The organism is Mesorhizobium tianshanense, from assembly GCF_007830515.1.
In the GTDB taxonomy this organism is placed as follows: domain Bacteria; phylum Pseudomonadota; class Alphaproteobacteria; order Rhizobiales; family Rhizobiaceae; genus Mesorhizobium; species Mesorhizobium tianshanense.
The window spans coordinates 54548-109843 of sequence record NZ_VLKT01000008.1 but is presented as its reverse complement, the minus strand read 5'-3'; the positions used below and the strand labels follow the sequence as shown (position 1 = coordinate 109843).

The 55296-nt window shown below is 62.4% G+C and carries 59 protein-coding genes and 1 tRNA gene (2 of these 60 only partly in view); 40 read left to right on the top strand and 20 right to left on the bottom strand.

Annotated elements, in window-relative coordinates:
• The 5 genes from IQ26_RS08350 to IQ26_RS08330 all read right to left on the bottom strand — a co-directional run.
• Positions 1–307 carry the 5' portion of a DUF4087 domain-containing protein gene (locus IQ26_RS08350; RefSeq protein WP_145715757.1) on the bottom strand. Its footprint begins 59 nt before the window's first position, so the window shows 307 of its 366 coding nt (coding positions 1–307); its start codon is at positions 305–307; the stop codon falls past the left edge of the window.
• Positions 308–334: 27 nt separating this feature from the next.
• Complete coding sequence (locus IQ26_RS08345; RefSeq protein WP_145715755.1) at positions 335–748, bottom strand: hypothetical protein; 414 nt, start codon at positions 746–748, stop codon at positions 335–337.
• Between the two features lie 179 nt (positions 749–927).
• Positions 928–1338 carry a lysozyme inhibitor LprI family protein gene (locus tag IQ26_RS08340; protein ID WP_145715753.1) on the bottom strand — a complete coding sequence of 137 codons (411 nt, stop codon included), beginning with the start codon at positions 1336–1338 and terminating at the stop codon, positions 928–930.
• Positions 1339–1423: 85 nt separating this feature from the next.
• A complete protein-coding gene (locus IQ26_RS08335; protein WP_145715752.1) occupies positions 1424–1894 on the bottom strand; it encodes a hypothetical protein in 471 nt (156 codons plus the stop codon).
• Positions 1894–2226, bottom strand: a complete 333-nt coding sequence (locus IQ26_RS08330; RefSeq protein ID WP_145715750.1) for a hypothetical protein — start codon at positions 2224–2226, stop codon at positions 1894–1896. The genes IQ26_RS08335 and IQ26_RS08330 overlap by 1 nt, the downstream gene beginning before the upstream one ends.
• 726 nt (positions 2227–2952) lie before the next feature.
• Between IQ26_RS08330 and IQ26_RS08325 the strand changes: the two genes are divergently transcribed.
• The 7 genes from IQ26_RS08325 (at position 2953) to IQ26_RS08295 (ending at position 10492) form a co-directional block, all read left to right on the top strand.
• Positions 2953–3264: a helix-turn-helix domain-containing protein gene (locus IQ26_RS08325; protein ID WP_145715748.1), complete on the top strand. Its 312-nt coding sequence runs from the start codon at positions 2953–2955 to the stop codon at positions 3262–3264.
• Complete coding sequence (gene hyfB / locus IQ26_RS08320) at positions 3261–5279, top strand: hydrogenase 4 subunit B (protein WP_162457894.1); 2019 nt, start codon at positions 3261–3263, stop codon at positions 5277–5279. The genes IQ26_RS08325 and hyfB overlap by 4 nt, the downstream gene beginning before the upstream one ends.
• A complete protein-coding gene (locus IQ26_RS08315) occupies positions 5270–6226 on the top strand; it encodes a respiratory chain complex I subunit 1 family protein (RefSeq protein WP_145715746.1) in 957 nt (318 codons plus the stop codon). Before hyfB ends, IQ26_RS08315 begins: the two co-directional genes overlap by 10 nt.
• Positions 6226–6888, top strand: a complete 663-nt coding sequence (locus tag IQ26_RS08310) for a hydrogenase-4 component E (protein WP_145715744.1) — start codon at positions 6226–6228, stop codon at positions 6886–6888. The genes IQ26_RS08315 and IQ26_RS08310 overlap by 1 nt, the downstream gene beginning before the upstream one ends.
• Positions 6885–8333 carry a hydrogenase 4 subunit F gene (locus IQ26_RS08305; protein ID WP_145715742.1) on the top strand — a complete coding sequence of 483 codons (1449 nt, stop codon included), beginning with the start codon at positions 6885–6887 and terminating at the stop codon, positions 8331–8333. Before IQ26_RS08310 ends, IQ26_RS08305 begins: the two co-directional genes overlap by 4 nt.
• A gap of 20 nt (positions 8334–8353) precedes the next feature.
• Positions 8354–9886 carry a hydrogenase large subunit gene (locus tag IQ26_RS08300; protein WP_145715868.1) on the top strand — a complete coding sequence of 511 codons (1533 nt, stop codon included), beginning with the start codon at positions 8354–8356 and terminating at the stop codon, positions 9884–9886.
• A gap of 66 nt (positions 9887–9952) precedes the next feature.
• A complete protein-coding gene (locus IQ26_RS08295) occupies positions 9953–10492 on the top strand; it encodes an NADH-quinone oxidoreductase subunit B family protein (RefSeq protein WP_145715740.1) in 540 nt (179 codons plus the stop codon).
• 143 nt (positions 10493–10635) lie between these two features.
• On the opposite strand, the gene IQ26_RS08285 is transcribed toward IQ26_RS08295, so the two are convergent.
• Both IQ26_RS08285 and IQ26_RS08280 read right to left on the bottom strand, forming a co-directional pair.
• Positions 10636–11823, bottom strand: a complete 1188-nt coding sequence (locus IQ26_RS08285; protein ID WP_145715738.1) for a hypothetical protein — start codon at positions 11821–11823, stop codon at positions 10636–10638.
• A complete protein-coding gene (locus IQ26_RS08280) occupies positions 11816–12823 on the bottom strand; it encodes a nucleoid-associated protein (RefSeq protein ID WP_145715736.1) in 1008 nt (335 codons plus the stop codon). The genes IQ26_RS08285 and IQ26_RS08280 overlap by 8 nt, the downstream gene beginning before the upstream one ends.
• A 149-nt stretch (positions 12824–12972) precedes the next feature.
• On the opposite strand from IQ26_RS08280, the gene IQ26_RS08275 reads away from it, so the two are divergent.
• Positions 12973–14160, top strand: coding sequence for a helix-turn-helix domain-containing protein (locus IQ26_RS08275; protein ID WP_407660317.1), 1188 nt, complete (start codon positions 12973–12975; stop codon positions 14158–14160).
• A 37-nt stretch (positions 14161–14197) separates the two neighbouring features.
• Here IQ26_RS08275 and IQ26_RS08270 read toward each other — a convergent pair.
• Positions 14198–14274: transfer RNA gene (locus IQ26_RS08270), tRNA-Arg, on the bottom strand.
• A gap of 381 nt (positions 14275–14655) precedes the next feature.
• Complete coding sequence (locus IQ26_RS08265; protein WP_145715732.1) at positions 14656–15543, bottom strand: D-alanyl-D-alanine carboxypeptidase family protein; 888 nt, start codon at positions 15541–15543, stop codon at positions 14656–14658.
• Between the two features lie 224 nt (positions 15544–15767).
• On the opposite strand from IQ26_RS08265, the gene IQ26_RS08260 reads away from it, so the two are divergent.
• Both IQ26_RS08260 and IQ26_RS08255 read left to right on the top strand, forming a co-directional pair.
• Positions 15768–16877, top strand: a complete 1110-nt coding sequence (locus IQ26_RS08260; RefSeq protein WP_145715730.1) for a hypothetical protein — start codon at positions 15768–15770, stop codon at positions 16875–16877.
• A 365-nt stretch (positions 16878–17242) separates the two neighbouring features.
• On the top strand, positions 17243–17863 hold the full coding sequence (locus tag IQ26_RS08255; protein ID WP_145715728.1) for a nucleoside/nucleotide kinase family protein: 621 nt from the start codon (positions 17243–17245) through the stop codon (positions 17861–17863).
• A 25-nt stretch (positions 17864–17888) separates the two neighbouring features.
• On the opposite strand, the gene IQ26_RS40310 is transcribed toward IQ26_RS08255, so the two are convergent.
• Positions 17889–18185 (bottom strand): hypothetical protein, encoded by a 297-nt coding sequence (locus IQ26_RS40310; protein WP_240547034.1) that lies wholly within the window; start codon positions 18183–18185, stop codon positions 17889–17891.
• 13 nt (positions 18186–18198) lie between these two features.
• On the opposite strand from IQ26_RS40310, the gene IQ26_RS41035 reads away from it, so the two are divergent.
• Positions 18199–18327, top strand: a complete 129-nt coding sequence (locus IQ26_RS41035) for a hypothetical protein (protein ID WP_276316409.1) — start codon at positions 18199–18201, stop codon at positions 18325–18327.
• Positions 18328–18352: 25 nt separating this feature from the next.
• Here IQ26_RS41035 and IQ26_RS08245 read toward each other — a convergent pair whose 3' ends face one another.
• From IQ26_RS08245 to IQ26_RS08235, 3 genes are all read right to left on the bottom strand, one after another.
• The gene (locus IQ26_RS08245; protein WP_145715724.1) at positions 18353–19057 is read right to left on the bottom strand and encodes a glutathione S-transferase family protein; all 705 of its coding nucleotides are present in this window, start codon (positions 19055–19057) and stop codon (positions 18353–18355) included.
• 81 nt (positions 19058–19138) lie between these two features.
• A complete protein-coding gene (locus tag IQ26_RS08240) occupies positions 19139–20347 on the bottom strand; it encodes a beta-ketoacyl-[acyl-carrier-protein] synthase family protein (protein WP_145715722.1) in 1209 nt (402 codons plus the stop codon).
• Between the two features lie 4 nt (positions 20348–20351).
• Positions 20352–20606 carry an acyl carrier protein gene (locus IQ26_RS08235; RefSeq protein WP_145715719.1) on the bottom strand — a complete coding sequence of 85 codons (255 nt, stop codon included), beginning with the start codon at positions 20604–20606 and terminating at the stop codon, positions 20352–20354.
• Positions 20607–20806: 200 nt separating this feature from the next.
• On the opposite strand from IQ26_RS08235, the gene IQ26_RS08230 reads away from it, so the two are divergent.
• From IQ26_RS08230 to IQ26_RS08210, 5 genes are read left to right on the top strand one after another with little or no spacing between them, the layout of a single operon-like run.
• Positions 20807–21649: an urease accessory protein UreD gene (locus IQ26_RS08230; protein ID WP_162457893.1), complete on the top strand. Its 843-nt coding sequence runs from the start codon at positions 20807–20809 to the stop codon at positions 21647–21649.
• 28 nt (positions 21650–21677) lie between these two features.
• Positions 21678–21980 carry an urease subunit gamma gene (locus IQ26_RS08225; RefSeq protein ID WP_145715715.1) on the top strand — a complete coding sequence of 101 codons (303 nt, stop codon included), beginning with the start codon at positions 21678–21680 and terminating at the stop codon, positions 21978–21980.
• Between the two features lie 10 nt (positions 21981–21990).
• On the top strand, positions 21991–22245 hold the full coding sequence (locus IQ26_RS08220; RefSeq protein ID WP_145715713.1) for a DUF1272 domain-containing protein: 255 nt from the start codon (positions 21991–21993) through the stop codon (positions 22243–22245).
• A 32-nt stretch (positions 22246–22277) separates the two neighbouring features.
• A complete protein-coding gene (locus tag IQ26_RS08215; RefSeq protein ID WP_145715711.1) occupies positions 22278–22871 on the top strand; it encodes a HupE/UreJ family protein in 594 nt (197 codons plus the stop codon).
• A gap of 8 nt (positions 22872–22879) precedes the next feature.
• Positions 22880–23185, top strand: a complete 306-nt coding sequence (locus IQ26_RS08210; protein ID WP_145715709.1) for an urease subunit beta — start codon at positions 22880–22882, stop codon at positions 23183–23185.
• 41 nt (positions 23186–23226) lie between these two features.
• On the opposite strand, the gene IQ26_RS08205 is transcribed toward IQ26_RS08210, so the two are convergent.
• The gene (locus tag IQ26_RS08205; protein WP_145715707.1) at positions 23227–23721 is read right to left on the bottom strand and encodes a hypothetical protein; all 495 of its coding nucleotides are present in this window, start codon (positions 23719–23721) and stop codon (positions 23227–23229) included.
• A 126-nt stretch (positions 23722–23847) separates the two neighbouring features.
• Complete coding sequence (locus IQ26_RS08200; RefSeq protein WP_145715705.1) at positions 23848–24231, bottom strand: hypothetical protein; 384 nt, start codon at positions 24229–24231, stop codon at positions 23848–23850.
• A 178-nt stretch (positions 24232–24409) separates the two neighbouring features.
• Between IQ26_RS08200 and ureC the strand changes: the two genes are divergently transcribed.
• The 8 genes from ureC to IQ26_RS08160 all read left to right on the top strand — a co-directional run bounded on the left by ureC (position 24410) and on the right by IQ26_RS08160 (position 30648).
• Complete coding sequence (gene ureC / locus IQ26_RS08195; RefSeq protein ID WP_145715703.1) at positions 24410–26119, top strand: urease subunit alpha; 1710 nt, start codon at positions 24410–24412, stop codon at positions 26117–26119.
• A 71-nt stretch (positions 26120–26190) separates the two neighbouring features.
• The gene (locus IQ26_RS08190) at positions 26191–26679 is read left to right on the top strand and encodes a DUF29 domain-containing protein (protein WP_145715701.1); all 489 of its coding nucleotides are present in this window, start codon (positions 26191–26193) and stop codon (positions 26677–26679) included.
• A 39-nt stretch (positions 26680–26718) separates the two neighbouring features.
• On the top strand, positions 26719–27312 hold the full coding sequence (locus IQ26_RS08185; protein ID WP_145715699.1) for a hypothetical protein: 594 nt from the start codon (positions 26719–26721) through the stop codon (positions 27310–27312).
• 158 nt (positions 27313–27470) lie between these two features.
• A complete protein-coding gene (locus IQ26_RS08180) occupies positions 27471–28055 on the top strand; it encodes an urease accessory protein UreE (protein WP_145715697.1) in 585 nt (194 codons plus the stop codon).
• A complete protein-coding gene (locus tag IQ26_RS08175; RefSeq protein WP_162457892.1) occupies positions 28048–28719 on the top strand; it encodes an urease accessory protein UreF in 672 nt (223 codons plus the stop codon). The genes IQ26_RS08180 and IQ26_RS08175 overlap by 8 nt, the downstream gene beginning before the upstream one ends.
• Positions 28716–29156: a DUF3995 domain-containing protein gene (locus IQ26_RS08170; RefSeq protein WP_145715695.1), complete on the top strand. Its 441-nt coding sequence runs from the start codon at positions 28716–28718 to the stop codon at positions 29154–29156. The genes IQ26_RS08175 and IQ26_RS08170 overlap by 4 nt, the downstream gene beginning before the upstream one ends.
• Positions 29153–29794: an urease accessory protein UreG gene (gene ureG / locus IQ26_RS08165; protein ID WP_145715693.1), complete on the top strand. Its 642-nt coding sequence runs from the start codon at positions 29153–29155 to the stop codon at positions 29792–29794. The genes IQ26_RS08170 and ureG overlap by 4 nt, the downstream gene beginning before the upstream one ends.
• Positions 29795–29880: 86 nt before the next feature.
• Complete coding sequence (locus tag IQ26_RS08160; RefSeq protein ID WP_145715691.1) at positions 29881–30648, top strand: class II aldolase and adducin N-terminal domain-containing protein; 768 nt, start codon at positions 29881–29883, stop codon at positions 30646–30648.
• 51 nt (positions 30649–30699) lie between these two features.
• Here the strand turns inward: IQ26_RS08160 and IQ26_RS08155 are convergent, their stop codons facing one another.
• Positions 30700–31338 carry an HAD family hydrolase gene (locus IQ26_RS08155; RefSeq protein WP_145715689.1) on the bottom strand — a complete coding sequence of 213 codons (639 nt, stop codon included), beginning with the start codon at positions 31336–31338 and terminating at the stop codon, positions 30700–30702.
• Between the two features lie 209 nt (positions 31339–31547).
• On the opposite strand from IQ26_RS08155, the gene IQ26_RS08150 reads away from it, so the two are divergent.
• Positions 31548–32507 (top strand): sugar-binding transcriptional regulator, encoded by a 960-nt coding sequence (locus tag IQ26_RS08150; protein ID WP_145715687.1) that lies wholly within the window; start codon positions 31548–31550, stop codon positions 32505–32507.
• Positions 32508–32540: 33 nt separating this feature from the next.
• Here IQ26_RS08150 and IQ26_RS08145 read toward each other — a convergent pair whose 3' ends face one another.
• A complete protein-coding gene (locus IQ26_RS08145) occupies positions 32541–32726 on the bottom strand; it encodes a hypothetical protein (protein WP_145715685.1) in 186 nt (61 codons plus the stop codon).
• A 108-nt stretch (positions 32727–32834) separates the two neighbouring features.
• Between IQ26_RS08145 and gcvA the strand changes: the two genes are divergently transcribed.
• From gcvA to IQ26_RS08100, 9 genes are all read left to right on the top strand, one after another.
• The gene (gene gcvA / locus IQ26_RS08140; RefSeq protein ID WP_145715683.1) at positions 32835–33743 is read left to right on the top strand and encodes a transcriptional regulator GcvA; all 909 of its coding nucleotides are present in this window, start codon (positions 32835–32837) and stop codon (positions 33741–33743) included.
• Positions 33744–33930: 187 nt separating this feature from the next.
• Positions 33931–35241: an ABC transporter substrate-binding protein gene (locus IQ26_RS08135; RefSeq protein ID WP_145715681.1), complete on the top strand. Its 1311-nt coding sequence runs from the start codon at positions 33931–33933 to the stop codon at positions 35239–35241.
• A 127-nt stretch (positions 35242–35368) separates the two neighbouring features.
• A complete protein-coding gene (locus IQ26_RS08130; protein WP_145715679.1) occupies positions 35369–36241 on the top strand; it encodes a carbohydrate ABC transporter permease in 873 nt (290 codons plus the stop codon).
• Positions 36242–36251: 10 nt separating this feature from the next.
• Positions 36252–37076, top strand: a complete 825-nt coding sequence (locus tag IQ26_RS08125) for a carbohydrate ABC transporter permease (protein WP_145715677.1) — start codon at positions 36252–36254, stop codon at positions 37074–37076.
• A 50-nt stretch (positions 37077–37126) separates the two neighbouring features.
• Positions 37127–38131, top strand: a complete 1005-nt coding sequence (locus IQ26_RS08120; protein WP_145715675.1) for an ABC transporter ATP-binding protein — start codon at positions 37127–37129, stop codon at positions 38129–38131.
• Positions 38128–38898, top strand: coding sequence for an L-iditol 2-dehydrogenase (locus IQ26_RS08115; protein WP_145715673.1), 771 nt, complete (start codon positions 38128–38130; stop codon positions 38896–38898). The genes IQ26_RS08120 and IQ26_RS08115 overlap by 4 nt, the downstream gene beginning before the upstream one ends.
• Positions 38899–38970: 72 nt before the next feature.
• Positions 38971–40449 carry a mannitol dehydrogenase family protein gene (locus tag IQ26_RS08110; protein WP_145715671.1) on the top strand — a complete coding sequence of 493 codons (1479 nt, stop codon included), beginning with the start codon at positions 38971–38973 and terminating at the stop codon, positions 40447–40449.
• 44 nt (positions 40450–40493) lie between these two features.
• Positions 40494–41177, top strand: coding sequence for an HAD family hydrolase (locus tag IQ26_RS08105; RefSeq protein ID WP_145715669.1), 684 nt, complete (start codon positions 40494–40496; stop codon positions 41175–41177).
• Positions 41174–42760 (top strand): FGGY-family carbohydrate kinase, encoded by a 1587-nt coding sequence (locus IQ26_RS08100; RefSeq protein ID WP_145715667.1) that lies wholly within the window; start codon positions 41174–41176, stop codon positions 42758–42760. The genes IQ26_RS08105 and IQ26_RS08100 overlap by 4 nt, the downstream gene beginning before the upstream one ends.
• A 32-nt stretch (positions 42761–42792) precedes the next feature.
• Here the strand turns inward: IQ26_RS08100 and IQ26_RS08095 are convergent, their stop codons facing one another.
• The gene (locus IQ26_RS08095; RefSeq protein ID WP_145715665.1) at positions 42793–44142 is read right to left on the bottom strand and encodes a nucleotide sugar dehydrogenase; all 1350 of its coding nucleotides are present in this window, start codon (positions 44140–44142) and stop codon (positions 42793–42795) included.
• A gap of 459 nt (positions 44143–44601) precedes the next feature.
• Between IQ26_RS08095 and IQ26_RS08090 the strand changes: the two genes are divergently transcribed.
• From IQ26_RS08090 to IQ26_RS08080, 3 genes are read left to right on the top strand one after another with little or no spacing between them, the layout of a single operon-like run.
• A complete protein-coding gene (locus tag IQ26_RS08090; protein ID WP_162457891.1) occupies positions 44602–45675 on the top strand; it encodes an NAD-dependent epimerase/dehydratase family protein in 1074 nt (357 codons plus the stop codon).
• Positions 45672–46943: a glycosyltransferase family 2 protein gene (locus IQ26_RS08085; RefSeq protein ID WP_145715661.1), complete on the top strand. Its 1272-nt coding sequence runs from the start codon at positions 45672–45674 to the stop codon at positions 46941–46943. Before IQ26_RS08090 ends, IQ26_RS08085 begins: the two co-directional genes overlap by 4 nt.
• A 2-nt stretch (positions 46944–46945) precedes the next feature.
• Positions 46946–49759 carry a DUF3131 domain-containing protein gene (locus IQ26_RS08080; protein ID WP_162457890.1) on the top strand — a complete coding sequence of 938 codons (2814 nt, stop codon included), beginning with the start codon at positions 46946–46948 and terminating at the stop codon, positions 49757–49759.
• Positions 49760–49812: 53 nt separating this feature from the next.
• On the opposite strand, the gene IQ26_RS08075 is transcribed toward IQ26_RS08080, so the two are convergent.
• Positions 49813–50391 (bottom strand): histidine phosphatase family protein, encoded by a 579-nt coding sequence (locus IQ26_RS08075; protein WP_145715656.1) that lies wholly within the window; start codon positions 50389–50391, stop codon positions 49813–49815.
• Positions 50392–50674: 283 nt separating this feature from the next.
• On the opposite strand from IQ26_RS08075, the gene IQ26_RS08070 reads away from it, so the two are divergent.
• Positions 50675–52078: an MATE family efflux transporter gene (locus IQ26_RS08070; RefSeq protein WP_145715655.1), complete on the top strand. Its 1404-nt coding sequence runs from the start codon at positions 50675–50677 to the stop codon at positions 52076–52078.
• 34 nt (positions 52079–52112) lie between these two features.
• On the opposite strand, the gene speB is transcribed toward IQ26_RS08070, so the two are convergent.
• The gene (gene speB, locus IQ26_RS08065; protein ID WP_145715653.1) at positions 52113–53174 is read right to left on the bottom strand and encodes an agmatinase; all 1062 of its coding nucleotides are present in this window, start codon (positions 53172–53174) and stop codon (positions 52113–52115) included.
• Between the two features lie 353 nt (positions 53175–53527).
• Here speB and pncB point away from each other — a divergent pair, with 353 nt between their 5' ends.
• Together pncB and IQ26_RS08050 are read left to right on the top strand one after the other, a co-directional pair.
• Positions 53528–54832, top strand: a complete 1305-nt coding sequence (gene pncB, locus IQ26_RS08060; protein WP_145715651.1) for a nicotinate phosphoribosyltransferase — start codon at positions 53528–53530, stop codon at positions 54830–54832.
• Positions 54833–54996: 164 nt separating this feature from the next.
• Positions 54997–55296, top strand: the start of a protein-coding gene (locus IQ26_RS08050) for a hypothetical protein (RefSeq protein ID WP_145715650.1). The gene runs 1143 nt beyond the window's last position; only the first 300 of its 1443 coding nucleotides appear in the window; the start codon lies at positions 54997–54999; the stop codon falls past the right edge of the window.

Genomic DNA, 55296 nt, shown 5'->3' with positions numbered 1-55296 from the left:
CCGAGATCACTCTGGTGATCCTTTGTTGGCTGGCGTTGGTCACCACGGTCATGCACGCACATCCGTAGCCGTAGCCCGACCCAGGCACATTGGTCTCGACGAATTGCCGGTCGTCAAAGGCCGGCACATTGTCGATGCCTTTGGGATCCGGTCGTCCCTGCATCTGGATCCACCAATCCCCGTCCCTGTCTGTCAGGATAAGGTTGCCGGGTGTCGGGCTGGAGTACCAGCCACAACGGCGCTCGGCATAGGCGGTCGCGGGCAGCGCCATGGCAAGGCAGAAACAGATGGCGAACAGCAGGCGCATGAAAATCTCCTCCTCGCTTTGGAGGCCTTATGGCTTCAACTCCGTGTCGTAATTTTCTTCGATCAATGCGCAATGAAGCGTCACAGGTTGCTTTTGGACAGCGCTGAGTGGACCGTCGATGAAATCGCAGCCGAGCAGATTGTCCGAACTGCTCTTGCGCGCCGATGCAACGTTGACGTTGACCTTGGGAGGGCCGGCGAGCCAGTCGAGACGCTTGGTGTCGACCTTTGCGCCGCTGATATGGGCGGGGCCACCTGCGCCCGGTATCGCCACCTCGTCGTTTTGCTGCTCGAGATCGATTTGGCCGATCTCGTTGGCGTGCCTCTCGGCGCTCCGCTTCGGATCGCCGTAATAGTCGACGAAGACAACGATCCCCTCCTTTTCGGCCGCGAGCTTGGCCGCTGCCTTTTTGGAAAGCGTGACGTTAATGTCGAAGCTCATGTTACCCTGGGCTGTTGCCGGCACGGCACATGCAGCTGCCGCAATCGTCATTGCGAGCGATGATCCATGGCGTTTCACAATCCACCCTCCTTCAAGCCCTCGCGCGATTGTGATGCCCCTCGCACCCTTTCATGTCAGGCGCCGACGTCACGCTCGCCGCCGCTTGATTGTGATATGTGTCAATTCGCGGCAGGAACGGGGCAGCTCATGTCCCCTTCCTCGCATTTCAGGTAACCCTCGAAATCCTTGACACGGGATTGCGCCAGGCTGTCCATGCACTGCGCGACGAGCATCGGCATCATGCTTCCTCCGGCCGCTCCTGTAGTCTGGAAGCTGCACTCCGCGTCGCGAAACTTGACCCAATCCCTCTGCGCTTGAACGAGAAGCTTCTTGCTATCCGCATCGTCCTTCAGACGGACTTCGATCTGCTTGTAAAGCTCATTGAGCTTCTTATCGGATTTCTTGAACGCGGCATCGGCGCACGCGTTCAGGGCAGGCTGATCCTTGGCGGCGTCGTAGCACTTGTCCTGGGCAAAGGCGAAAGCCGGCATGGCCAGAACCATGGCAGCGGTCAGTATCGCGGGTTTCATCGATTATCCTCCGTTTAGAAATCCATCTTGTTGACGGGTCGGGATTCCCCGCGCCATCGGGGTTCGTCGCCGGCACGATCGGCCGTTAATTGGCATCGTCATCGTCCGATCCGTCAGCGTCATCGGTACTGTCATCCGACGCATCGTCATCCGTGCTGTCGTCGGCAGTGTCGGTGCTGTTTTTGTCGTCATCACCGTCCGTTGAGTCGCTATCGTCGTTCTGATCGCCCGGATCGTCCTGATCATCGGAACTATTGTCATCGGCATCGGGAGGAGACGCGACTGCGTCCGGATTGTCGTCGCGGGGCTGCGAGTCGTCCCCGCGATAACTTGTGTCACCAAGGTTTGTCTCCATCTCGTCGTCGTATTCATCGACAATCTGCGTCCACTCCTGACGGTTGTCGACACTCGTCCATTGCGAAATATTGTTGATGGAGATGTTGGTGTTGAAGTTGTTGACCGTGATGTTGGTGTTTACCTCGACGACATCCGGTCCTCGGTTCACGCCAAACAGAAAATGAGTGCAACCCTCCTCCTTGCTTTGCTGCAGGCTCATCAATCGTCATCGTCGTCGTCCGGTGAACTGTCGTCGTCCGGTGTGTCGACCTCGCAGCCGATGCCGCGGCATCCTTGGTAGTTGCCTTGCGTATCGAAGTTGGGGTTGCCCCCCCTGTCGTACTGCGGTCTGTCGTCGATGCTTTGATCCCCGTCGTCGGGATCGTCGACCTTGCACCCGAGTCCGCGGCAGCCGGTGTAGCGGCCCCGTGTATCGAAGTTGGGATTGCCGTTCCGGTCGAACTGCGGCCGGTCATCATAGCCGTCATCGGTTGTACAGCCGGCGAAGGCCAACAATGCAGTGATCAGGGTCGCATAGAGTATGGATTTCATGATTATTCCCCTAGCTGGCTTGCGGCGACACCTTGTCCGTCAGATCCATGGTCGATAGCCGATGGTGATACGGACCAGATTCCGGCGATAAACGGCAGATTGAGTACCTGCCGGAACCTGATGGTCCTCGGGCCGGAAACGTCCGGCATCGTGATGTTCCAGAGCCATAGGAGGAGAGCGGACAGGATTGCCACGACGGCGACAATGCCAACGGCGATAGCTGCCAGATCCGGCATATCTGTCCCTCCATCCGAAGGCTGTTACAGGCGACCGTCCCCGCTCCTGTCGGCCGCGTAAAGTCCTTCATGATCCGGTTTTGTTGCTGATCAAAGGCGCAGCTTGCTGGAAGATTGCACGGAAGTGCAACATAAGGCAAGTTTAGATTCATACAGGTGATTAAACTTTAAATTAGAAATTTCTAACAAGCTAAGATATTCTCTAAATTTGGGGACTTATTCCTTTAACCGTTGCACAATATTGCAAACAACCCGGGATACGCCTTCCGGAATAGGGCATCGAACACCATCGCGTCGTAGAGATGCCGGTCGGTACGCAGGAAATCCCGGGATTGCCAGGATGTTTCACCCGTCCTCATCCCGGCCACCGTTGCCGCGTGGCCCGCCGTCTACATCGATGTCTCACACATCAGTAATTGACGTTAAAACATTTCAATGTATGCTGCAGCGCTGAGACATCATATCTCAAAGCTGAGCCGCGGGGTCTCCGGTGATAACTGCTCCACAATTGCGCGCCGCCAGGGCGCTGCTCGGTATCGACCAGCGCAGGCTTGCCGAGTTGTCCGGCCTTTCGGTCCCGACAATTCAGCGCATGGAAGCCAGCGAGGCGATGATCAGGGGCAATGTCGATTCCTTGATGAAACTGATTGCGGCACTTGGGGCTGCCGGCATCGAGTTGATCGGGGAAGGCGCGACCAGCCAGGCCGGCGGACGGGGCGTGCGGCTGAAGGCGAACCACAATCCAGCCAGGACTTCCGGCGCCGACGATGCGGAAGCCGAGGTCGGCGGGAGCCTGCCGTGACGTCGATCGTTTCCCTTCTCTTGTGGGGTGTCGCCGCGTTCTTGGGAGCCGCCGTACTGGCTGTCGCCGTCAGCCGGCGCGGCTCGGCGACGCATCTGGTCTATGGCGCGACCCTTGGCATCTCGGCCGCCATGTTCGCGATCGCCGCAGCCGCGCTGATAGGCGATCCCGCCGGTGTGTCCACTGTCACGCTGCCGCTCGGGCTGCCGTGGATCGGCGCTCATTTCCGTCTCGACGCGCTGTCGGCATTCTTTCTGGTCGTCGTCAATCTGGGCGGCGCCGTGGCCAGCCTCTATGGGCTTGGCTACGGCCATCACGAACCTGCACCACACCGGGTGCTGCCGTTCTTCCCGGCCTTTCTTGCCGGCATGAATCTGGTCGTGCTGGCCGACGACGCCTTCACCTTCCTGCTGTCCTGGGAGTTCATGTCGCTCGCCTCGTGGGCGCTCGTCATGGCGCACCATCGCGAACAGGACAATACGCGGGCGGGCTACATCTATCTGGTGATGGCGAGCTTCGGCACACTGGCGCTGCTGCTCGCTTTCGGCCTGCTGGCCGGACCGGACGGAACCTACACGTTCGACGCGATGCGTGCCGCCGAGCCAAGCGGGCTCGTTGCCGCCGCCGCCCTGGTTCTCATGCTGCTCGGCGCCGGCTCCAAGGCGGGCCTCGTCCCGCTCCACGTCTGGCTGCCGCTCGCTCATCCGGCGGCGCCAAGCCATGTCTCGGCCCTGATGAGCGGCGTCATGACGAAAGTCGCCGTCTATGGCTTCATACGCGTCATTTTCGACCTGCTCGGTGAGCCGGCATGGTGGTCGGGCGTCGTCGTGCTTTTCCTCGGCGGCCTGACGGCGGTGCTCGGCATCCTCTATGCCTTGATGGAAAAGGACCTCAAGCGGCTCCTTGCTTACAGCACCATCGAAAACATCGGCGTTATCTTCGTTAGCCTTGGCCTTGCGCTCGCCTTCAAGGCCAATGCGATGCCGTCGGCCGCGGCACTGGCCCTCACCGCAGCGCTGTTCCACGTTCTCAACCATTCCTTTTTCAAGAGCCTGCTGTTTTTCGGCGCGGGCGCCGTGCTCACGGTGACCGGCGAGCGCAACATGGAGAAGCTGGGCGGTCTTATCCATCGCATGCCGCTGACCAGTTTTGTCTTTCTCGTCGGCTGCGTTTCGATCTCGGCGCTGCCGCCCTTCAACGGCTTCGTCTCCGAATGGCTGGCCTTCCAGGCCATATTGCAGAGCCCCGATCTGCCGCAATGGGGACTGAAGGTGATGGTGCCCGCTGTCGGCGGCCTGCTGGCATTGTCGGCGGCGCTGGCCGCGGCCTGTTTCGTCAAGGCGTTTGGCATCACGTTTCTCGGCCGGCCGCGCTCGGCGGCGGTGGAGCAGGCGCGGGAGGTCGATCGCTACTCGCTGGCGGCGATGTTCATTCTCGCGGGCCTTTGTCTGCTTGCCGGCATTCTGCCGGGCCTGGTCATAGACGGTCTTTCACCGGTGACGCTTTCGCTCATCGGCAACCGCATGCCGGTGCAGATGGCGCAGCCCTGGCTGTCGATCGTGCCGATCGCCGAGAGCCGCAGCTCCTACAACGGCCTGCTGGTGTTTGTGTTCATTGCAATCTCCGCATCGCTTGCGGCGTTCGTCATTCACCGTTTCGCCTCCCATGCGCTGCGTCGCGGCCCCGCCTGGGGCTGCGGCTTTCCCGACGTCACGCCGGCCGCGCAATACACGGCCGTCAGTTTCGCGCAGCCCATTCGCCGCGTCTTCGGCACATTCGCATTCCGCGCCCGGGAAAAGGTCGAAATGCCGCCGCCGGGCGCCACCGCTCCGGCACGCCTCACCGTGGAAATCCACGATGTGGTCTGGGAGACTTTTTACCAGCCGATCGCCGGCGCGGTCGGCTATGCGACCGAGAAGCTGAACCGTCTGCAGTTCCTGACCATCCGGCGCTATCTGACCCTGGTCTTCCTCTACCTCGTCACCTTGCTTCTGGTGCTCGCGCTATGGCCCTGATCCTTGAACTGGCCGTCCAGGGCGCGCAGATGATGCTGGTGCTTTTGCTGGCACCGCTGCTGACCGGCTTCGTGCGCAAGGTGAAGGCGAGACTGCAGCGCCGCCGGGGACCTTCGCTGATCCAGCCCTACCGCGATCTCCTGCGGCTGATGCGCAAGGAGGTCGTCCTGGCCGACACCGCATCCTGGCTGTTTCGCGTCATACCCTATCTGATCTTTGCCGCCACCTGGGTCGCAGCCGCGCTCATCCCGACATTCGCCACCGGCCTCACCTTCAGTTGGACCGCCGATCTCATCGCCATTGTCGCGCTGCTTGGCAGCGCGCGGTTCTTCCTGGCTCTGGCCGGCATGGATGTCGGCACGAGCTTTGGCGGCATCGGCGCAAGCCGCGAGGTGATGATCGCTTCATTGGCCGAGCCCGCCATGCTCCTGATCGTGTTCAGCCTGGCGCTCGTCGCCGGCGCGACGCAGCTCTCCACCGTCGCCGCCGTCATGGGCTCGCCGGAGCTCGGCCTGCGGGTCTCGCTCGGCATGTCGCTGATCGCTCTCGTCATGGTGGCGCTCGCCGAAAACGCCCGCATACCGGTGGACAATCCATCCACCCACCTGGAACTCACCATGGTTCACGAGGCGATGGTGCTGGAATATTCCGGCCGCCACCTGGCGATGATCGAGTTCGCTGCCTTCCTCAAGCTGCTGCTCTATGTGTCGCTGATTTCCTGCGTCTTCATTCCCTGGGGGCTGGTGACCGCTCGGTCCGGACCGGGAGCCTATGCTCTGGGCGTCGCTGTCTACATCGGCAAGCTTGCCGTGGCCGGCATTCTGCTTGCCGTGTTCGAGACCGCCATCGCCAAGATGCGCGTCTTCCGCGTCCCGGATTTCCTCGGTGCCGCCCTCATGCTGGCCCTGCTCGGCACGCTCTTGCTGTTCGTCTCACGGAGCCTTTGATGAACGGTCTCACCTTCGACATCGCCCATCTGCTCGCCGGCGGCCTGGTGCTGGTCAGCTTCATGATGCTGTATCAGGATCGCCTGTTTGCGCTGATCAACGTCTTTGCGCTTCATGCGATCGTGCTGGCTTTGTCCGTGGCCTGGCAGGCCTACGTCCAGGAGGCCCATCACCTTTATGTCACCGCGGCGATCGCCCTTATCTTCAAGGCGATCGTCATTCCCGTCGGGCTTCATCGCATCATCCAGCGGCTCGGCATTCATCGCGACATCGAGACCGCCGTCGGCATCGGCTCGACCATGCTGGCCGGCATCGGCCTGGTCGCCCTGTCCATGGTGCTGATGCTGCGGGTGACGCCCGAAGCCGACCCGCTGGCGCGTGAGGATCTGGCCTTCGCGCTGTCGATAATATTGCTGGGCCTGCTGGTGATGGTCACCCGCCGCAACGCCGTCAGCCAGGTTGTCGGGTTCATGTCGCTGGAGAACGGCCTGGTGCTGGCCGCCACCGGCGCCAAGGGCATGCCGCTGGTCGTCGAGATCAGCGTCGCCTTCTCGATCCTGATCGCCTTCATCGTCATCGGTGTCTTCCTGTTCCGCATCCGCGAGAGGTTCGACTCGGTCGATGTCGGCGCGCTCGACGACTACAGGGGAGAACGCCGTTGACCGCTCCCTTCGACGCGGTGGCCGCCATCCTGCTGATCCCCGTCGGCGCGGCAGCACTCCTGGCGGCGCTGCCGAACTACAAGATGTCGGCGGGCCTGAACGTCGCCGCGAGCTTCCTGACCTTGCTTGCCGCGCTGTCGCTGTTCGTCACCGACCGGCCGCAGCCGGGCCAGTACCTGCTCGTCGACGATCTCAACATCGTCTTCATCGTGCTCAACACATTCGTCGGCTTCACCACCAGCGTGTTCAGCGCGTCTTACATCGCGCACGAACTGGAGACCGGCCGGCTGACCGCGCCGAACCTGCGATTCTACCACGCGATGTACCAGATCATGATGTTCGGCATGAACCTCGCCTTCGTGTCGAACAACATCGGTTTGATGTGGGTGGCGGTGGAGCTCGCGACGCTGACAACCGTGCTCATGGTCGGCATCTATCGCACGCATGAAGCGCTGGAGGCCGCCTGGAAATATTTCATCCTGGGAAGCGTCGGCATCGCGCTTGCGCTGTTCGGCACCATCCTCGTCTACATGGCTGCACAACCGGTCGTCGGCGAGGGCACCAACGCCATGGTCTGGACGGTGCTGATCGAACAGGCGGCGCTTTTCGACCCGGCTCTGCTCAACGTCGCCTTCGTCTTTCTGCTGCTCGGCTACGGCACCAAGGTCGGCCTTGCCCCCTTGCATGCCTGGCTGCCCGATGCGCATGCCGAAGGCCCGACGCCGATCTCGGCGGTGCTGTCGGGCCTGCTGCTGAACGTCGCGCTCTATGCCGTGCTGCGCTTCAAGATGCTGCTCGCCGCAAGCCCGGAGGCGATAGCCCCGGGACCGCTGATGGTGGCGATGGGGCTCACCTCGCTCATCTTCGCGGCCTTCATGCTCTACCGCCGCCGCGACATCAAACGCCTGTTCGCATACTCCTCGATCGAGCACATGGGCATCATCGTGTTCGCGTTCGGCATGGGCGGCCCGCTCGCGAACTTTGCCGGCCTGCTGCACATGGTCATGCACAGCCTGACCAAGTCGGCGATCTTCTTCGCGGTCGGACACATCGCGCAGGTGAAGGGGACACAAAAGATCGCCGACATAAGGGGGCTGACGGAAACGCATCCCGGGCTCGGCTGGGCGCTCGTCGTCGGCGTCGTTGCCATTGCCGGCCTGCCTCCGCTCGGCATCTTCATGAGCGAATTCCTAGTCGTGAGCTCGACCTTCGCCAGGCAGCCGCTGCTGGCGATCCCGTTGGTGTTCGGGCTTCTCATCGCCTTCGGCGCGCTGCTGCTGCGGCTGACCGGCGTCGCCTTCGGCGAGCCGCGCGGCAGCACCGCGCCCGTCGAGGCATCCTACGTGCCCATGTATTCCCACCTGGCCCTGGTGGCTGGCGCCGGGATCTACCTGCCGGCGCCTCTGGTCACCTGGTTCCAGCACGTCGCGACCATCCTGGGATGAAGCGGATGAGCAAAAGAAAGATGCCCGCGCTGATCGACCTCATCGAGGCCGGCCGACCTGTCGAGCACCACGCCCCCTGGCGGCGCGCCATGGTGGCACCGAAAACCTGGAACCTTGCCGTCGAGCAGCTTGCCGAGGGCCGCTGGAGCATGCTCGGTCTTTGGGGAGAGCCGGAGATCGTCCACATGGCGCTTCTCGACGCGGCCGACATCGGCGTCATCAGCCTGAAATGCCCCGGCGGCCGCTACCCATCGGTCGGCCAGCTTCATCCGCCGGCACTGCGCCTCGAGCGCACCGCCGCGGACCTGTTCGGGCTCTCGCCGCAAGGGCTTCCCGATACCCGTCGCTGGCTCGATCACGGCCAATGGGGCATCAGTTATCCCCTGGCAGCGGGGGCATCGGCGGCGCGGTCACAGGCGCCCACCACGGCTTCCGCCTACCGCTTCCTGCCCGCGGAAGGCGACGGCCTACACCAGATCCCCGTCGGGCCCGTGCATGCCGGCATCATCGAGCCGGGGCATTTCCGCTTCACCGCAAGCGGCGAAACGGTAGTCCGGCTGGAAGAGCGTCTCGGCTACGTGCACAAGGGCATCGAGGGCCTGATGGCGGGTTCGCCTGTCGAGCGCGCCGCCAGGCTGGCGGGCCGGACGTCCGGCGACAGCACCGTTGCCTATTCGCTTGCCTTTGCCCGTGCGGTCGAAGCCGCGCTCGGTGTCGAGGCTCCGCCGCGCGCGGTCTGGCTGCGGGCGCTGATGGCCGAACTGGAGCGTCTTGCCAACCATCTCGGCGATATCGGCGCCATCTGCAATGATGCTGCCTTCGCGCTCATGCATGCCCATTGCGGCGTGCTGCGCGAACGCGTGCTGCGCGCCGGCGATGCGGCCTTCGGCCATCGCCTGATGCGCGACCGCATCGTGCCGGGCGGGGTGGCAAGCGACCTGGGCGAAGCGGGGATGGCCGCAGTTCTGTCCGCGATCACCGAGATCAGGCAGCGCTTTCCCTATCTGGTCGAACTCTACGACAACACGGCGTCGCTGCAGGACCGGACCGTCGCCACCGGCCGGCTCAAGCCGGAACTCGCCCGCCAATATGCGGCGGGCGGCTATGTCGGCCGCGCCTCCGGCCGGGATTTTGATGCGCGCCGCAGCCCAGGCTATCCGCCCTATGATGAACTCGCCTTCGACGTTCCTGTCCTCCAGGAGGGCGACGTGAATGCGCGTGTCTGGATCCGCATCCGCGAGGTCGAGCAGAGCCTGTCCCTGGTCGAACAGATCCTCGAACGGCTGCCCGACGGCCCGATCAGCGTCGGCATCCCCGAGCCGCCGCGTGAAGGCATGGCGCTAGACGGTATGGCGCTTGTCGAGGGGTTCCGCGGCGACATTCTGGCCTGGCTGCGCATTGGCGCGGGCGGCTTGGTCGAGCGCTGTCACCTGCGCGACCCGTCATGGTTTCAATGGCCGCTGCTCGAAGCGGCGATCGAGGGCAACATCGTCGCCGACTTTCCGCTCTGCAACAAGTCGTTCAACTGCTCCTATTCCGGCCACGATCTCTAGAACCATGATCCCGAAAAGGTCAGCGAAAGCAAAAAGAATCATGGTCAAACAAGAAGGCACGCTGTCATGCGCAAGCTTCTCTTCGAAAGCCTGATACGCCCCCCGCTCACCGAGCCTCCACCGGCGGCGAGCGATGCCGCGGTCGACGAGCTCGCCCGCGCCCTCGATGGCGCTGCCCGCATGCGGCTGGGCCGAAGCCTGTCGATCCGGGCGGTCGACGCCGGTTCCTGCAACGGCTGCGAACTCGAGATGCATGCGCTCAGCAACGCCTTCTACGACATCGAGCGCTTCGGCATCCGCTTCGTCGCCTCGCCGCGCCATGCCGACGTGCTGCTCGTCACCGGGCCGGTCACCAAAAACATGCGCGAGGCGCTGAAGCGAACCTGGGACGCGACACCCAACCCCAAATGGGTGGTCGCCCTCGGCGACTGCGCCAGAAACGGCGGCTGCTTCGCCGGCAGCTACGCCGTCACGGGCGGCGTGTCGGAGGTGCTGCCCGTCGATCTGCACATTCCAGGCTGCCCGCCGCCGCCGGTGGAGATTCTGAAGGGGCTGCTGGCGCTGCTGGATGGGGTGAATGCAGGGACGGGTGCTGGCAGGGGCTGATGGCGGCTGTATCCGCTAGGGACCTAGTCCGAATGGCGCACCCGACAGGATTCGACCTGTCACCTCTGACTTCGGAGGGCAGTGGTCTTCCAATGGTTCGTCGAACTCCGGGCAACACCAGTCACTCGCTCGAACCGACATTGCTATTTGAGACAGCTCCCGAGAATGTCCACACCCGTTACGGAGCGGAATACGACCGTGGCAAAAACTGCACCAGACAATGCAATCCCACAGATTACAATGAGAGCTGTGCGGTGCCAGCAGAGCCGAGTCTTCAGAGCCTTGAATGCGTCCGAGAACATTGCACTGATTTCGCTGAAGTCGCGTGTGAGCTTCCTTGACTGACGGTCGATATCAGCTCCTATCGACTTGAGCGTGTACCATTGATTGACGCAGGACCCGATGAGGAGCGCGGCAAATAGCCAAGCGCCGGCGGTAACAGCGAGATTTGCCCATGCCTCCGGACCGCAGACGTTGGCCGCCTTCAGTTGCGTGGCGACAACGACGGTGGCTACTGGGAGCCCGAGAAGCTGACCTTGAATGTCGACGAACGTCTTGTGCATCCGGCTGACGTAGTCGGATTGGGCGGCTTCGACCTCTCCGCGGATTTTCGAGTAGGAGAAACTTGACGCGAATAGTCTATAGCCGTCGCGAACGCGACTGGCGATCTCTCCGGCATTTTGCGCGAGATACATAAAGCGGTTTTCGGACGGCTGTGAGACTGTCAGCGCAATGACCGCGTTCGTCAGGATCGCAAGACGCTGCTCGGTGTGTACAGCGCCGTCCAGCGCTTCCCTGATCGCCGAGACGCCGTCCGGGTCGATCAACTTCAGGTCCGACGCTTCGAAGCGAATTGGTATCTCGACCCTATTCTCTTTGAAGTAAACGAACGTCTGTCGCTGCACATCTAGAAACAAGGCCGTCTTGCCAAGCAAGCCAACGAACTCAAGCATCTTTCTATAGCGAACCATCTGCTCGGTCGGCGGCGTTTTGCCTGAATGCGTACTGTCACCCTTGATGAAGAAGGCTGTCGGTTCCCGCGTCCTGGCTTCAGGAGAGGCAATCACGCCGTCCCAATTGTCAGCCAAAACACCCAGCGAGAGCCGCGGAGAGCCGATCCGTGCCGGAATTGTCTTGCCGACACCGATAGCCGTTTGATCTACCAACGCTGCAAGATTAGCATCATACTCTGCCTTGTCGGACGTCTCGACCAACTCGAAGGTCTGGGCGATGTTCTCAGTTTGGACGAAGACGTTGGCGTTATCGCCCTCCTGCCACTTGGCATTCTGATAGATCTCGAGCAGGTCGCTCCAAGCGATGGATCTAGCCATCGCGCATTTCCTCGCCCAACTCTCGCTGCATATCCTCTGGTACATCCATCAGAGTTATCGACTTCTCCTCTGGATTGTACCTAACCTTGCCGGCGTGGAGAGCCCTTCGCTCAAACTCAACTGACCAATTTGCTGTCTTCTTCTTGAAGTTCACAAGCCCCTTCAGGGCTCGCCGGTCAGCGACGAAGCCGTCGTTAAGGCTGAGTTTGGGGTCTGCAAGAACTTCGACAAGGGCTTCTGGGTTTTCCGGGTGAAGCTCGTTCGCGAGGGTGGCAAAGTCGACCGGCCTGTCGTCTCGGGCGTCGCGGTCACAGATACTTAGGGCCTTGTCCATGAACATCTCTCGTTGCGCAGCATCAAACTTTTGCCGATCGGCAAATGTCTTGAGCGCGTTGACGAGAGACGTCGTCTCCACGCGACTCTGAATCGTCGTATCGCAACCGAGAAATTCCTTGAAGTAGTCCGAGACGGCGCCCTTGCCCTTTAAGAACCCTATGTAGCGCTGCTCTCCTGCGGCCCACCCGGTGACGCCCACACGGCCGGCAAAGCGGAAACCTTCGACGTCGAGATGTTTGACATCCTCAAGGTCCTGATTGGCCGTCAGGGCGGCGCTAAGCTTGTCGGTTACGATAGCGACCAAAAGATATTGAGCTTTCTCTCGCTCGAAGTGCGCGAAAAAGACGTGTCCACCGGTGGAGGCTGACTTCGCTTGTGCCTGCTTCGCCAGCGTCGCCATCAGGGCGAGTGTTAACGCTTCAAAATCCGTCGTTCCTTCGAGGTAATTTTGGAGATTAGTCGAAGTAGGATAGTTCACGGTGTCACTCGCGAATTTACCATAGGCCTTCGATGCTCGCCGCGCGTAAAGCTTGTGCAGTTCGTCAATCAGCCGTGTGGCTGTTTGACTAACGGCAATAGCGCTATTTCCCGACAATACGGTATAGGCACCATCGACGCCCCGCTGCTGATGATGAATAGCAACCGAAAATATGTGGTTTGTCATGTCGTCCCCCCAAGCAAATGTAAGGCAATTTACTTGGTAAGACTTATCAAAACTTTAAATAATTGATATTACTGCCCTTCCCGAGAGATGGGTGACAGTTCATTCCGGATAGATGGGTTACACTTTCGGCCCTTTGCAAGGAGAGCAAGGTGCCTTGGAAGGAGTGTAACGTCATGGAAGAGCGGCTGAAGTTCATCGCCCGGCTTCTGGACGGTGAGAAGATGGCGATGCTTTGCCGGGATTTCGATATTTCGCGCAAGACCGGCTACAAGATCCTCGCGCGCTACAACGATAGCGGGCTGGAAGGGCTGACGGACCGGTCGCGCCGGCCTTACCGCCACGCCAATCAGCTTCCGTTTCAAATCGAGAAGCTGATTGTGCGCCTGAAGCAGGACAAGCCGACATGGGGCGCGCCGAAGATACGCGAGCGGCTGGCCCGGCTGTATCCCGATGTGCACAGGCCTGCGATCTCGACAGTGCATGCGGTGCTCGACCGGCACGGCATGGTCGAGCGCCGCAAGCGGCGGCGCAACAGGGCGAAGGGGACAGCGCTTTCAAACGGCTGTCGACCCAACGAGCTGTGGTGCGCCGATTACAAGGGTGAGTTCATGCTCGCCGACCGGCGCTATTGCTATCCGCTGACCATCACCGACTTTGCCAGCCGCAATCTCATCGCCTGCGAGGCGCTCTCGACCACCAAGGAAGCCTATGCCTTCACCGTGTTCGAGAGCGTATTCAAGGAGTTCGGGCTGCCGAGCGCGATCAGGACCGACAATGGCGTGCCCTTCGCCAGCCCCAACGCGCTGTTCAACCTCAGCAAGCTGTCGGTCTGGTGGCTGCGCCTGGGCATCGACATCGAGCGCATCAAGCCGGGCTGCCCGCAGCAGAACGGGCGCCATGAGCGCATGCACCTCACCTTGAAGAAGGAAACCACCAAACCGGCAGGCGCCAATTTCCTTCAGCAGCAGGCCAGGTTCGATGAATTCATCGACGAGTTCAACTCAGAACGCCCGCACCAGGCGCTCGACATGGACTGTCCGGCAGAGCGTTACGCGCCCTCAACGCGTCCCTATGCTGGTCTGCCCGATCTCGACTATCCGTTCCACGACAAGGCCGTCACCGTCACCACATGCGGCCGCATCTGCTACAATCGCAAGAAGATCAATCTCAGCCTCGTCTTTGCTGGCCAGACCGTCGGCATCAAACAGGTCGAGGACCACATCTGGCTGGCTAGCTTCATGGACTACGATTTGGGATACTTCGATGACGAGACATGCAGGCTCGAACCACTCCAAAACCCCTTCGGGCCAAAAGTGTTACCCATGTCTCCGGTATAAACCGTAACCCATGTGTCCGGAACGGACCACAAGATACTGGCGCACCCGACAGGATTCGAACCTGTGACCTCTGCCTTCGGAGGGCAGCGCTCTATCCAGCTGAGCTACGGGTGCCTTCAGGACCGGTGATCCGGAAAACGAACCAGCCGGTAAACCGGCCAGCCACGGCTTCTTAGCGGAAGCAGGCGCGGGCTTCAACGGGCAAGTGGCCGGCGGCAGGGCTGCGAACTCGGAATAACGCATTTTTCGGATTCCACGGAGGCCCACGATCTGCAGCGGCCATGATCCTCGAAGGTGCGAGCAAGCCCGAAGGCCGACAACCCACGGTTCTATCGGAGAATGGCACCGAAGCCCGAAAAGAAAAACCCGCCTCGGCGGGCGGGTCGTTGGCGCAGTCAGCACCATGAATAAATTCCTAGCATAACTGCCGTCACCTGTCAAGTTGAAACTGACACGGATCGCTGACGCCGATCACGAGCTCGCCCCCGCCGAACCTCACTCCTGCGCATACAGCAGCCGCGTTGTGGCGGCCGTCGCCGTCGAGAGGCTGCGCTGGATCAGCGCCTCGACGTGGTCGTTGCGCTGGCGCGCGCTGTCGGCGCCCATCACCACGAGGATGAGCCGGCGGCCGTCGGCATCGTAGGAGGTGACGATGTTGAAGCCGGAGGCTCTGATATAGCCTGTCTTGATGCCGTTGACGCCGCGGACGCGGCCGAGCATGTCGTTGTGGCCGCGCACCAGCCTGCCCCGGAACATGAAGTCGCTTTCGGAGAAATAGTGGAAATGCTGCGGGAAGCGGGCGCGCAACGCCATGCCGAGCACCGCCATGTCGCGCGCCGTCGTCTGCTGGACGCCGTCCGGCAGGCCAGACGCGTTGCGGAAGACGGTGCTGCGCATGCCGAGCTGGCGCGCCCTGGCGGTCATCGTCGCGGCAAACGCGTCTTCGCTGCCGCCGAGATATTCTGCGACGGCGACCGCCACGTCATTGGCCGATTTGACGACGATCGCCCGGATCGCCGTTTCGACATCGATCGTCTCGCCGCGCCTGAAGCGCAGCTTGGTCGGCGGCTGCCCGGCGGCGTTGGCCGAGACCGGGATTTGCGTTGCCTTGCTGATGCGGCCGGACTCCAGCGCCTCGAACAGAAGGTAGAGCGTCATCATCTTGGTCAGCGACGCCGGATAGCGCGGCGCCGTCGAATTGGCTTCGTACAGCGTCTTGCCGCTGCTGGCGTCGATGACGACAGCCGCATATTTCTGCGGCGCAGCCGGCACCGCCAACATGGTCTCCGGCGGCGTCGTCGTCGTACAGCCGGCGACAAACAGCAGCAGCGCAAGTGCGGCGGCAAATCTTGGGATGAGCGGAAAGAGGCGCAGTTTGGACAAGATGGGACTGAACGCAAGCTGTTGCTGAAACGGACGGAAACTAGCGTAACGCAATGGCGCCGTCCATTTGGTTAACATTGGTCGTGGGCGGGACCATCGCCTGTCCACAGATCCTGGGACGGACCGGCGCTGCGCAGGTCCTGGCGCGGAAATGCCTGCTGCCCGGCTTGCGCAACCGGCACCAGGCGGGCTTTGTTGGCATCGACAGAATCAGCAGGTGCGCCATGGACGGGATCACGATCAAGGCAAAGGGCATTTCGGTAACGGTCGATCTCACCGTCGGCCATCTTGCAGACATGGCGGTCGATATCGACGGGCGCCGGCTAAAACCGTTGCATCGCGCGCCCTGGATCGACGAACCGCGCGAGACGCTGCCGCAGGACCTGCCCGCCGGCACCGTTCGCCTGTCCGGCGATTTTCTCTGCGCGCCGTTTTCGCGTAGCGATGTCGAGGCGGCCCCCCTGCATGGCTGGCCGGCCAACAGCCCCTGGGATGTCGTCGGCAGCGCGGCGACGGTCGATGGCTGGCGGGCCGTTTTCAGGTTGCGGCACAAGGTCATGGGCGCGACGGTCGACAAGATCCTCACCCTGCGCGACGATCATCCCTTTCTCTACCAGGAACATGTCTTTTCCGGCGGTTCGGGCGCGATTTCCGTCGCCCATCATCCGATGACGGTGATGAAGGACGGCGGCAGGCTCGCCTTCTCGCCGAAGCGATTCGCGGCAACGCCGGATGATCCGCTGGAGCCTGATCCGGCCCGCGGCCGTTTCCTGCTTGCCTATCCCGCGCGTTCCACCGACCTGACGCGCTTTCCCGCCGCCGGTGGCGGCACGCTCGACCTGACCGACTATCGCATGGACCAGAGCCGGGAGGATTTCGTCACGCTGGTCGAGGCCGATCATGGCGGACCGGGCTGGACCGCGCTGGCGCGCCGGGCGGAAGCCGATCTCGTTCTGGTGCTGAAGAACCCGGCCGAACTGCCGGTCACCATGCTGTGGGTCAGCAATGGCGGCCGCGACTACGCGCCGTGGAGCGGCCGCCACCGCGGCGTGCTCGGCATAGAGGACGGCCGCACCGCGCTCGGCCATGCCGCATCGCTGGGCGACAACTGGCTGAAGCGGGAAGGGGTGGCGACCGACTTTGCGCTTGGCGAAGGCCGCAATGTCTCGTTCCGCCACGTCATCGGCGCTGTGCCCCAACAAGCCGGCGGCGAGCCGCCGCGCGACATCGCCACCGCACAGGGGCATATGCGCCTCATGGCCGTCGACGGTTCGACGCGGGACGTCGCTTTCGACAGCGATTTCCTGCGGATCGGCAGGTCGGTCCCAGCCTGAGCGGGCTGCCCCGGGCAATCGCTTCAGGTCTGCGCTGCCCTCACCCTCCCCTCCTTGAGGCAGGGCAATCGCATAGGGATTCTTGCGAAGAGGACCCCCACCCCTAACCCCTCCCCACAAGGGGGAGGGGAACTTTGCGGTTGCACCGTCCAGCAGCAAACTTCGACGGTCCTGGCTGAAATAGCGGCGGCATCGTCCCCCTCCCCCTTGTGGGGAGGGGTTAGGGGTGGGGGTACGCGGCCGGGCAAATGACTCAAACTTCCTTATGCGGTTCCTTCAACAATCCCGGATTTGAAATTCCCGCGAACTACCGCCAAGATGCGATCGGAAACGCCCAGCCGGAAAGGCTCCCCAGAAAGGCTACCATGTCCGAGGTCGCTCATCTCGCCGCCACCATCTTCAAGCGCGCCGGCAAGGCGCAGCGCTTTGTCGTCGCCATTGCCGGCCCTCCGGGCGCCGGCAAGTCGACGCTTTCGGCCCGCCTGCATGAGCTGCTGCCGGAAGGCGCGGCCGAAATCGTGCCGATGGATGGGTTCCACTACGACGATGTCGTGCTCGAGGTGCGCGGCCTGCGCGCGCGAAAGGGCGCCCCGGAAACCTTTGACTTTGCCGGCTTCGAAACGTTGCTGAAGCGCATCCGCGCGGCCGAACCCGACATCGCCATTCCGGTGTTCGACAGGAGCATGGAATTGTCGCGCGCCGCCGCCTCGATCGTCGCTGCCGAGACCAAGTTCATCCTGGTCGAGGGCAATTACCTGCTGCTTGACGAGGAACCCTGGTCGCGGCTGGCGCCGCTGTTCGATTTCTCGATTTTCGTCGATGTGCCGCGCGCCGAACTCGAGCGCCGGCTGCTCGAGCGATGGCACGAGCATGGCCGCTCCGACGAGGATGCCCGCGCCTGGATCGCCTCCAACGACATGCCCAACATCGATCGCGTGCTTGCCCGCCGCCGCCCTGCCGATCTGGTGATCGGCGATCAAGCCTGATTTGCGGGGAAGCGCCGCCGGAACCTTAAGACTTTCCGGCCGTTATGTCAGCTACGGCAATGATGCTGACATGAGGGAGCCGTCCGATGGCAACCAAGGCAAGAAAGCCCGCGCCCGCCAAGGGCAGGGCAACTCGATCAAAGGCAATTGAATCCAAGACAGGCGCTGGCCCGGCTGTCGCCGCGCGGTCCAAGGATGCGGCAAAGCCAACCTTTGGCAAGGCGGCACCGAAGAAGGTGGTGCCGGCCGCAGCTAGGGCCACGGCAAAACCCACCCCAAAACCCGCCAAGTCCAAAAAGCCGGCACCCAGCGGCGGGTCCATGGCGGGTAACGCCATGCGTACGGTCAGGACCACGGCCAATGTCGCGGCCGGCGCGGTTGTCGCCACGGCCCGGGGCGCCGCGTCCCTTGCCGCCTCCGTCATGGGCAAGGGCGGCCCAAAAACCGGGGCCAAGGCAAAATAGGCAGAGCCGCCCCACGGCCTGCCCGTCAGGCTCTCGCCGGAATGTTCAGGCCCCTTTGCACCGCCGGCCGGGCAAGGCCGCGCTCCAGCCAGGCCGCGACATCGGGAAAGTCGTCGAAGCCGACGAGTTCCCGCGCCTCATAGAAGCCGATCAAATTGCGCACCCAGCCCAGCATGGAGATGTCGGCGATGGTGTAGTCGTCGGCCATGATCCAGCTGCGGCCCTTCAGCCTCGCCTCGAGCACGCCGATCAGCCGCCGCGATTCGTCGCGATAGCGCTCCAGCGGGCGCTTGTCGGCGATCTCGCGTCCGGCGAATTTGTGGAAGAAGCCGACCTGGCCGAACATCGGCCCGATGAAGGCCATCTGGAAGAACACCCACTGGATCGTTTCGTAGCGCCGGATAGGGTCGGCGGGGACCAGCCTGCCGGTTTTCTCACTGAGATAGAGCAGGATGGCGCCGGATTCGAACAGCCCGATCGGCTTGCCGCCCGGGCCATTCGGATCGATCATCGCCGGTATCTTGCCGTTGGGATTCAGCGACAGGAATTCCGGCGTCCAGCTTTCGTTTCTGCCGATGTTCACCGCATGCGCCTCGTAGGGCAGGCCGAGTTCCTCCAGCGCGATAGACACCTTCACCCCGTTCGGCGTCTGGGCCGAATAGAGCTGGATGCGGTCGGGATGGCTGGCCGGCCAGCGTGTGGTGATTGGAAAAGCGGTCAGGTCGGACATCGAAAACTCCTGGGGGATTTTTGCGCGGATGCGCGCGGCGCACGAAAAGTCCGCCCTATCGGGATGTGGATGAACCCGCGGTCAGACCGCCTTGAACGCCAGCACCGCATTGGTGCCGCCGAAGGCGAAGCCGTTGCTGATCGCGGCGCGCACCTTGCGCTCGCGCGCCACGTTCGGCGTGATGTCGAGATCGCAATCGGCGTCGGTTTCGCGAAAATTGGCCGTCGGCGGCACGATGCCTTCGCGGATCGCCATCACGCAGGCGATCAGCTCCAGGGCACCCGACGCGCCGAGGCAGTGGGCGTGCATCGATTTGGTCGAGGAGATCGAAAGCCTGTAGGCATGGTCGCCGAAGACGCGCTTGATCGCCGCCGTCTCGATCTGGTCGTTGGCCTTGGTGCCGGTGCCGTGCGCATTGACATAGTCGATGTCTTCCGGGTTGAGCCCGGCATCGGCGAGGCAGAAGCGCATCGCCGCCTCCGGCCCTTCGATGGTCGGCGCGACGATGTCGGACGCATCACCGGAAATGCCGGCGCCGGCAATTTCGGCCAGAATCGTGGCGCCGCGCGCCATGGCATGCTCGTAGGTTTCCAGCACAGCCATGCCGGCGCCTTCGCCGAGCACCAGGCCCTGGCGATCGGCGGAAAACGGCCGGCACGTGTCGGGCGAAAGCACCCTGAGCGCCTCCCAGCCTTTCAGGATGCCCCAGACCAGCGGCGCATCGGTACCGCCGGCGACCATGATATCGGCGCGGCCGAGCCTGATCTGGTCGACCGCCGATGCAATGGCGTGGTTGGACGAGGAGCAGGCAGAGGTTATGCCGAAGACCGGTCCGCGCAGGCCGAGATTCATGCTGACATGGCCGGCCGCGGCGCCCGGCATCACTTTCGGCACGGTGAAGATGCCGACGCGATTCTTTCCTTCGAGCAGGACGGCGCGATAGCTTTCTTCGATCGCCTCCCAGCCGCAGACGCCGACGCCGACGATGGTGCCCATCCGGTAGGTGTTGGCTTCTTGCGGGGTCAATCCGGCCTGTTGCGCGGCCTCCCGCGCGGCGATCGTCGCCAGCAGGCTGAAGCGGTCCATCGACACGACCTGCTTGCGGTCGATGCCGTGATCGGGAAGCGTCCTGATTTCGCAGCCGACCCTGATTTTCAGGTCATGCAGCTCCGAATTGACGATTGGGCCGATGGCCGAGCGGCCGGCGCGCATCTCGCCCCAGATCGCGGGCGCATTGGTGCCGAGGCCGCATATGCCGCCGATGCCGGTAATGACGACGCGCTTGTGCATTCAGTCAGGCTTTTTTCGCGATCAGCGCGCGAACCGCCTCGACCATGTCGCCGACGTTCTTCAGGTTGCTCCAGGCATCGACCGTGTTCATCTCGATCTCGATGCCGTACTGTTCCTCGAGATCGAAGATGATCTCCGTCAGTTCCAGCGAATGGATGCCAAGTGAGGTCAGTTCCGTATTGGTGGTGATTTCTTCGCCACCGGGTTCGGCATGAGCCTTGATCTTCGCGATAATGTCCGTTGCCAACTGATCGGCCATTCGGTTCCTTCCCCAACCTTGTCGTTTCCCGACGCCAACTGATCAGCGCCTCTTTTTTCCCCGGATTCGAATCGTCATCGTCGCCTTTTACCCGCCAGGCACTGCGTGACCGTACCAAGATGGCTCCTCTATAGAAACCGAAACGCTGTCAAGCAACAAGCTATATCGACAAAGCCGTCGCAGTGCTTAACGTTGGCGCCGTGGACACGATCGAACATGACTTGACCTTTGCGCCGCCGGCCCAGCGCGCCGCCGGATTGGCGCAGCTCGGCTGCGACAGGAATGGCGGCCGCACGCGTCTTCGGCGCCTCTATCAGGATGGTTCTGCCAAGATCCGCATGCCGGCAGTCTCGGCCGATCCGCTCGAAGCGGTCTTGATCAACACCGCCGGCGGGCTGACCGGCGGCGACAGCCTCGGCTGGGAGATCGATGTCGGCGCCGGCGCCGCCGCCTCTATCACGACACAGGCCTGCGAGAAGGTCTACCGCGCCGCATCCGATCGCGCCGAGGTGCGGGTGAAGCTGACGGTCGGCGCTGGCGGCCGAATCGCCTGGCTGCCGCAGGAAACCATCGTCTTTGATCGATCGGTCTTTGCCCGCAGGCTCGACCTGGAGCTTGCCGCCGGTGCCGAGGCGCTGGTGCTCGAGGCAACCGTCTTCGGCCGTCTCGCCATGGGCGAAGGCGCGACGCATGGCAATTTCCATGACCGCTGGCGCGTCAGCCAGGACGGAGCGCTCGTTCATGCCGAGGATTTCCGCATCGGGCCCGGCATTGCGGCCATTCTCAGCCGTTCCGCGGTGGCCGGCGGCGCCATCGCCATGGCGACGGTGCTGATGATCTCGCCGCGGGTGGAAGCTCTACTCGATCCGGCTCGGGACATTATCGGCGGCCAGGGCGACGCCAGTGCCTGGAGCGTGAAGAAATCTGGCAAGCTTCTTGCGAGGCTGTTTGCCGAGGACGGCTACCAGCTCCGCAAGCGGCTGGTTCCGCTTGTCGAATTGCTCAACGGACGGGCGGGTCTGCCCAAATTATGGTCACTCTGATTCCGATTACGCCATTCTAGGGAAACGCATGAACCTGACGCCAAGGGAAAAGGACAAGCTGCTCATCGCCATGGCAGCGATTGTGGCGCGCAAGCGGCTCGAACGCGGCGTCAAGCTCAATCACCCGGAGGCGATCGCGCTGATCACCGATTTCGTCGTCGAGGGCGCCCGCGACGGCCGCCTGGTCGCCGAGCTGATGGAGGCCGGCGCCCATGTCGTGACCCGTACGCAGGTGATGGAGGGCATCGCCGAAATGATCCACGACGTCCAGGTCGAGGCGACGTTTCCCGACGGCACCAAGCTGGTGACCGTGCACGAACCGATACGATGAGGAGAGGCAAATGCTTGAGCTGCGCCCCAACTGCGAATGTTGCGACAAGGACCTGCCGCCGGAGGCGACGGACGTGCTGATCTGCACCTTCGAATGCACCTTCTGCGCCGATTGCGTGGAATATGTGCTGGGCGGCGTCTGCCCGAACTGTGGCGGCAATTTTGCACCGCGCCCGATCCGCCCGACGGCGATGCTGGAGAAATATCCAGCCTCGACCAAGCGCGTGCTCAAGTCCGGGGGCTGCGGTCCCCGCAAGGCCGCCTGACCGGCATCATTCCCATAACGGAAGGCATACAGATGATCCCCGCAACGATGAAACGTACCACCCTCTCGGCGATCCTGCTTCTGGCCGCGGCGATGCCCGCCTTTGCCCATGTCGGCATCGGCACGACCTCGTCCTTCAGCGCCGGCTTCTTGCATCCGCTCTCCGGCCTCGACCACATGACGGTGATGATCGCGGTCGGGTTGTGGGCGGCGCTCAAGGGTGGCAAGGCGGTTGTTGCCTGGCCGCTCGCCTTCATCGGCGTCATGTTGGCGGGCGGTACGCTCGGCATGCTGCAGGTGCCAGTGCCGTTCGTCGAACCAGGCATACTGGCGTCCGTCGTGGTGCTGGGACTGCTGGTCGCGCTCGCGGTCGATCTTCCCGTCTCGGCCGGCGTCGCCATCATCGGCCTGTTCGCGATGTTCCACGGTCACGCCCACGGCACCGAGGTGCCTGAAAACGCCGGCGGGCTCGACTATATGGCCGGCTTTGCCGTTGCCACCGCGTTGCTCCATGCCGTCGGCATCGCTGCCGGCCTTGGCTTTGGCGTCAGGTTCCCCGGCCTCGCCCGCGCCGCTGGCGGCGCCTGTGCTGCCGTCGGCGCCGGCCTCGTCTTCGGCGTCTTGTGAGGCTGGCGATGATCCCGGGCGAAATCATCGCAGCAGGCGGCGAGATCGAACTGAACAAGGGCCAGCCGACCATCACCATGAAAGTGGCCAACAGCGGCGACCGGCCGATCCAGGTCGGCAGCCACTACCACTTCTTCGAAACCAATGAGGGGTTGAAATTCGATCGCGACAAGGCGCGGGGCATGCGCCTCGACATCGCCGCCGGCACGGCGATGCGTTTCGAGCCCGGCCAGGAACGCGACGTCACCTTGGTGCCGCTCGGCGGCAAGCGCGAGGTCTACGGGTTTCAGCAGAAGATCATGGGCGCGCTGTGAAATCCCTCGCTGTGAGGTCCAAGGCGTCGAGCAATTTCGGCTCAGCTGGGCGGCTTTGCCGCCGCGTAGATGACGACCTTTCCAGAATCGTCGAATTCCACGGCGAGGACGTCTTCGGTCAGTACGCGTCGCGAGTCGATGGCGTTGAACAGCAATGCGTTCGCCTCGATCTCCTCGCGCAGTTCCGTAATGTCGTCCTGATGTTGCTCGACCTTGGTCTCGATCGCCGGCGGCAGGCCGCCTTCCGTGCGCGCGGCGTCGGTAAGGAATACGATATCGACCTTGTCGAGCTTGGACGTCTTGCGCACCGTGCCGATATTTTCACGCGTCCGGTCGATCGCCGTGGTGACCTTCCCGGCTTCCACAGCCGTGTTGGTCTCTTCCTGCCCGACCTCCGAGCCGATGATCTTGTTGACGGTGTCCGGGCCTTCAAGGCCCTGTGCATTCAGCGCGGCCTGAGGAACGCTCGCCGCAAGAAACGCAGTTGCGGCAATCATATGCAGCCATCTAGTGTCGGGGAAGGTGGTGATCGCCATCGCTCGCTCTCAGGGGCCCTTTCGAGAACCGTTGCCACGCCAAACAGTCGAAACGTAATCTGCCCTGCGAAGGTTCCCTCCCCGATGCGGCGGGCCGACCTTGCGCCGGCCCGCCATAGCGCATCGTCAGCTCGCTTTCTTGGTGATCAGGGTCAGGGCGCCGTTGGCGTCCATGCTGGCGGCGATCACTTGCGCCGAGGTGAGCCCCTTGGCTTCGAGCGCGGATTTGACCTGGGGCGTCGCGTCGATCGAGCCGCGCAATTTCTGCAGGCCGTCCTCGCCGCGCTTGGCGATCACTTCGTTGACCTTCGTCTTCGTTTCCTCAGGCAGTTCCTCGATGTCGACGATGTTGACGGTCTGAATCGTCGGCACGGCGGGCTGAGCGCCGGGTGCCGCGGGAGCGGGCGAAGCCGGCGGCTCGCCGGGTTGCTGCGCAGGCTGTTGCTGGGCGCTGGCAGCGGTCGCGAGCAGGAGGGTGGCGGCGGCTGCAAGACGTATCGTTTTGCGCATGGATCTTCCTTTCCATCGATTGGCAAACGGTCGTTTTGGGGTGACCCTGCCACCTCAAACGTTAAATGGGATCGGAAAGTGTCGCCCAGCGGGTCATTGCGTGACCATAAGGTGGCGACAATGTGGGGCCGGGCTTCGATAGGCTCGATCTTGGGCCGTATTTCGGGAGCAATTGCTGATGGCTAGAATCACCCGTGCCGCCTATGCCCAGATGTATGGCCCGACCGTCGGCGACAAGGTGCGGCTTGCCGATACCGAATTGTTCATCGAGGTCGAAAAGGACTTCACCCTTCATGGCGAAGAGGTGAAATTCGGCGGCGGCAAGGTCATCCGCGACGGCATGGGCCAGAGCCAGGTATCCCGCGCGCAAGGCGCGGTCGACACCGTCATCACCAATGCGCTGGTCGTCGATGCGTCAGGCATCTTCAAGGCCGATATCGGCCTCAAGGATGGACGCATCGCCGCGATCGGCAAGGCCGGCAATCCCGATACGCAAAACGGCGTCACCATCATCATCGGCCCTGGCACCGAGATCATCGCCGGCGAAGGCAAGATCCTCACCGCCGGCGGCTTCGACGCGCATATCCACTTCATCTGCCCGCAGCAGATCGAGGAAGCGCTGATGTCGGGCATTACCACCATGCTCGGCGGCGGCACCGGCCCGGCGCATGGCACGCTGGCGACGACCTGCACGCCTGGGCCGTGGCATATGGCGCGCATGATCGAGTCCTTCGACGCCTTCCCGATGAACATCGGCCTGTCGGGCAAGGGCAATGCCTCGCTGCCGGCAGCACTTGAGGAGATGGTGCTCGGCGGCGCCTGCTCGCTGAAGCTGCACGAGGACTGGGGCACGACGCCTGCGGCGATCGACTGCTGCCTGTCGGTCGCCGACGATTACGACGTACAGGTGATGATCCACACCGACACGCTGAATGAGTCCGGCTTTGTCGAGAACACGGTCGCCGCGATCAAGGGCCGCACCATCCACGCCTTCCATACCGAGGGCGCCGGCGGCGGCCATGCGCCTGACATCATCAAGGTTTGCGGCCTGCCCAACGTCATCCCGTCCTCGACCAATCCAACCCGGCCCTACACGGTCAACACGCTGGCCGAGCATCTCGACATGCTGATGGTCTGCCATCATCTGTCGCCGTCGATCCCCGAAGACATCGCCTTTGCCGAAAGCCGCATCCGCAAGGAAACCATCGCCGCCGAGGACATTCTGCACGACATCGGCGCCTTCTCGATCATCTCGTCGGACAGCCAGGCCATGGGCCGCGTCGGCGAAGTGGCGATCCGCACCTGGCAGACCGCCGACAAGATGAAGCGCCAGCGTGGTTCGCTGCCGCAGGAAACCGGCGACAACGACAATTTCCGCGTCCGCCGCTACATCGCCAAATACACGATCAATCCGGCCATCGCGCATGGCCTGTCGAACGAGATCGGCTCGGTGGCGGTCGGCAAGCGCGCCGACCTGGTGCTGTGGAACCCGGCCTTCTTCGGCGTCAAGCCCGACATGGTGCTGATCGGCGGCATGATCGCCGCCGCCCCGATGGGCGATCCCAACGCCTCGATCCCGACGCCGCAGCCGATGCACTACCGACCGATGTTCGGCGCCTATGGGAAGGCGATGACCAATTCGTCGGTGACCTTCGTTTCCAGGGCCGCGCTCGATGCCGGCCTGCGCGGCAGGCTCGGCGTCGACAAGCAGATGGTCGCCGTCGAGAACACCCGCGGCGGCATCGGCAAGCATTCAATGGTGCTCAACGACGCCACCCCGCATGTCGAGGTCGATCCCGAAACCTACGAGGTCCGCGCCGACGGCGAGCTTTTGACCTGCGAACCGGCAACGGTGCTGCCGATGGCGCAACGGTACTTTCTATTTTGATCTGTGCGGTCGCTGTGCCAAGGGGCCGAGCGAGTTTTGCGATTGCCCCGAAATTGGGGCATGATGCGCCCATGAACAGGATTGATCGCCTCAGGGCTCATACGCCCTACGAAACAGACTTCGCGCAATGGTGCGCGGAGCAGGGCGCGTTGTTGCGCGAAGGGCGTCTTTCCGACCTTGATCGGGAGAATCTGGCCGAGGAGGTCGAAAGCTTGGGGAGGAGGGACAGGCGGGAGATACGCAGCCGCATGGAGGTGTTGATTGCACATCTCCTGAAATGGGAATTCCAACCGGGTCACAGATGCCATAGCTGGCAGGCGTCAATCTCCGAACAGCGCATCTGGATCGGCAACATCGTCAAGGACAGCCCAAGCCTTCGCCGGTATCCTGCACAGATTTTCGACGAGGCATACGGACACGCTTTGCCTGTCGCGGTAAGGGAGACGGGCCTAAAGAAATCCCATTTTCCAAGTGAACCTCCCTTCACATCCAAACAGGCGCTCGATGGACGATTTTGGCCAGGCGGTCCACTTTCGATGGACGATTTTCTACGGGACTAGCCGCTTTTTCCTTTATTGCGTTTCATGTTAGGGCGGCCCATGGAACAGCAGCTCGTCTCTGCCCATGACATCTTCCCGCATATCCGCATCGTCATGGGCATGGTGATTGGCCTCGGCGTCACGCGCCTTCTGTCAGGGCTCGCCCGCATCGTCCAGCATCCCGGCCAGTACCGGCTCTATCCCGTGCATCTGGCCTGGGTCGGCTCCATGCTCCTGCTGCTGGTGCATTTCTGGTGGTGGGAATTCGATCTCTACGCCCTTCAGACCTGGACCTTCGGCAAATACCTGTTCATCATCTTCTATGCCGTCACGCTGTTCCTGCTCTGTGCGTTGCTGTTCCCGGACTCGATGCTCGACTACACCAGCTACGAGGATTTTTTCTATTCGCGCCGTGCCTGGTTCTTCGGCCTGCTGGCGACGACATATCTGCTCGACGTCGTCGACACGCTGCTGAAAGGGCCGGAGCATTTCGCCCATTTCGGCGTTGAATATTTGATCCGTACGCCGGTTTTCGTCGCGCTTTGCGTCGTCGCGATACTTGTTCGCGACCGCCGCTTTCACATCGCCTTCGTCGCCGGCACGCTGGTCTATCAGATATCCTTCATCCTGCGGCTCTTCGACACGATCGCCTGACTACAGCGCCGCGCGTCCTTTCGGACGCGCAAAGGACGCTGTAGAAACTTGATTTGGCGCATGATCCTTTCCGAAATCGAATACGATTTCGGGGTCATGCGCCGCCGTTGGGCCGATGTTCGCGATGGGTTAGGGTTACGGAAAAGGCAGGTTTTGACATGAAGCTCGACATCCGCACCGACTTCACCAAATTCCCGCGCGCCGTCTCGGTGCTCACCGCCGGCGAAGCGGGAGCGGTCACGCCCTATGATCGTGCCGTGCTTGCCCATGACGAGCGGCATCTGCGCCGCAGGGTCATCGAACTTGCCGGCGGAGACAGGGTGCTGGTCGATCTGCCCGAACCGGTTGCCTTGGGCGACCGCGACCGGCTGGTGCTGGAGGATGGCCGCCATGTCGAGATCGTCGCGGCTGAGGAGCCGCTCTATGACATCCGTGCTGAGAGCGCGGTGCACCTGGCCGAGCTCGCCTGGCATATCGGCAACCGGCATCTTGCGGCCGCCATCGAAGCGGAACGCATCCTCATCCTGCGCGATCATGTCATCAAGGCGATGCTGGAAGGCCTGGGTGCAACCGTGCGCGACGTCTCCGAACCGTTCGTGCCGGTGCGTGGCGCCTATTCCGGCCATGCTCATGCCGAGGCGCATGCGCACAGCCATGCCGAGGCGCATTCTCATGCCCATAGCGAGTCGCATTCCCACTCGCACAGCCATTCGCACGACCACGACAGCCATAACCATGACTGACCAGCCTTCCAGCATAGCCGTGTTGCGGCTGATGGCCTGGCTGTCGCCTTCCTTCCCGGTAGGCGGCTTTTCCTACAGCCATGGTCTGGAACAAGCCGCGCATGCCGGGCTGGTTGCTGACGGCAAAGACCTCGCCGCATGGCTGGAGACGCTGGTCGAGATGGGCTCGGGCTGGAACGACGCGGTGCTGTTTGCCGAAAGCTGGCGGCGCGCCCGCGAGGGCGGCGATCTCGATGAGATCGCGGCACTTGCCGAGGCCTTGGCCGGCTCGCGCGAGCGCCACACTGAAACCATGCTGCAAGGGGCGGCCTTCCTGAAGGCGGCCTCGGCCTGGCCCTGCCAAGTGCTGGAACGTCTGCCGGCCGAATGCCCTTATTGCGTCGCTGTCGGCGCGGTGGCCGGTGGCAATGGCATTGCGCTGCAAGACGCGCTCTCCGCCTTCCTTCAGACCTTCTTCTCCAACCTCGTCCAGGCCGCGATCAGGCTGGGCGTCGTCGGCCAGACAGAAGCCATCGCGCTGCTCGCCAGCTTCGAGCCGCTGGCGCTCAGCGTCGCCGCTCGCGCCGCGCGCTCGACGCTTAACGATCTCGGCGGCTGCGCCTTCGTCTCGGATGTCATGGCGATGAAGCACGAAACGCAATATTCGCGGCTGTTCCGTTCATGATCATCCTCGCCTTCACGCTCTCGTTCGTCCTGCTGCTGATCACCACGCTGCATGTCTATTGGGGCATTGGCGGCATCTGGCCGGGCCGGGACGCTGCCTCCTGCGCCCGCGCGGTGGTCGGCTTTCGCGGCGTCGACGAAATGCCGGCGCCCTTCGCCAGCTTCGCCGTTGCCGCATGCCTCGGCCTGGCGACACTGTGGCCGATGGCGCTTGAAGGCGTCTTTGCCACGCCCTTTCCAAAGGCCGGGCTTGTCGCCACCGCGCTGCTCATCGCGCTCGTCTTCCTGGCGCGCGGCATTGCCGGCTTCACGCCCTGGTGGCGCCGGCTGACGCCGGAACAGCCTTTCGCGCGGTTCGATGTCAGCTATTATTCGCCGCTCTGCTTGGTTGTAGGGCTCGGCTTCGCCATTCTTGCCGTCACGGAGTTCCCTAGATGACACAAGCCAACGGTCCTCTTCGCATCGGCATCGGCGGCCCCGTAGGCTCCGGCAAGACGACGCTCACCGAAAAGCTCTGCAAGGCGCTGCGCGACGAATTCTCCATCGCCGTCGTCACCAACGACATCTACACCAAGGAAGACGCCATGATGCTGGCCCGGCTTCAGGCGCTTTCCGAGGATCGTATCATCGGCGTCGAGACCGGCGGCTGCCCGCACACGGCCATCCGCGAGGACGCCTCGATCAATCTGCAGGCGATCGCCGAGATGAACAAAAGATTCCCGGATCTCGATATCGTCTTCATCGAATCGGGCGGCGACAACCTTGCCGCCACGTTTTCCCCCGACCTTGCCGACCTGACGCTCTATGTCATCTCGGTCTGCCAGGGCGAGGAGATCCCGCGCAAGGGCGGCCCGGCGATTACCCGTACCGACTTCCTGGTCATCAACAAGAGCGATCTCGCCCCCTATGTGAACGTCAATCTCGACGTGATGGAGGCAGACGCCGCCCGCATGCGCGGCAAGCGGCCCTTCGGCTTCACCGACCTGTCGCGCGGCAAGGGCCTGCAGGAGGTGATCGATTTCATCATCGAGCAAGGCGGGCTAAGGGTTCGCGCCTCCACGAGCACGGCTGCGTAAGGCAACGGCGCTCGTCTGCACCAAACGAAACCGGTTGCGTGCCCCTCCGGCGCGCGGCATCCTTGCTTCTTTCACGGAGGTTTTCGATGAGCATCGCCCGCCTGCAGAAGGAAATGCTGACCAACCTGCCCTTCCACGAGGAGCGTGTCGATCTGGCTTGCGCCTTCCGCTGGACGGCGCGGCTCAACATGCACGAGGCCGTGGCCAATCATTTCTCGCTGGCCGTCAACGATGACGGTTCGCAATTCCTGATGAACCCCAACCAGGTGCATTTCTCACGCATCAAGGCGAGCGACCTGCTTTTGATCGACGCCAACGATCCCGACACGCTCTCCGGCCCGAATGCACCCGATCCGACGGCATGGGGCCTGCATGGCGCCATCCATCGCAATGTGCGTCATGCGCGCTGCGTCATCCATGTGCACTCGATCCACGCCACGGTGCTCGCTTCGCTCGCCGACTCGACGCTGCCGCCGATCGACCAGAACTCGGCGATCTTCTTCAACCGCCATGTCGTTGACGGCCATTATGGCGGGCTCGCCTTCGAGGAGGAGGGCGAACGCTGCGCGCAGCTGCTTACCGATCCGAAGGTCAAGGTGATGGTCATGGGCAATCATGGCGTGCTTGTCATCGGCGATACCGTCGCCGACACCTTCAACCGCATGTTCTATTTCGAACGCGCCGCCGAGACCTACATCAAGGCGCTGTGGACCGGCCGTCCGCTACGGGTCCTGTCGGACGAAATCGCCGAAAAGGCGGCAAGGGAACAGGAAGATTATCCCGGCCAGGCCGAACGGCATTTGTCCGAACTGAAGGCGATCCTCGACGAGCAGGAGCCGGTCTACCGGAACTGATGTCCAGCATGATCCCGAAAAGTGGAACCCGGTTTTCGGGAAAGATCATGCTTAAAATGGAAGCCCCAGCTCAGCCCGCAATTCGTCGGCGCTGTTGATGCTTGTCGCGCCGGGCGGCCCATCCATGGGCACTTCCGGCCAGAAGATCGTCCTCATCCCCGCCGCCAGCCCGGCCGTAACGCCGGTCGCGCTGTCGTCGACGGCCACGGCATCGGCTGGATCGACACCGGCCAGCCAGGCAGCCCGCAGGAAGGGTTCGGCGTGCGGCTTGCCTTCGTGCACGTCATTGCGGCTGACGGTCTTCATGCCGGGATAGACGAGGCCGACCGCGCGCAGATTGGCGTCGACGATCAGCCGGTCGGAATTGGACACCACCGCTTGCGCCACGCCAAGCGCGCGCAGTTCGTTGAAGATCTCGATCGCGCCGGGCCGTGGCTTCAGCGTCTCGGCCATCGGCAGGTAGTGGTCGTATTTGCGTACGATCCAGTCGTCGAAGGGCAGGTCGAGGCCGAACTCGTCGCGCAGCATCTCGTAGACCGGCCATGCGGCAATGCCGAGCACCCGCTCATGCAGGTTGGCCGGCGCCGCGATGCCGACGCTATGCAGCGCCGCTACCAGCGCAGCCTCGTGCAAGGGCTCGCTGTCGACCAGTGTGCCGTCCATATCCCAGAAAACCGCTTTCGGCGTCATGCAAGAATCCCTTTTCGATCCCCTTAAAGCGTTTGTGATGGGAGATAAACCTTCGAGCCGCTGTCAGCGGTGCCGACCTAGCAGAATCCTCGCTCGTTCTTGCAGAAACATGCAAGCAATTGCTCTGATGAATGGCAATTGCGCGCAAGCGCATTCCCTGCAAGACTATAGCGCCCGCTCAAATGCTCGGCGGGCTTGGAGGCAAAGGCTTGAAATCGCGGCAGGACAGCGGCAGCAGCAGATTGGATGACGCGGCACGCGCCGGCTGGCTCTATTATGTCGCCGGCAATACGCAGGACCAGATCGCCTCGACGCTCGGCATTTCGCGGCAGACGGCGCAGCGGTTGGTGTCGTTGGCGGTGTCGGAGGGGCTGATCAAGGTGCGTGTCGACCATCCGATCGCCAATTGCCTCGACCTCGCGGCGCGGCTGAAATTGCGCTTCGCGCTCGATCTGGTTGAGGTAGTGCCGAGCGATCCCGCTTCCTCCTCCACCATCATCGGCATCGCCGTGGCGGCGGCTGCCGAGATCGAGAGACGGTTGCGGTCGCCGGTGCCGATCGTCATGGCGATCGGCACCGGCCGTACGCTGAAGGCGGCAATCGAGCAACTGCCGCCGATGGAATGCCCGCAGCACAAGATCGTGTCGCTGACCGGCAACATCTCGCCCGACGGCTCGGCCGCCTTCTACAACGTCATCTTCACCATGGCCGACAGGGTCAAGGCGCGGTCCTTCCCGATGCCGCTTCCGGTCATCGCCTCCTCGCCGGAGGAGCGCGAGATGCTGCACAACCAGCCGATGATCCGGCCGACACTGGCGTTGGCGGCGGAGGCCGACGTCACGTTCGTCGGCATCGGCGATCTCGGCCCCAAGGCGCCGCTTTACGAGGACGGCTTCATTTCGGAGAGTGAATTGAAGGCGCTGCAAAAGGCGGGCGGCGTCGCCGAGATCGTTGGCTGGGTGTTCGATCGCGAAGGTCGTATGATCGAAGGCATCACCAACGACCGGGTATCGTCGGCTGCGCTGCCGTCGCGCGAAAAGTCACTGGTGATCGCCCCGGCCATGGGCGAGCGGAAACTGCCGGGCATCCTTGCGGCTGTGAACCGGCGGCTGGTCAACGGCCTCATCACCGATGAGCGGACCGCCGCCGCCCTGCTGGCCGCGGGTTGATCTCCGATAAATTCGGCAGGTAGGTTCGGCGCGCTATTGGCGCCGGCCGCGAGGATCGTTGCCGTCCAGAAGACCCATGTCGCGCTGCAGATGCGGCGGCAACGCCATGAGGTCGAGATAGGCCCGTTTCCTGGCCCCGCGCCGTGCCAGTCCACGCACCAGCCACGAAAGCCAGCTTTGGCCTGGAGTTAAGAGCAGCTTTTCCTGTACCGTGGTCATGATCATCGGCCTCCGCTATGTCTAGCGCATGTGATCGTCCGCTCAGATATCGGCAGGATCGGCCGTTGCTGCCAATCAAACGTCGATCACGGCCCATAAGGAGGGCTTATGCCTGAACTCAAGTCCCGGCAGGTCTCCCAGCTCCCGCCGCTTCAGGCGATCCGGGTGTTCGAGGCGGTGGCAAGGCATCTTTCCTTCACCAGGGCCGCCGGCGAGCTCGGCATGACGCAGGCGGCGGCGAGCTACCAGATCAAGCTTCTGGAGGAGCGCGTCGGCGCGCCTTTGTTCCTGCGCCGTCCCAGGCAGATCGAGCTGACAGAGGCCGGGCAGCGTCTGGCTCCCGCGGTCAGCGAGGCCTTCGCCCTGTTAAGCGGAGCCTATGCCGCTGCGCGCAGCGGCGCCGATGGCGTGCTGTGCGTTTCGACGCTGCTGACGTTTGCCTCCAACTGGCTGGCCCGCCATCTCGGCTCGTTCCAGGTCGCGCATCCGTCGCTGGCAGTGCGCCTCGACACCTCGAACCGCGTTGTCGATTTCGCACGCGAGGATATCGATATCGCCATTCGCTCCGGCGGCGGCACCTGGCCGGGGGTCGAGGTTCACAAGCTCTTCAATGCGGATTTCACGCCGGTTCTGAGCCCGCAGCTCGCGGCCAGCATCGGCGGCGTCAGGGAGCCGGCCGACCTGCTGCGTTTGCCGATCCTTGATCCCAGTGACATCTGGTGGCGGGACTGGTTTATCGCCGCCGGCCTGCCCGTCGAGGAGCTGGCCAAGCGCCCCGGCTCCAGCATGGGTGCGCAGGCCTATGAGGCGAACGCCGCGATTGCCGGGCAGGGCGTGGCGATCGTGACCAGGGCGCTGTTCAGTGCCGAACTTGCCGACGGCCGTCTGATCCAGCCTTTCGACCTGGTCGGCGACGACGGCCACGCCTATTGGCTGGTCTATCCCCAGGCAAGGCGCAACGTGCCGAAGATCCGCGCTTTTCGCGAATGGATCCTGGCCGAGATCTCCAGCCGATAATCCGACATTTCGCGCGCCGAGACCCATCCCAACCGTCTTCAAATATCCCCGAAGCCGTCTGGAACCGGATGTCGAACGAGACTGCGTGTTGCGCTGCAGCAACGAATCCGGCTTGACATAAATCACGCAAAGTGAGTAATTGCTCACAGCCAAGGCAAATGCTCACTTGGTTTAAGGGAGGAATTTGATGAAACTTTGCACGCTCACCCTGGGTCTGTTGTCGGCCAGCATCCTCGCGTTCGCCGCGCATGCCGAATCCATCACCATCGCCACCGTCAACAATGGCGATATGGTCCGCATGCAGAAGCTGACCGACGACTTCACCGCCAAGAACCCCGACATCCAGCTCCAGTGGGTCACGCTCGAGGAAAACGTGCTGCGCGAGCGCGTCACCACCGACATCGCCACCAAGGGCGGCCAGTACGACGTGATGACCATTGGCACCTACGAGGTTCCGATCTGGGCCAAGCAGAGCTGGCTGCTGCCGCTCGACAAGCTCGGCGACGACTATGACGTCAAGGACATCATCCCGGCCATCGCCGGCGGCCTGTCGGTCGACGGCACGCTTTATGCGGCACCGTTCTACGGCGAAAGCTCCTTCGTCATGTACCGCAAAGACCTGATGGAGAAGGCCGGGCTGACCATGCCAGACGCGCCGACCTGGGACTTCATCAAGCAGGCCGCCGACAAGATGACGGATCGCGCCAACGGCGTGAACGGCGTCTGCCTGCGCGGCAAGGCCGGCTGGGGCGAGAACATGGCCTTCCTGACCGCCATGTCGAACTCTTTCGGCGCGCGCTGGTTCGATGAGAACTGGAAGCCGCAGTTCGACCAGCCCGAATGGAAGAACACGCTGCAGTTCTACGTCGACCTGATGAAGGCCAATGGCCCCGAAGGTGCATCGTCGAACGGCTTCAATGAAAACCTGGCGCTGTTCCAGCAGGGCAAGTGCGGCATGTGGATCGATGCCACGGTCGCAGCCTCCTTCGTCTCCGACCCGAAGAATTCCACGGTCGCCGACAAGGTCGGCTATGCGCTGGCGCCGGACAATGGTTTGGGCAAGCGCGGAAACTGGCTGTGGGCTTGGTCGCTGGCCATTCCCGCCGGGACGCAGAAAGCGGATTCGGCGCAGAAGTTCGTTTCCTGGGCGACCAGCAAGGCCTACGCCGAACTCGTTGCCTCGAAGGAAGGCTGGGCCAACGTTCCGCCCGGAACGCGGTCCTCGCTCTACGCCAACCCCGAGTACCAGAAGGCGGCGCCCTTCGCCAAGATGACGCTGGATTCGATCAATGCCGCCGATCCGACGCATCCGACCGTCAAGCCGGTTCCTTATGTCGGCGTTCAGTTCGTCGCCATCCCTGAGTTCCAGGGCCTTGGCACCACTGTCGGCCAGCTCTTCTCGGCGGCACTCGCCGGCCAGACGAGCGTCGACGACGCCTTGAAGCAGGCCCAGGACGCCGCCACCGCGACGATGACCGAGGGCGGTTATATCCAGTAAGGCTCCTCCCGGTGCCCGAACGCCGGTTGCCCATCATGGCCGGCTAGCAGGGGGCCGCCCGAATCCCAGTTCGGGCGGCCGCCTTCACACCTCAAGAATTTTGGCTGACCTTTGAAGGGTGACCGTCATGGCTACTCAGCAGACCCGTTCGCTTGCCCGCTTCATGATGGCGCCATCCGTGGTGCTGCTGTTTGTCTGGATGGTCGTTCCGCTGGCATTCACCCTGTGGTTCTCCTTCCAGCAGTACAATCCGCTCAACCCGATCCGCGACGGGTTCGTCGGCTTCTCGAACTACGCCCTTTTCTATTCCAACCCGGCATTCCTGCAATCGATCCTCAATACGCTTATCCTCGTGGGCAGCGTGCTCTTGATCACGGTGATCGGCGGCATCGCGCTGGCTCTCCTGATCGATCAGCCGATATGGGGACAAGGCATCGTCCGCATCCTCGTCATCTCGCCGTTCTTCGTCATGCCGCCGGTGGCAGCACTTGTCTGGAAGAACATGATCATGCATCCGCAGTACGGCGTCTTTGCCGATATCGCGCGCTTCTTCGGCGGGCAGCCGATCGACTGGTTCGGGCAGTATCCGCTCACCGCGATCATCATCATCGTCGCCTGGCAGTGGCTGCCGTTTGCGACATTGATTCTTTTGACCTCGCTGCAATCGCTCGACGGCGAGCAGAAGGAGGCCGCCGAGATGGATGGCGCCGGCTTCGTCAGCCGCTTCATCTATTTGACGCTGCCGCACATGTCGCGCGCCATCACCGTCGTCATCCTGATCCAGACGATCTTCCTTTTGTCGGTCTATGCCGAGATCCTCGTCACCACCAATGGCGGCCCGGGTTACGCCTCCACCAACTTGCCCTTCCTCGTCTACCAGAAGGCACTGCTGGAGTTCAAAATCGGCCAGGCGTCCGCCGGCGGTATCATCGCCGTCATTCTCGCCAACATCGTCGCCTTCTTCGCCATGCGCGCGGTCGGCAAGAACCTGGACAAATAGGGAGGATAAGATGGCACGTGCAGTCAGCACCCAGCACAAGACGATTGCGACCGCGGCCGCCTGGATCGTCGCCCTGCTGGTCTTCTTCCCGATCCTCTATACGGTCATCACCTCGTTCAAGTCGGAACAGGAGGCCATCCAGGGGTTCAACTTGCTCCCGTCGGGGACCATGGAGAGTTATTCCCAGGTCGAGGCGCAGAACGGCTACTTCAAGTTCTTCCTCAATTCGGTGTTTCTGGCGGTTGGCTCCACCATCCTGGCTTTGCTTGTCGCCATACCGGCGGCATGGTCGATGGCTTTCTCGCCGGGCAAGTGGACCAAGGACATCCTGATGTGGATGCTTTCCACCAAGATGATGCCGGCGGTTGCCGTGCTGTTCCCGATCTACCTGATCTTCCGCGATACCGGATTGCTCGACAGCCGCATCGGCCTGATGATCATGCTGATGCTGATCAACCTGCCGATCGTGGTGTGGATGCTCTACACCTACTTTCGCGAGATCCCGGGCGAGATCCTGGAAGCGGCGCGCATGGACGGTGCATCGCTCTGGAAGGAGATCGTCTACGTGCTGACGCCGATGGCTGTGCCAGGCATCGCCTCGACGATGCTGCTCAACATCATCCTGGCGTGGAACGAGGCGTTCTGGACGATCCGGCTGACCACCACCGAGGCCGCCCCGCTCACTGCCTTCATCAGTTCGTTCTCCAGCCCGCAAGGCCTGTTCTGGGCCAAGCTGTCGGCGGCCTCGACGCTGGCGATCGCGCCAATCCTGATCATGGGCTGGTTCAGCCAGAAGCAGTTGGTTCGCGGCCTGACCTTTGGCGCCGTGAAGTGATACCGCCGCAGGCGACGGACAACGGACAATAACCCCTCGGGGAGGAAACCATGGGAAACATCACGCTCAAGAACGTCTCCAAATCCTTCGGGGCGACGACGATCATTCCAAACATCGATCTGGTCATCGAGAACGGTGAGTTCGTCGTCTTCGTCGGCCCGTCGGGCTGCGGCAAGTCCACGTTGCTCAGGCTGATCGCCGGGCTGGAGGATACCAGCGCCGGCACCATCAATATCGACGGCCGCGACGTGACCGGCGAGGCGCCGGCCAAGCGCAAGCTGGCCATGGTGTTCCAGTCCTATGCGCTCTACCCGCACATGACGGTGGCCAAGAACATCGCCTTCCCGCTGAAGATGGCGGGGGAGGACCAGGCGACCATCGACAGGAAGGTGAAGGACGCGGCGCGCGTCCTGAATCTCACCGACTATCTCGATCGCCGTCCCGGCCAGCTCTCCGGCGGCCAGCGCCAGCGCGTCGCCATCGGCCGCGCCATCGTGCGCCAGCCATCGGCGTTCCTGTTCGACGAACCTTTATCCAACCTCGACGCGGCGCTGCGCGGCACCATGCGGCTCGAGATCAGTGAACTGCATCATCAGCTCAAGACGACCATGATCTACGTCACCCACGACCAGGTCGAGGCCATGACCATGGCTGACAAGATCGTCGTGCTCAATGCCGGCAACGTCGAACAGGTCGGCTCGCCGATGGAGCTCTACAAGACGCCGAAGAACCTGTTCGTCGCCGGTTTCATCGGCTCGCCGAAGATGAACCTGTTCGAAGGCGCGCCGGCGGCCAAGTATGGCGCCAGGACCATCGGCATCCGCCCCGAGCATATGAACATTTCCACCACCGCCGGCGACTGGAAGGCCACGGTCGGTGTCGCCGAGCATCTCGGCTCTGACACGTTCTTGCATGTGCAGGCGGACGGCGTCGGGCCGCTGACGGTGCGCGCCGACGGCGAACTGGCCGTCAATCACGGCGACACGATCTATCTCACGCCCGACAAGGCCAAGCTGCATCGCTTCGATGCCGACGGGAAGGCGATGGTGCAGTGAGGCTGAAAGGTAAATCGGCGCTGATCACCGGATCGGCTCGCGGCATCGGCAGGGCGTTCGCCGAAGCCTATATGCGCGAGGGCGCCACGGTTGCGATCGGCGACATCAATCTCGAAGCCGCGGAAAAGACGGCTTCGGAGATCGGCGGCAACGCTTACGCCGTGAAACTGGACGTCACCGACCTCGCTTCGATCGAGGCGGCGGTCAAGGCGGTCGAGGCAAGGACCGGCGGACTGGACATTCTGATCAACAACGCCGCTTTGTTCGACCTGGCGCCGATCGTCGACATATCGAAGGCAAGCTACGACAGATTGTTTTCCGTCAATGTCGCCGGCACGCTGTTCATGCTGCAGGCGGCCGCCCGTTCGATGATCGCCCGCGGCAAGGGCGGCAAGATCATCAACATGGCGAGCCAGGCCGGCCGGCGCGGCGAGGCGCTGGTTGGCGTTTATTGCGCCACTAAGGCGGCCGTCATCTCGCTCACCCAGTCGGCCGGGCTCGACCTGATCAAGCACCGCATTAACGTCAATGCCATCGCGCCGGGCGTCGTCGATGGCGAGCATTGGGATCATGTCGATTCGTTGTTCGCCAAGTACGAGAACCGGCCGAAGGGCGAGAAGAAGAGGCTGGTCGGCGAAGCAGTGCCCTATGGTCGTATGGGCACGGCGCAAGACCTCACCGGCATGGCGGTGTTCCTGGCCAGCGAGGACGCCGAATACATCGTCGCCCAGACCTACAATGTCGATGGCGGCCAGTGGATGAGTTGAGGGGGCGAAGGCGCTCTTCCCCCTGTCCCCTCCATGGGGGGAAGAGCCGTCCCGCCAAAGGGTAAAAAGCAGATGACCGTGAAACTCTCTTCTTCAATCCTCGCCAGCCTCCCCCCCAGGGTGGCCGGCCCGAAATACGATCGCGCCGCGCTCAAGGCTGGCATCGTGCATTTCGGCGTCGGCAATTTCCACCGCTCGCACCAGGCCGTCTATCTCGACGATCTGTTCAATGCTGGCGTCGGCCACGACTGGGCACTTGTCGGCGCCGGCGTGTTCGAGGGCGAGAAGGTCGGCCGCGGCAAGCTGCAGGAACAAGACTGGCTGACCACCGTGGTCGAGCAGGACACCGGCCATATGAGCGCCCGCGTCACCGGCGTCATGATCGACTTCCTGATGCCGGGCGACGCAGTGGCGATCATAGAACGGCTTGCCGATCCGGCGATAAGGATCGTTTCGCTGACCATCACCGAGGGCGGCTATTTCATCGACCCGGCGTCGGGTGTGTTCAATCCAACCCATCCCGATATCGTCGCGGATGCCGAGCCGGGAGCAATGCCGAAGACCGTCTTCGGCATCATCCTCGCCGGGCTGATGCGCCGCCGCGAAGACGGCATCGTGCCCTTCACGATCATGTCCTGTGATAACATCCCCCACAATGGCCATGTCACCTCGGACGGCGTCATCGGTCTCGCCCGGCTGATCGATGAGGATTTGGCGACCTGGGTAAGCGAGAACGTCGCCTTTCCGAACGGCATGGTCGACCGCATCACGCCCGCCACCACCGACCGCGAGCGCGGCATTCTGTCGAGCGAATTCGGCCTCGACGACAATTGGCCGGTGTTCTGCGAGCCGTTCAGGCAATGGGTGCTTGAGGATCATTTCACCGACGGCCGGCCGCCACTGGAGAAGGTCGGCGTGCAGTTCGTCAGCGATGTCGCGCCCTACGAGGTCATGAAGATACGCATCCTCAATGGCGGTCATGCGACCATCGCCTATCCCGCGGGACTGATGGACATCCATTTCGTCCACGAGGCGATGCAGGAGCCGCTGGTGCGCGGCTTTCTCGCCAAGCTGGAGCATGTCGAGATCATTCCGACCGTGCCGCCGGTGCCGGACACCGTGCTGGAGGATTATTATCAGCTCATCGAGCACCGCTTCTCCAATCCGAAGATCGGTGACACGATCCGCAGGCTTTGCCTCGACGGCTCCAACCGCCAGCCGAAATTCATCATCCCGACCATCGCCGACCGGCTGAAGGCCGGTAAAAGCGTCGCCGGCCTGGCGCTGGAATCGGCACTTTGGTGCCGCTATTGCTTCGGCACGACGGACAGCGGCGCCGTCATCGAACCCAACGATCCGAGCTGGGACCGGCTGCAGACGACGGCAAAAGCGGCGAAGGAAGCGCCTGCCGCCTGGCTTGCGATGGAGGACATCTATGGCGATGTCGGTCGCTCGGCGCCGTTTGTCGAAGCCTTCGCCCATGCGCTCAAGGCGCTCTGGGCGGACGGCGCGCGCGCGACCCTGGCGCGCTATCTCGCCGACGATCTCTGAAATCGGCTCGATGCCCATGAAGCCTCGCCCATGAAGGCCCCGCAATGACGCCTGACCTGGTCATTTTCGACTGCGACGGCGTGCTGGTCGACAGCGAGGCGCTGTCAGTAGCGGCGCTGCTCGGCATGATCGCCCTCGCCGGCGGCACGATCAGCGAGGAGACCGCCTATGAGCATTTCCTTGGCAAGAGCATGAAAAGCGTCCGCGAAATCCTCGGCCGCGAGTTCGGGCTTGATATCACCGACGGGCATCTGAGCGAGATGCGCGCCGAGCTCATGCGCAAATTTCGCGAGGAGCTGAAACCGATCCCCGGCATCGGGCAGGTTCTGCCGAGGCTTGTCATGCCATGCTGCGTCGCCTCCTCCGGCACGCTGGACCGCATCCGCTATGCGCTCGACATCACCGGTCTGCTCGGGCTGCTGGAGCCGCATCTGTTCAGCGCTGCAATGGTCGAACGGGGCAAGCCGGCGCCGGACCTCTTTCTCCATGCAGCCACCAGGATGGGAGCTACGCCGCAAAATTGTCTCGTCGTCGAGGACAGTCCGGCTGGCGTCGCGGCGGCGCGGGCGGCGGGCATGCGCGTCCTTGCCTTCACCGGCGGCTCGCATGCCGGCAACCCGGCATTGAAAGCGCGGCTTGCGTCGAGTGAGCCGGACTTTATATTCGCTGACATGCTGCAATTGCCCGATTTGATTGCAGGCCTGGGAGCGAGAGCAGGAACACCTTGACGAAAAGTTTCGTTTGCGCGGTCGATGTCGGCACCGGGAGCGCCCGTGCGGGTATTCTCGACACCAGAGGCACGTTGCTTGGCCGCGCCGAGCACCCGATCGCCATGAACCGGCCGAAGGCCGATCACGCCGAGCACGATTCGCAGGATATCTGGTCGGCGGTGTGCGTTGCCGTGCGCACCGCCCGCGAACAGGCCGGCGTCGCGGCGGACGACATTGTCGGCATCTCCTTCGACGCCACCTGCTCGCTGGTGGTGCGGGGCAGGGATGGTGGCCAGCTCAGCGTATCGGTGTCGGGCGAAAGGCGCTGGGACACCATCGTCTGGCTCGATCACCGCGCCATTGCCGAGGCCGATGAATGCACCGCAAGCGGCCATGCCGTGCTCGACTATGTCGGCGGCGTCATGTCGCCGGAAATGGCGACGCCGAAGCTGATGTGGCTAAGGCGCAATCTGCCGCAGACATGGAATGAAGCCGGCTATCTATTCGATCTCACCGACTTCCTTACCTGGAAGGCGACCGGCTCGCTCGCCCGTTCGCAATGTACGCTGACCGCCAAATGGACCTATCTGGCGCATGAGGAAACCGGCTGGCGGCGCGATTTCTTCGAAACCGTCGGCCTCGGCGACCTTTTCGAGCATGGCAATCTGCCGGCGAAGGCCAGCCCGGTCGGTACCGATATCGGCCGGCTGAGTTCGCAAGCAGCGGCTGAGCTTGGCCTCACGGAAAAATGCCGGGTCGGCGCCGGCGTCATCGACGCCTATGCCGGCGCGCTCGGTGTGCTCGGCGGCTTTGCCGGCGACGAAACCAACATCGGCCGGCATCTGGCGCTGATCGCCGGCACGTCGAGCTGCGTCATGGCGATGTCGCCCGATCCGCAACCTTTTGCCGGCGTCTGGGGCCCGTATTATGGTGCCGCGCTTCCCAGGCTTTGGCTGTCGGAAGGCGGTCAGTCGGCCACCGGCGCGTTACTCGACCACATCATCCGCTGGCATGGCGCTGGCGGTGAACCGGACGCCGCCATGCACGCCAGGATCGCCCGGCGTGTCGCCGAACTGCGCGCCATCGAGGGCGAAGATCTTGCCGGAAGGCTGTATGTGCTGCCGGACTTCCACGGCAACCGCTCGCCGCTCGCCGACCCGCATGCCGTCGGCGTCATCAGCGGACTGACGCTGGATTCCTCCTTCGACAGCCTGTGCAAGCTTTACTGGCGGACCGCCATAAGCATCGCGCTGGGCGTACGCCATGTGCTGGAAGCACTGAACCAGAACGGCTATCTGATCGACACGCTTCATGTCACCGGCGGCCACACCAAGAACCCGCTGTTGATGGAGCTCTATGCCGACGCCACCGGCTGCACGGTGGTCGAGCCGTTGGCCGACGAGGCGGTGCTGCTCGGCACCGGCATGGTCGCCGCGACCGCCGCCGGGCTCTTCCCCGACTTGAACGCCGCTTGCGTCGCCATGCAGCAGGGCGGCAGGCAGCGAACGTCAAATCCGGCTGCTAGCGGCCGGTTCGACCGCGACTACCGGGTATTCCTCGAGATGCACCGGCAAAGGCAGGTGCTGGACGGGATCAGATAGATTGTGCCCCGCCTGTCGGCTTTCGGACCGACCTAAGCCTTCACGACGCGGTCACATACGATGCCATTGCGTTGCATCGCATTGCGCGTGTCGATTATCAGCCGCGAATGGTTTGCGATAAGCCCGTAGTCGATGCCGTCATGGTCGGTAACGATCACAACCGCATCATAGGCGCCGATGGAATCGCGACTGAGCCGGATGCAGTCTTTTCCAGCCAGTCGTGGGTGTTTGCGCGTCTTCGGGATGCGGGCGACATACGGGTCGTGATAGGCGATGTCGGCCGTGCGCGATTCCAGCAGCTCGATCAGCTTCAATGCCGGGCTTTCACGAACATCGGAGACATTTTTCTTGTAGGCGACACCGACGATCAGGATAGCCGCCTGGCTCAGAGGCAGGCCCAGCCGCGTATCCAGCGCCTCAGTCAGCTTTGACATGACATAATGCGGCATCGACACGTTGATCTCGCCGGCGAGCTCGATGAATTTTGTCGAGACTTCGAACTCGCGCGATTTCCAGGTCAGGTAAAATGGATCGATCGGTATGCAGTGGCCACCAAGCCCAGGCCCCGGATAGAAGGGCATGTAACCGAACGGCTTGGTCTTCGCGGCCTCGATCACCTCCCAGATGTCGATCCCCATGGCGCCGTAGATGACCTTCAATTCGTTGACCAGAGCGATATTGACCGCGCGGAAAATGTTTTCCGTCAGCTTTACCACCTCTGCGACCTTGATGCTTGAAACCGGCACAACCTTGTCGATGATCGTGCCGTAGAATTGCGCCACCAGCCTGGCTGCGGCCGGGCCGTCTCCTGCCACAACCTTCGGAATGGTGGCGGTCTCGAAACCGGTGCTGCCCGGATCTTCCCGCTCAGGCGAGTATCCGAGGAAAAAGTCGCGACCGGACTTGTATCCGCTCGCCTCGAGGATCGGTTTCATCACCTCGTCGGTCGTGCCCGGATAAGTCGTGGATTCGAGCACGATCAGTTGATCCTTGCGCAAATGTCCGGCGATGGCGCGCGTCGTGCTTTCGACAAAGGAAAGATCAGGCTCACGCTGCTTGGTGAGCGGCGTCGGAACACAGATCGCCAGGACGTCGCATTGCGCGAAGTCCGCGAAATCAAATGTCGGCCTGAATGCTCCACCTGCCATCATGGCCTGAAGCGCTTCGTCGGTTACCGCGCCGATGTAGGACCGGCCGGTTTTCAGCTTTTCAACCTTGGTATGATCCGCGTCGAAACCGATGACCCTGAACCCAGCGCGGGCAGTCGCGGCCGCCAGGGGCAGGCCGACATAGCCAAGCCCGACGATGCCGATCGTGGCCGTTCGAGCCTCTAATTTTGAAAGAAGGGTCGCTCCCCGACTGCGATCGACCAGAATGGTCATTTTGCGTCTCCCACCCTATACAGCCGAAGGTCTTTCGGTACTGTATTCTTACGTTTTGCGAGTCGCGACAGACGATCCGTCAACCTCACAAGCTGTTCGGCATCGCGCTTTGTACTTGCAGGGCAGATCGCAACCTTTGTGCCAATTCAATTCTTGAACGCAATTTGCTCGGCGCAAAGGCCCAAGAGGTGGGAAACCGTGATTTCGGCTGCGATAGCGCCACCGCTTTGTCAAGCTATCAACATGTGCCATTTTCGAACATGTTTGTTGCAAGATAGCTCATATAAAAAGCCGAGTGTCCAAAAAATACAATAATTACAATGCGATAATTAACCACAGTCGTTGACTATATCGTTAACGATCAGTTGCGCTGCCTGTGGAAATGTTCTTCTCATTCGAAAAGCACGCAACGATTGAGTGCGATCTCCTTCGTGCTCAATGCTGGGATCGATGGCTCGCATGAATACTTATGAAGCCAAAGAGATCAGGTGTCTGGTCGCGGGCGGGGCAGGGTTTTTGGGAACTAATCTTGCGCGCCGTCTTCTTGAACAGGGCGTATCTGTAGATTGCGTCGACAATTTCTCGACCGGTCGAAAAGCCAATGTCGCGGACCTTGCCCGATACCCGAATTTTCGGTTCACGAAGCTCGACATCGCCGATTCCGGTTCCTGCAACCGGCTGCTGCGTCGCCGCTACAGCCACATCTACAATCTGGCCTGCCCGACGGGCGTTCCCAACATAGCGCTGCTTGGCGAGGAAATGTTGATGACCTCGTCCCTTGGATCGCTGAACCTTCTGAAGGTGGCGCGTCGATCAAACGCCAGATATCTTTTTGCCAGCACGGCGGAAGCGTATGGCGACCCGGAGATATTTCCTCAACCGGAGAGCTATGTCGGAAAGGTTGATCCGGTCGGCCCGCGCAGCCCCTATGAGGAGGGCAAGCGCTTCGGCGAGGCGCTTACCTGCTTCTGGGGCCGCAAGTACGATCTCAACGTTCGAATCGTGCGCATTTTCAACACCTATGGTCCTGGAATGTCGCCGGAAGACAAGCGCGTCGTCCCGCAGATGTTTTCGCATCTCATCGCCCAGCAGCCGGTGCCGATTTACGGCGACGGCGCGCAAACCCGCACTTTCCTGCATGTCGACGATCTTGTCGACGGCCTGTTGACGGTGATGGAAAGAGGCGTCAGTGCCGAGGTCTACAACATCGGCGGCGTTGACCAGATCACAATTTGCGAACTGTTCGAACTGGTGAGAGCGGTAACAGGACTAAGTGGCAGCGCCGTTTTCGAGAAGCATTTCACGGCAGACCATCACGGCCGCTGGCCCGACACCGCCAAGATACAGGCGCTAGGCTGGCGCCAGCGGATTTCGCTCGCTGACGGTATCCGCCAGAGCTACCGGAATTTCCTGGCCGCGACTGAAACCTGTCATATCGGGATGAATGGCGCCTCCCTCGATCGCCTTGCCTTTGCTGGACATCGCCAGTCTCCCGCCGCCGATCGCCATCGCGCACGACGTGTCTCGCCATGACGGAGACCGTCGCCGTGAACCTCACGATGATGCTCCTCAGTGCTTCGCTTGGGGTCAACATCGCATTCTGGTGCATGGTCGGCATGATCAGGTTTATCAGCGAAATCGGCTCGCCCTCAAAAATCGGCGGTCGGTCGGCAATCGGCATCTCCGATGTCGCCGTGGTCATCCCGGCGCACAACGAAGAAATTGCCCTTCCCAAATGTATAAAGGCGCTGACGGCCGTCATTCCGGCAAGACAGATCTATGTCGCCAGCGATGGATCGCGCGACCGCACCGTCGCCATCGCACGCGCACATGGCTGCAGGGTGCTCGACATTCAGCCAAATGCAGGCAAGGCCAAGGCGATCGACAAGGCGATACGCAACTATCGTCTCTGCGATCGCTACGAGGCGGTGCTGATCCAGGACGCGGATTCAGAGATCGACCAGCACTATTTCGAGCACGCATTGCCTCTGTTCAACGACCCGAAGGTGGCCGTCGTCGCAGGTCACGTGCTGTCGCGCTGGCGTGACCAGCGCAGGCTCGGCATGGACATGCTCTATGCGGCATACAGGACGCGTCTCTACCGGATCCTGCAGACGGCGTTCCAGTATGGGCAATCGTGGAAATGGACAAATGTGAGCTATATCGCGCCCGGTTTCGCCAGCGTCTATCGTACCAGCGCCTTGCGCCAGATCGACATCACCGCTCCTGGCCTCGTCATCGAAGATTTCAACATGACCTTCGAGGTTCAGCATAAGCGGCTGGGTCGCGTTGCCTATTCGCCCAAGGCGCGATGCTGGTCGGAGGACCCGTTCAGCCTGAACGACTATCGCAAGCAGGTTCAACGCTGGTATCTCGGTTTCTGGCAGACCGTATGGCGCCACGGATTTTGGCCCAGCCGCTTTTGGCTGTCCCTGGGTGGCCTGCTGGCGGAACTGCTTGTCATTTCCATATTCGCTCTGAGCCTGCCGTTTGCGGCGCTCCTTTATCTGGTGACCAGTCTCGAGATGCCGGCAATCTCGCTCAGTGAACTCGCGATGCGTCCCGTGTCGCCGCTCGGTCTGCTGGTCCTGTTTCTCGCCTTCGACTACACGCTCACTATTGTTGTCTCGATCATCGAATGTCGACCGAGTTTGCTCGTCTATGGCGTCGCGTTTCCAGTAATTCGGCTTCTCGATGCGGCGCTTTTCCTGCGGGCATTGTTCAAGTCGTTTTCCGCCAAGTCGGATGGCCGCTGGATCAGTCCGGAGCGCTATGCGGGAATCGTTTCCATCGGGAGGTAAAAATGAACATGACGCGACGCTCCGCTCTTCTTGGTGCACTGAGCATGCCGCTGCTGGCGGTCGCAAACAAAGGCCTTTCGAAGGCTGCGGCCAGCGAACCCTTGCCCAACCCGGTCATCGTCACGATCAGCAATGTAGGCGCCAGCGCACAGCCGGGCAGGCTCGCAGGGCTTGTCGCCTCGTTCCTGACCCGCAAGGTGCCCGTCACGCTGACAGTCGCGCCGGTCGATGCAGCAGGGCAGGCACTGGACTACCATTCGGAACTGGCCCGCTGGCTTCGCCAGGCAATCGCGCTCAATCCAGACGGCATCGAACTTGGCATCCACGCCGACACGCTCGTGTCCGGAGACCCCTATCTCCAGCTTCGCCAGGGCAGCGACATCCAGGCCGCGTTTTCCCATCTGATCAACGAGTATCAGAGATATCAGTCTCAAGCCGTGATAACGGCTTTGAGCCTGACCACCAACTCGCCGCTGCGTTCCCTTCAGGATGGTGCCTCCCTGCGTGCCTCGGGAATCCGTTCGGTCATTCGACTTTCGGGCGGCATCGAGGACACAATCATGCTACAGCCGGCCGACGGTGGCTACTGGACGACCGAAACCGGCCTGGTCAACACATTTGCGTCTCCATTGAGCTCGACGAGGCCGGTCGCGTCCGGCGGCGGGCTGATGGCGCCGGCAACGCTTGCCTCGAACATCGCCACATTGAGCGCTAACGACAATCCGATCATTGTCGACATTCCGTTCGGGACGCTCAACGGCCTCGGCGACGGTGATCTTGCCGACTATGGAGCGCAAGTCGCGCAGAGCGCGCTTGCTGCCGTTGCGTCCGGCAGCGTCCGTGCGATCCTCCCGCAAAAGCTCTATCTCCAGAGCAAGGATACGGGCAATCGGCTGGTCGTCGTTCGCGTCGACGATTTCAGGGTTGATCCCGATTGGGACCCGAGCCACATCGCATTCGTTTACGAGCTGATCGAAGCCGGCTACCCCGTCACCGATGGGATTATTCCCGCCCCACAGGCGGGCCTGCTATCCAGGGACGAGGTGAGCAAGGCATATCTGCGCGCCATGTCCGAGTATCGCCGCTACGATATCGCAGCCCATGGCTGGAACCACACGCCGTCGGAGCTTTTGGGAAATTCGCTCCGAAAGGATTTCGACCTGATCAGGGGCGGCATCAGCGAGGTTTATCGGTCAACCGGCAGGTTCCCCGTCTCCTACATCCCACCCAATGATGCTTTCGATGAGAACACGCTGGATGCACTGACTGCCACCGGAACACCTTTGTTCAGTGCCGACAAAGGTGACCTGCGCCGGTTCGCCGGCATGGACGAGCGAGGTATTCTTCACGTCTCGAACACCGTTAAGTTCGAAAAGTCGTGGAGCGACGACATTCCCTACCGCACGAAGGACCAGGTCCTCGACCTTATTGGGATGGACAATGACGCGATCTTCTGTATCCATCCCCGAACGGCCAATTCGCCCGAAAAGAAAGCATTGATACTCGACGCGCTCGCAGAGTTATCCGCCCAGCGAGGAACCAAACTGGTAAACTTTGCCGAATATTATGCGGCGGTCAGTCCAGCCATGCCAAACGTCGATCGGATCAGAAGCGCGCGGGCGGACGTATCGGTTCGCGATTGGAAAAAGCCGGATCAATATCCATTGGATGACGGTATCCTGAAGGCGGATGCCGAACTGGCCTGGCGCTATTTCGACTGGGGCTCGAAGAATTTCAACGGCATGGTACCGGCGACGTCCTGGATCGAGTCCGGCAAGCAGGCGGGATACCCCTTCGCGACGATGTGGGATGTCGGCACGCAGATCCTCGCCACGCTGTCCGCTCAGCGTCTGGGGATTATCGATCAGCCCAGGTTCGAGACGATCATCACGCGGATCGTTGCGTTCCTCAGGGAATCGAATTTCCGCTACGCTGGTTGGAAGCTGCCACACGCCGAACGGGCTCTGGGATCGCAAGGTGGACAGCGCGAAGGGTTCGATAGCGCCGATACCGGACGATTGCTGGTTGCGCTCAAAATTCTTGACCAGCATACGGCCGGTGCCTTCCCGATTTTCGACCTCGTTTCAGGTTGGACCTTCAAGCCGGTGCTCAAGGGCGGCGAAATGCATATGGTCAGCAAGAATGGCAGGGTCTCGTCTGCGCATGCAAACAGCTATGCAGGCTACGCAGGGCGCGGTTACAGCCTTTGGGGAGAATCGATCAAGCCGGTCTTTGACTCTGAGGATCCAAGTCGCAGCATGGACGCTGCGATTGCCTCTCTCGCAGAGATTCAGCGGCGGGGGCGGATTGCAACCGAACCTCATGTGACCGAGGAAATCGAACTGGGCGGCTCGCAGCATGGCCGTCTCATGGCCGACACTCTTTACGCTGCACAGATAAAACGCTACCGCGAGACGGGCACTCTGACTTGCGTCTCCGAATGTGCCATGGCGGGGCCGCCATACTTCACCTACCAAGGCTATCAGTTGACGGACCATGGCGGCCAGTTCGTGGTCGACACGCTGAAAACCTCGTCGCAAGCCCGAGCGGACAAGATGGCGGATAAGCTGCGTCTGGTCAGCACCAAGGGCGCATATCTCTGGTACGCCGCCCGCCCCGGCGATTATTCGGAGAAGCTCATCGCCCTGGTTCGAGAGCAAGCCAAAATGCCCGGCTTGGGTTTTTCGGCCGGCGTTTCTGAGCGGACCGGCAAATTGATCGGGGTCACCGACGTAAATACCAACGGCATAGTCCTTGAATCCATCGCCTATATTCTCGGCGGGCGAAAGCCGTTTCTTCTGTCGGAAGGAGCGTGACGCACCGGCAAAGGCAGGGTGCTGATCGGATGGCCAATGGTTGTTAGCGGCCGCTATCTCTGATTCCAGCGCCGGACAATTGGTTCGCCAAGATCGTGCTCGTAGCCGAGCACGCTTATGCTGGCGGTATCCAGGGCGAACAGGGCGCCATCATGCGGCGGCAGGCCGAGCCAGCGCGCGGCCAGCACCCGCAGGAAATGAGCGCTTGAAAACACCAGGACATTGGCGTTGACGGCACGCAACTGGCTGACGATCCGGTCCGCTCTCGCGCCGACATCCTGCGCCATCTCGCCGCCCGGACATCCGTCGCGAAAGAGACGCCAGCCAGGACGCTCGGCGAGGATCTGCTTCGTGGTCAGTCCCTCGTAAGCGCCGTAGTCCCACTCCGCCAGGTCAGACGTCTTCAGGCCGGCCGAACCGAAGCCGGCCAGCACGCAGGACTTGAAGGCGCGCTGCGATGGGCTCGACCAGACAGCCTGGAACGAAAGGCCCTGCAACCGCTCAGTAACTCCCCGGGCGGCCTCCTCGCCGACAGGCATCAACGGTATGTCGGTCCGCCCGGTATGCTTTCCGGATGCGCTCCATTCCGTCTCCCCATGCCGAACCAGGTAGATTTCGGGAAACGCGCTCATCCGCATGCCTTTTTGATGCCTTTGCCAGATCGTCCAACGGTGCAAATCATAGCGGCTTCCACAGACTCTCCAAATAGCCGGGCCAAGTAGCCGGACCAAATGGCAGGGTTTGGGCCGCTCCGCCGTGCTGGCTTAACCCTTCCCTGAGTCAGCCTCTTGCCATAGCTGCCCATTTCGTAGACAAGCCGTTGATGCGGAATCCGGGCCGATCACGGCCATTTTCCGCGCTGAGACGCGGCTTCCGGCGTTTTTGCCGACGCGCCGCAATCGGATAGGCGAAAAAATGTCTGCGATCGAAGCCGGCGCTCGCGCGCCGGAAAATCTTTGGCGTCAGGAAATCAAGGCGACGCTGGCGCTCGCCTGGCCGATGGTGTTGACCAATCTCGGCCAGACGGCGATGACTGCTACCGATGTCATGATGATGGGGCGGCTGGGGCCGGACACGCTGGCCAGTGGCGCGCTTGGCGCCAACCTCTATTTCATGCCGCTGATCTTCGGGCTTGGCCTGATGCTGGCGACCTCGCCGATGATGGCGACCGAACTCGGCCGCCGCCGCCATTCCGTGCGCGATCTGCGCCGCACCGTGCGGCAAGGCCTGTGGCTGGCGATCCTCATCTGCATCCCGATCTGGATCGTGCTTTGGCACGGCGAGGCAATTTTGCTCGCCATGGGCCAGGAACCGGCGCTGGCGCATGAGGCCGGCATCTACCTGCGCTGGCTCGAATGGGCGGTGCTGCCCTTCTACGGCTATATCGTGCTGCGCTCGTTCATTTCGGCGCTGGAGCGGCCGGGCTGGGCGCTGGTCATCGTCTTCATCGCCGTCGCCTGCAATGTCTTCTTCAACTGGGTGTTCATGTTCGGCAATCTCGGCGCCCCTTCGATGGGCATCGCTGGCTCGGGCCTCGCCACCACGCTGTCCAGCTCGCTGATGTTCGTCGGCATGGCGGCTGTGGTGATGCTTGAGCAGAAATTTCGCCGCTATCATTTGTTCGGACGCTTCTGGCGGGCCGACTGGCCGCGCTTCACGGGATTGCTGCGGCTCGGCCTGCCGATCGCCGGTCTTCTCGCCTTCGAGGTGACGATCTTCAACGCCGCCGCCCTTCTAATGGGCCTGATCGACGCGGCCTCGCTCGCGGCGCATGCCATCGCCATCCAGATCGCCTCGGTCAGCTTCATGGTGCCGCTCGGCCTCAACCAGGCGGCGACGGTGCGTGTCGGGCTTGCCCATGGCGCCGGCAACCCGGAAGGGGTTTCCCGCGCCGGCTGGACCGCTTTCGTCATCGGCGTGTCCTTCATGGCGCTGATGGGGCTGGTGATGATCCTGTGGCCGCATCTGCTGATCAGCGCCTTCATCGATCTCGGCGACTCGGCCAATGCCACGGTGATCGGGCTTGCCGTGTCGTTCCTGGCCTTTGCCGCGCTGTTCCAGATTTTCGATGGCGCGCAAGCGGTTGCCGCCGGCATGCTGCGCGGCCTGCACGACACCAAGGTGCCGATGATCTATGCCGCGATCGGCTATTGGGGCATCGGCCTGCCGCTCGGCGTGCTGCTCGCCTTCTATTCCGGGCTCAACGGCGTCGGCATCTGGATCGGCCTGTCGTCGGGGCTGGCGGTGGTGGCGGCGCTGCTTCTGGCGCGCTGGCTGCGGCGGGACCGTATCGCGCCGCCGCTCTCCTTTGGGCATTGAACGAGCGGCCGGCGGTTTGCCGGGCGGCTATGCTTCAGGCTCTCTTGCCTGATATCGCCGGGCTGAAGACCATCAGGCTGAGGATCTCGAACAGCACCTGAGCGCCGGCATGCGCGGTGTTGGTGGTCGCGTCATATTGCGGCGCCACCTCGACGACGTCGCCGCCGACGATGTTGAGGCCCTTGAGTCCGCGCAGAAGTTCGAGCACTTCCCGCGTGGTCAGCCCACCGACTTCCGGCGTGCCGGTGCCGGGTGCGAACGCCGGGTCGACGCTGTCGATGTCGAAGGTCACATAGGTCGGGCCGTCGCCGACGATCTGGCGCGCCTTCTCGATGATGGCTGGCACGCCGAGGCCGGTCACCTCTTCGGCATGCACGACGGTCATGCCGGATTCGTAGGTGAACTCCCATAGATACTCGGCCGAGCCGCGAATGCCGATCTGAATGGTGCGCGACGGGTCGAGCACGCCGTCCAGCACCGCGTTGCGGAACGGCCCGCCATGGTGGAACTTGGTCATATCGAACAGGCCGCCGGTGTCGCAGTGGGCGTCGATATGGATCATGCCGACCGGCGCTTTTTTGCCGACAGCCTTCAGGATCGGATGGCTGATCGAATGATCGCCGCCGACCGAAAGCGGAATGACGCCGGCGTCGACGATCTGGTTCGTGCGGCGCTCGATGTCGTCATGGCTGGTCTCCAGCCGATAGCGGCTCTGGAACGGCACGTCGCCGATATCGGCGACCTTCAGCTCATGCGTCGGGGCGCATTCCAGAACATGGTTGTAGGGGCCGATGCGCTCGATGGCGCGCAGCGCCCTTGGCCCGAAGCGGGCACCGGGCCGGTTGGTGACGCCGAGATCCATCGGCACGCCGATCATCGCCACCTGCAGATCGCCGAAATCCGGATTGTCGGCGGCAATTTGCCGATAGGGCGCGGCGAGAAAAGTCGGGATGCCGGAGTAAGGCGCCAGCCGCGTCCCGCTCTTGGAAAAGATATTGTCGGCGACGCGTCGGAATTTCGGATCGAACATTTCGCCGCCATGGCTTTCGCCATATTTGCGGCGCAACGCTTCGAGCTTGCCGCGATCGTAACCCATGTCGGTTCTCCAAGGCTGGTGCAGTAGGGCCGCCGGTGATGCCGGTGACCGTGGTCCGGCCGGTCGCGGGCTGTCTGCGGATTTGACGTCGAGATGCTTTTTCCGGGCAAAGTGTCGGGTAGCCGCATCGAAAAATCAATTGATATTGTTAGAGTGTTTCTGCCGGGAGAAAGTCACAGGCTTCTGGAACCTCCTGCAGGAAGCGCGCCAGGACTGCGTCCTGAGCTGTGAAATCGCGCGCTTGCCGCAGGGTTTTCTTTTTGTCGGGTCAGCCCGCAAAGCGGGGGCGCTTTCAGGAATTCAATGCTAAGAGGCATTCCGCAGGGAGCGAGCAGTGAAGGCGGCATCGAGACATGACTAAGACCGATATAGCGCGGCGCGTTTACAACCATACCTGGAAGCTCGACCCGATCGTCCGCAGCTTGCTCGACACCGATTTCTACAAGCTGCTGATGCTGCAGATGATCTGGGGCATGTACCCCAAGGTCGATGCCACCTTTACGCTGATCAACCGCACCACCTCGGTTCGCCTTGCCGAGGAGATCGATGAAACGGAACTGCGTGATCAGCTCGACCATGCCCGCACCTTGCGCTTCTCCAAGAAGGAGATGATCTGGCTGGGCGGCAACACCTTCTATGGCCGCAAGCAGATCTTCGAACCGGAATTCCTCGCCTGGCTCGAAAATTTCCAGCTGCCGGAGTACGAGCTTTCCCGGCGCGATGGCCAGTACGAATTGAGCTTCAGCGGCCCGTGGATGTACACGACGCTGTGGGAGATCCCGGCGCTCGCCATCATCAACGAAATGCGCTCGCGCGCCGCGATGCGGGCGTTCGGACCCTTCGCGCTCGACGTGCTCTATGCCCGCGCCAAGGCCAAGATGTGGGCCAAGACCGAGCGGCTGAAAGCGCTGCCCGATATCCGCATTTCGGATTTCGGCACCCGCCGCCGCCATTCGTTCCTGTGGCAGCGCTGGTGCGTCGAAGCGCTGAAGGAAGGCATCGGCGAGGCCTTCACCGGTACCTCAAACGTGCTGCTTGCCATGGACAACGACCTCGAGGCGCTGGGCACCAACGCGCATGAACTGCCGATGGTGTTCGCCGCGCTCGCCAATTCGGAAAAGGAATTGAGACAGTCGCCCTACAAGGTGCTGCAGGACTGGCAGCGCTACTACGGCGGCAATTTGCTGATCGTGCTGCCTGACACTTTCGGCACCGCGGCATTCCTGCGTGACGTGCCGGACTGGGTCGCCGACTGGACCGGTTTCCGCCCCGACAGCGCGCCGCCGATCGAAGGCGGCGAGAAGATACTTTCCTGGTGGCGCGAAAAGGGCAAGGACCCGAAGCAGAAGCTGCTCATCTTCTCCGACGGGCTCGAGGTCGAGACGATCGAGGAAACCTACCGCCACTTCCGCGGCAAGGTGCGCATGTCCTTCGGCTGGGGTACCAACCTGACCAACGATTTCGAGGGCTGCGCACCGACCGAAACCAACCGGCTCGACGCCATCTCGCTGGTCTGCAAGGTCACCGAAGCCAATGGCCGGCCAGCGGTCAAGCTCTCCGACAATCCGGCCAAGGCCACCGGCGACGAGAAAGAGATCGAACGGTACCTCAGGATATTTGGCGAAAAGGATCGTGTGGAGCAGCTGGTCAAGGTGTGAGGGAATTCCTGGATAGTCTGAGTTCCTTCGCGCCCGCCTCTGTCCTGCCGGCCATCTCCCCCTCAAGGGGGGAGATCGGCAGTTCCGCCGCCGGCTTTCCCTCTGCAACTTTGGTGATTGGCGAAAGCGGCAATGACGGCGCAATCTCGCCCCAAGTGGGGGAGATGTCCGGCAGGACAGAGGGGGGCGCCGTAGAGCGCGACCATTCGATCGCAATAGTTGCTCTAGGTGCCGTTGCATTTTTGACCGCTCTCTCTCCCACCCCCGCCTTAGCCCACGCCTCCGATCGTGGCCACGTTCTGCTGCTGCCCACCGGCTACTATGTCGCCGGCGGCGCGCTCGCCGTTGCCGCCAGCTTCCTTGCCCTGGCGCTGCTGCCGCCAGACGCCCTCGACCGCTTCTGGCGGCGGCGCCTGCCGCTTTTCGCATTCCGTGACGGCGCACGGGCGATCGCCAGCCTGGCA

Excerpts from the sequence above, each read along its gene's own strand:
- IQ26_RS08200 (WP_145715705.1), bottom strand. The coding sequence starts at position 24,231 with ATGCGCAAAACGATACGTCTTGCAGCCGCCGCCACCCTCCTGCTCGCG.
- ureC (WP_145715703.1), top strand. The coding sequence starts at position 24,410 with ATGGCTAGAATCACCCGTGCCGCCTATGCCCAGATGTATGGCCCGACC.
- IQ26_RS08080 (WP_162457890.1), top strand. The coding sequence starts at position 46,946 with ATGAACATGACGCGACGCTCCGCTCTTCTTGGTGCACTGAGCATGCCG.
- IQ26_RS08185 (WP_145715699.1), top strand. The coding sequence starts at position 26,719 with ATGGAACAGCAGCTCGTCTCTGCCCATGACATCTTCCCGCATATCCGC.
- IQ26_RS08090 (WP_162457891.1), top strand. The coding sequence starts at position 44,602 with ATGAATACTTATGAAGCCAAAGAGATCAGGTGTCTGGTCGCGGGCGGG.
- IQ26_RS08175 (WP_162457892.1), top strand. The coding sequence starts at position 28,048 with ATGACTGACCAGCCTTCCAGCATAGCCGTGTTGCGGCTGATGGCCTGG.
- IQ26_RS08125 (WP_145715677.1), top strand. The coding sequence starts at position 36,252 with ATGGCACGTGCAGTCAGCACCCAGCACAAGACGATTGCGACCGCGGCC.
- ureG (WP_145715693.1), top strand. The coding sequence starts at position 29,153 with ATGACACAAGCCAACGGTCCTCTTCGCATCGGCATCGGCGGCCCCGTA.
- IQ26_RS08075 (WP_145715656.1), bottom strand. The coding sequence starts at position 50,391 with ATGAGCGCGTTTCCCGAAATCTACCTGGTTCGGCATGGGGAGACGGAA.
- IQ26_RS08310 (WP_145715744.1), top strand. The coding sequence starts at position 6,226 with ATGAACGGTCTCACCTTCGACATCGCCCATCTGCTCGCCGGCGGCCTG.
- IQ26_RS08255 (WP_145715728.1), top strand. The coding sequence starts at position 17,243 with ATGTCCGAGGTCGCTCATCTCGCCGCCACCATCTTCAAGCGCGCCGGC.
- IQ26_RS08260 (WP_145715730.1), top strand. The coding sequence starts at position 15,768 with ATGGACGGGATCACGATCAAGGCAAAGGGCATTTCGGTAACGGTCGAT.
- IQ26_RS08340 (WP_145715753.1), bottom strand. The coding sequence starts at position 1,338 with ATGAAACCCGCGATACTGACCGCTGCCATGGTTCTGGCCATGCCGGCT.
- IQ26_RS08085 (WP_145715661.1), top strand. The coding sequence starts at position 45,672 with ATGACGGAGACCGTCGCCGTGAACCTCACGATGATGCTCCTCAGTGCT.
- IQ26_RS08220 (WP_145715713.1), top strand. The coding sequence starts at position 21,991 with ATGCTTGAGCTGCGCCCCAACTGCGAATGTTGCGACAAGGACCTGCCG.
- IQ26_RS08160 (WP_145715691.1), top strand. The coding sequence starts at position 29,881 with ATGAGCATCGCCCGCCTGCAGAAGGAAATGCTGACCAACCTGCCCTTC.
- IQ26_RS08095 (WP_145715665.1), bottom strand. The coding sequence starts at position 44,142 with ATGACCATTCTGGTCGATCGCAGTCGGGGAGCGACCCTTCTTTCAAAA.
- IQ26_RS08245 (WP_145715724.1), bottom strand. The coding sequence starts at position 19,057 with ATGTCCGACCTGACCGCTTTTCCAATCACCACACGCTGGCCGGCCAGC.
- IQ26_RS41035 (WP_276316409.1), top strand. The coding sequence starts at position 18,199 with ATGCGTACGGTCAGGACCACGGCCAATGTCGCGGCCGGCGCGGTTGTC.
- IQ26_RS08335 (WP_145715752.1), bottom strand. The coding sequence starts at position 1,894 with ATGAGCCTGCAGCAAAGCAAGGAGGAGGGTTGCACTCATTTTCTGTTT.
- IQ26_RS08120 (WP_145715675.1), top strand. The coding sequence starts at position 37,127 with ATGGGAAACATCACGCTCAAGAACGTCTCCAAATCCTTCGGGGCGACG.
- IQ26_RS08190 (WP_145715701.1), top strand. The coding sequence starts at position 26,191 with ATGAACAGGATTGATCGCCTCAGGGCTCATACGCCCTACGAAACAGAC.
- IQ26_RS08130 (WP_145715679.1), top strand. The coding sequence starts at position 35,369 with ATGGCTACTCAGCAGACCCGTTCGCTTGCCCGCTTCATGATGGCGCCA.
- IQ26_RS08180 (WP_145715697.1), top strand. The coding sequence starts at position 27,471 with ATGAAGCTCGACATCCGCACCGACTTCACCAAATTCCCGCGCGCCGTC.
- IQ26_RS08135 (WP_145715681.1), top strand. The coding sequence starts at position 33,931 with ATGAAACTTTGCACGCTCACCCTGGGTCTGTTGTCGGCCAGCATCCTC.
- IQ26_RS08345 (WP_145715755.1), bottom strand. The coding sequence starts at position 748 with ATGAGCTTCGACATTAACGTCACGCTTTCCAAAAAGGCAGCGGCCAAG.
- IQ26_RS08155 (WP_145715689.1), bottom strand. The coding sequence starts at position 31,338 with ATGACGCCGAAAGCGGTTTTCTGGGATATGGACGGCACACTGGTCGAC.
- IQ26_RS08240 (WP_145715722.1), bottom strand. The coding sequence starts at position 20,347 with ATGCACAAGCGCGTCGTCATTACCGGCATCGGCGGCATATGCGGCCTC.
- IQ26_RS08280 (WP_145715736.1), bottom strand. The coding sequence starts at position 12,823 with ATGACAAACCACATATTTTCGGTTGCTATTCATCATCAGCAGCGGGGC.
- speB (WP_145715653.1), bottom strand. The coding sequence starts at position 53,174 with ATGGGTTACGATCGCGGCAAGCTCGAAGCGTTGCGCCGCAAATATGGC.
- IQ26_RS08210 (WP_145715709.1), top strand. The coding sequence starts at position 22,880 with ATGATCCCGGGCGAAATCATCGCAGCAGGCGGCGAGATCGAACTGAAC.
- IQ26_RS08225 (WP_145715715.1), top strand. The coding sequence starts at position 21,678 with ATGAACCTGACGCCAAGGGAAAAGGACAAGCTGCTCATCGCCATGGCA.
- IQ26_RS08170 (WP_145715695.1), top strand. The coding sequence starts at position 28,716 with ATGATCATCCTCGCCTTCACGCTCTCGTTCGTCCTGCTGCTGATCACC.
- IQ26_RS08215 (WP_145715711.1), top strand. The coding sequence starts at position 22,278 with ATGATCCCCGCAACGATGAAACGTACCACCCTCTCGGCGATCCTGCTT.
- IQ26_RS08315 (WP_145715746.1), top strand. The coding sequence starts at position 5,270 with ATGGCCCTGATCCTTGAACTGGCCGTCCAGGGCGCGCAGATGATGCTG.
- IQ26_RS08235 (WP_145715719.1), bottom strand. The coding sequence starts at position 20,606 with ATGGCCGATCAGTTGGCAACGGACATTATCGCGAAGATCAAGGCTCAT.
- IQ26_RS08300 (WP_145715868.1), top strand. The coding sequence starts at position 8,354 with ATGCCCGCGCTGATCGACCTCATCGAGGCCGGCCGACCTGTCGAGCAC.
- IQ26_RS08330 (WP_145715750.1), bottom strand. The coding sequence starts at position 2,226 with ATGAAATCCATACTCTATGCGACCCTGATCACTGCATTGTTGGCCTTC.
- IQ26_RS08295 (WP_145715740.1), top strand. The coding sequence starts at position 9,953 with ATGCGCAAGCTTCTCTTCGAAAGCCTGATACGCCCCCCGCTCACCGAG.
- IQ26_RS08070 (WP_145715655.1), top strand. The coding sequence starts at position 50,675 with ATGTCTGCGATCGAAGCCGGCGCTCGCGCGCCGGAAAATCTTTGGCGT.
- IQ26_RS08285 (WP_145715738.1), bottom strand. The coding sequence starts at position 11,823 with ATGGCTAGATCCATCGCTTGGAGCGACCTGCTCGAGATCTATCAGAAT.
- IQ26_RS08105 (WP_145715669.1), top strand. The coding sequence starts at position 40,494 with ATGACGCCTGACCTGGTCATTTTCGACTGCGACGGCGTGCTGGTCGAC.
- IQ26_RS08110 (WP_145715671.1), top strand. The coding sequence starts at position 38,971 with ATGACCGTGAAACTCTCTTCTTCAATCCTCGCCAGCCTCCCCCCCAGG.
- gcvA (WP_145715683.1), top strand. The coding sequence starts at position 32,835 with ATGCCTGAACTCAAGTCCCGGCAGGTCTCCCAGCTCCCGCCGCTTCAG.
- IQ26_RS08145 (WP_145715685.1), bottom strand. The coding sequence starts at position 32,726 with ATGACCACGGTACAGGAAAAGCTGCTCTTAACTCCAGGCCAAAGCTGG.
- IQ26_RS08205 (WP_145715707.1), bottom strand. The coding sequence starts at position 23,721 with ATGGCGATCACCACCTTCCCCGACACTAGATGGCTGCATATGATTGCC.
- IQ26_RS40310 (WP_240547034.1), bottom strand. The coding sequence starts at position 18,185 with ATGGACCCGCCGCTGGGTGCCGGCTTTTTGGACTTGGCGGGTTTTGGG.
- pncB (WP_145715651.1), top strand. The coding sequence starts at position 53,528 with ATGACTAAGACCGATATAGCGCGGCGCGTTTACAACCATACCTGGAAG.